At 63.5% G+C, this 55,970-nt stretch carries 52 protein-coding genes (2 of these 52 only partly in view); 15 read left to right on the forward strand and 37 right to left on the reverse strand.

The window, feature by feature from the left end; translation table 11 throughout:
* Positions 1-189: the 3' portion of an NAD(P)-binding protein gene (locus AB5Y93_RS03170; protein WP_368228788.1), read on the forward strand. The gene continues 1,458 nt to the left of window position 1, outside the view; 189 of the gene's 1,647 nt are visible here — the last part of the coding sequence; its start codon lies off the left edge, out of view; it ends in the stop codon at positions 187-189.
* Positions 186-3,761: a pyruvate:ferredoxin (flavodoxin) oxidoreductase gene (gene nifJ, locus AB5Y93_RS03175; RefSeq protein WP_368228789.1), complete on the forward strand. Its 3,576-nt coding sequence runs from the start codon at positions 186-188 to the stop codon at positions 3,759-3,761. Before AB5Y93_RS03170 ends, nifJ begins: the two co-directional genes overlap by 4 nt.
* 161 nt (positions 3,762-3,922) lie before the next feature.
* Here nifJ and AB5Y93_RS03180 read toward each other — a convergent pair whose 3' ends face one another.
* The 6 genes from AB5Y93_RS03180 to AB5Y93_RS03205 form a co-directional block, all read right to left on the reverse strand.
* A complete protein-coding gene (locus AB5Y93_RS03180; protein ID WP_005313020.1) occupies positions 3,923-4,138 on the reverse strand; it encodes a YdcH family protein in 216 nt (71 codons plus the stop codon).
* A gap of 276 nt (positions 4,139-4,414) precedes the next feature.
* On the reverse strand, positions 4,415-5,005 hold the full coding sequence (locus AB5Y93_RS03185) for a hypothetical protein (RefSeq protein ID WP_039039859.1): 591 nt from the start codon (positions 5,003-5,005) through the stop codon (positions 4,415-4,417).
* An 11-nt stretch (positions 5,006-5,016) separates the two neighbouring features.
* Entirely contained in the window at positions 5,017-6,363 is a 1,347-nt protein-coding gene (locus AB5Y93_RS03190) for an MATE family efflux transporter (RefSeq protein ID WP_010674075.1), read from the reverse strand.
* Positions 6,364-6,484: 121 nt separating this feature from the next.
* A complete protein-coding gene (locus AB5Y93_RS03195; RefSeq protein ID WP_368228790.1) occupies positions 6,485-8,308 on the reverse strand; it encodes a SulP family inorganic anion transporter in 1,824 nt (607 codons plus the stop codon).
* Positions 8,309-8,378: 70 nt separating this feature from the next.
* A complete protein-coding gene (locus AB5Y93_RS03200) occupies positions 8,379-8,963 on the reverse strand; it encodes a nucleotidyltransferase family protein (protein ID WP_368228791.1) in 585 nt (194 codons plus the stop codon).
* A complete protein-coding gene (locus tag AB5Y93_RS03205; RefSeq protein ID WP_041215550.1) occupies positions 8,953-9,210 on the reverse strand; it encodes a GNAT family N-acetyltransferase in 258 nt (85 codons plus the stop codon). Before AB5Y93_RS03205 ends, AB5Y93_RS03200 begins: the two co-directional genes overlap by 11 nt.
* 154 nt (positions 9,211-9,364) lie before the next feature.
* Here AB5Y93_RS03205 and cysM point away from each other — a divergent pair, with 154 nt between their 5' ends.
* Positions 9,365-10,255, forward strand: a complete 891-nt coding sequence (gene cysM, locus AB5Y93_RS03210; RefSeq protein ID WP_368228792.1) for a cysteine synthase CysM — start codon at positions 9,365-9,367, stop codon at positions 10,253-10,255.
* Positions 10,256-10,270: 15 nt separating this feature from the next.
* Here the strand turns inward: cysM and AB5Y93_RS03215 are convergent, their stop codons facing one another.
* From AB5Y93_RS03215 to AB5Y93_RS03230, 4 genes are read right to left on the reverse strand one after another with little or no spacing between them, the layout of a single operon-like run.
* Complete coding sequence (locus AB5Y93_RS03215) at positions 10,271-11,455, reverse strand: iron-containing alcohol dehydrogenase (RefSeq protein WP_368228793.1); 1,185 nt, start codon at positions 11,453-11,455, stop codon at positions 10,271-10,273.
* A 16-nt stretch (positions 11,456-11,471) separates the two neighbouring features.
* Positions 11,472-11,999 carry a hypothetical protein gene (locus tag AB5Y93_RS03220; protein WP_323888807.1) on the reverse strand — a complete coding sequence of 176 codons (528 nt, stop codon included), beginning with the start codon at positions 11,997-11,999 and terminating at the stop codon, positions 11,472-11,474.
* The gene (locus AB5Y93_RS03225) at positions 11,989-12,579 is read right to left on the reverse strand and encodes a TetR/AcrR family transcriptional regulator (RefSeq protein ID WP_368228794.1); all 591 of its coding nucleotides are present in this window, start codon (positions 12,577-12,579) and stop codon (positions 11,989-11,991) included. The genes AB5Y93_RS03220 and AB5Y93_RS03225 overlap by 11 nt, the downstream gene beginning before the upstream one ends.
* A gap of 8 nt (positions 12,580-12,587) precedes the next feature.
* Entirely contained in the window at positions 12,588-14,018 is a 1,431-nt protein-coding gene (locus AB5Y93_RS03230; protein ID WP_368228795.1) for a coniferyl aldehyde dehydrogenase, read from the reverse strand.
* Between the two features lie 211 nt (positions 14,019-14,229).
* Between AB5Y93_RS03230 and AB5Y93_RS03235 the strand changes: the two genes are divergently transcribed.
* The gene (locus AB5Y93_RS03235) at positions 14,230-14,523 is read left to right on the forward strand and encodes a hypothetical protein (RefSeq protein ID WP_010674084.1); all 294 of its coding nucleotides are present in this window, start codon (positions 14,230-14,232) and stop codon (positions 14,521-14,523) included.
* A gap of 54 nt (positions 14,524-14,577) precedes the next feature.
* On the opposite strand, the gene AB5Y93_RS03240 is transcribed toward AB5Y93_RS03235, so the two are convergent.
* The 8 genes from AB5Y93_RS03240 to AB5Y93_RS03275 all read right to left on the reverse strand — a co-directional run bounded on the left by AB5Y93_RS03240 (position 14,578) and on the right by AB5Y93_RS03275 (position 22,598).
* Positions 14,578-15,027, reverse strand: coding sequence for a C40 family peptidase (locus AB5Y93_RS03240; RefSeq protein ID WP_029314241.1), 450 nt, complete (start codon positions 15,025-15,027; stop codon positions 14,578-14,580).
* Between the two features lie 106 nt (positions 15,028-15,133).
* Complete coding sequence (locus AB5Y93_RS03245) at positions 15,134-16,048, reverse strand: hydrogen peroxide-inducible genes activator (protein WP_010674086.1); 915 nt, start codon at positions 16,046-16,048, stop codon at positions 15,134-15,136.
* Between the two features lie 297 nt (positions 16,049-16,345).
* Positions 16,346-17,311 carry an alpha-L-glutamate ligase-like protein gene (locus AB5Y93_RS03250; RefSeq protein WP_010674087.1) on the reverse strand — a complete coding sequence of 322 codons (966 nt, stop codon included), beginning with the start codon at positions 17,309-17,311 and terminating at the stop codon, positions 16,346-16,348.
* A gap of 3 nt (positions 17,312-17,314) precedes the next feature.
* Positions 17,315-18,853 carry an inactive transglutaminase family protein gene (locus AB5Y93_RS03255; protein ID WP_010674088.1) on the reverse strand — a complete coding sequence of 513 codons (1,539 nt, stop codon included), beginning with the start codon at positions 18,851-18,853 and terminating at the stop codon, positions 17,315-17,317.
* A 3-nt stretch (positions 18,854-18,856) separates the two neighbouring features.
* A complete protein-coding gene (locus AB5Y93_RS03260; RefSeq protein WP_010674089.1) occupies positions 18,857-19,615 on the reverse strand; it encodes an ATP-dependent zinc protease in 759 nt (252 codons plus the stop codon).
* 82 nt (positions 19,616-19,697) lie between these two features.
* A complete protein-coding gene (gene cmoB / locus AB5Y93_RS03265) occupies positions 19,698-20,675 on the reverse strand; it encodes a tRNA 5-methoxyuridine(34)/uridine 5-oxyacetic acid(34) synthase CmoB (RefSeq protein WP_368228796.1) in 978 nt (325 codons plus the stop codon).
* A 3-nt stretch (positions 20,676-20,678) separates the two neighbouring features.
* A complete protein-coding gene (gene cmoA / locus AB5Y93_RS03270) occupies positions 20,679-21,416 on the reverse strand; it encodes a carboxy-S-adenosyl-L-methionine synthase CmoA (RefSeq protein WP_042017352.1) in 738 nt (245 codons plus the stop codon).
* A 333-nt stretch (positions 21,417-21,749) separates the two neighbouring features.
* On the reverse strand, positions 21,750-22,598 hold the full coding sequence (locus AB5Y93_RS03275; protein ID WP_010674092.1) for a DUF72 domain-containing protein: 849 nt from the start codon (positions 22,596-22,598) through the stop codon (positions 21,750-21,752).
* Positions 22,599-23,026: 428 nt separating this feature from the next.
* Here AB5Y93_RS03275 and aspS point away from each other — a divergent pair, with 428 nt between their 5' ends.
* The 3 genes from aspS (at position 23,027) to AB5Y93_RS03290 (ending at position 27,695) form a co-directional block, all read left to right on the forward strand.
* Positions 23,027-24,793 carry an aspartate--tRNA ligase gene (gene aspS, locus AB5Y93_RS03280; protein WP_010674093.1) on the forward strand — a complete coding sequence of 589 codons (1,767 nt, stop codon included), beginning with the start codon at positions 23,027-23,029 and terminating at the stop codon, positions 24,791-24,793.
* Between the two features lie 100 nt (positions 24,794-24,893).
* Positions 24,894-25,634, forward strand: a complete 741-nt coding sequence (locus AB5Y93_RS03285) for a YebC/PmpR family DNA-binding transcriptional regulator (RefSeq protein ID WP_010674094.1) — start codon at positions 24,894-24,896, stop codon at positions 25,632-25,634.
* Between the two features lie 435 nt (positions 25,635-26,069).
* Positions 26,070-27,695 (forward strand): phosphoethanolamine transferase, encoded by a 1,626-nt coding sequence (locus tag AB5Y93_RS03290; RefSeq protein WP_104452675.1) that lies wholly within the window; start codon positions 26,070-26,072, stop codon positions 27,693-27,695.
* A gap of 193 nt (positions 27,696-27,888) precedes the next feature.
* Here the strand turns inward: AB5Y93_RS03290 and AB5Y93_RS03295 are convergent, their stop codons facing one another.
* The 3 genes from AB5Y93_RS03295 to nagB are packed head-to-tail and all read right to left on the reverse strand — an operon-like array spanning position 27,889 to position 31,063.
* Positions 27,889-29,103, reverse strand: a complete 1,215-nt coding sequence (locus AB5Y93_RS03295) for an ROK family protein (RefSeq protein WP_010674096.1) — start codon at positions 29,101-29,103, stop codon at positions 27,889-27,891.
* A 4-nt stretch (positions 29,104-29,107) separates the two neighbouring features.
* On the reverse strand, positions 29,108-30,253 hold the full coding sequence (gene nagA / locus AB5Y93_RS03300; RefSeq protein WP_368228797.1) for an N-acetylglucosamine-6-phosphate deacetylase: 1,146 nt from the start codon (positions 30,251-30,253) through the stop codon (positions 29,108-29,110).
* A gap of 9 nt (positions 30,254-30,262) precedes the next feature.
* Positions 30,263-31,063: a glucosamine-6-phosphate deaminase gene (nagB, locus tag AB5Y93_RS03305; protein WP_010674098.1), complete on the reverse strand. Its 801-nt coding sequence runs from the start codon at positions 31,061-31,063 to the stop codon at positions 30,263-30,265.
* A gap of 272 nt (positions 31,064-31,335) precedes the next feature.
* On the opposite strand from nagB, the gene nagE reads away from it, so the two are divergent.
* The 3 genes from nagE to glnS all read left to right on the forward strand — a co-directional run bounded on the left by nagE (position 31,336) and on the right by glnS (position 37,580).
* Positions 31,336-32,790 carry an N-acetylglucosamine-specific PTS transporter subunit IIBC gene (nagE, locus tag AB5Y93_RS03310; RefSeq protein ID WP_039039841.1) on the forward strand — a complete coding sequence of 485 codons (1,455 nt, stop codon included), beginning with the start codon at positions 31,336-31,338 and terminating at the stop codon, positions 32,788-32,790.
* Positions 32,791-32,912: 122 nt separating this feature from the next.
* Positions 32,913-35,576 (forward strand): beta-N-acetylhexosaminidase, encoded by a 2,664-nt coding sequence (locus AB5Y93_RS03315; RefSeq protein ID WP_368228798.1) that lies wholly within the window; start codon positions 32,913-32,915, stop codon positions 35,574-35,576.
* 342 nt (positions 35,577-35,918) lie between these two features.
* The gene (gene glnS, locus AB5Y93_RS03320; RefSeq protein WP_368228799.1) at positions 35,919-37,580 is read left to right on the forward strand and encodes a glutamine--tRNA ligase; all 1,662 of its coding nucleotides are present in this window, start codon (positions 35,919-35,921) and stop codon (positions 37,578-37,580) included.
* 99 nt (positions 37,581-37,679) lie between these two features.
* On the opposite strand, the gene fur is transcribed toward glnS, so the two are convergent.
* Complete coding sequence (fur, locus tag AB5Y93_RS03325; RefSeq protein ID WP_214004551.1) at positions 37,680-38,108, reverse strand: ferric iron uptake transcriptional regulator; 429 nt, start codon at positions 38,106-38,108, stop codon at positions 37,680-37,682.
* 231 nt (positions 38,109-38,339) lie between these two features.
* On the opposite strand from fur, the gene AB5Y93_RS03330 reads away from it, so the two are divergent.
* Positions 38,340-38,813 carry a DUF4442 domain-containing protein gene (locus AB5Y93_RS03330; protein WP_010674103.1) on the forward strand — a complete coding sequence of 158 codons (474 nt, stop codon included), beginning with the start codon at positions 38,340-38,342 and terminating at the stop codon, positions 38,811-38,813.
* Positions 38,814-38,881: 68 nt separating this feature from the next.
* Here AB5Y93_RS03330 and fldA read toward each other — a convergent pair whose 3' ends face one another.
* From fldA to AB5Y93_RS03350, 4 genes are read right to left on the reverse strand one after another with little or no spacing between them, the layout of a single operon-like run.
* On the reverse strand, positions 38,882-39,406 hold the full coding sequence (gene fldA, locus AB5Y93_RS03335) for a flavodoxin FldA (RefSeq protein WP_010674104.1): 525 nt from the start codon (positions 39,404-39,406) through the stop codon (positions 38,882-38,884).
* A gap of 40 nt (positions 39,407-39,446) precedes the next feature.
* On the reverse strand, positions 39,447-39,743 hold the full coding sequence (ybfE, locus tag AB5Y93_RS03340; RefSeq protein ID WP_005325670.1) for a LexA regulated protein: 297 nt from the start codon (positions 39,741-39,743) through the stop codon (positions 39,447-39,449).
* 20 nt (positions 39,744-39,763) lie between these two features.
* Positions 39,764-39,985: a DUF2788 domain-containing protein gene (locus tag AB5Y93_RS03345; protein ID WP_010674106.1), complete on the reverse strand. Its 222-nt coding sequence runs from the start codon at positions 39,983-39,985 to the stop codon at positions 39,764-39,766.
* A 55-nt stretch (positions 39,986-40,040) separates the two neighbouring features.
* Positions 40,041-40,805, reverse strand: a complete 765-nt coding sequence (locus AB5Y93_RS03350) for an alpha/beta fold hydrolase (RefSeq protein WP_052815823.1) — start codon at positions 40,803-40,805, stop codon at positions 40,041-40,043.
* 290 nt (positions 40,806-41,095) lie between these two features.
* Here AB5Y93_RS03350 and seqA point away from each other — a divergent pair, with 290 nt between their 5' ends.
* Positions 41,096-41,605, forward strand: coding sequence for a replication initiation negative regulator SeqA (gene seqA / locus AB5Y93_RS03355; protein WP_010674108.1), 510 nt, complete (start codon positions 41,096-41,098; stop codon positions 41,603-41,605).
* A gap of 53 nt (positions 41,606-41,658) precedes the next feature.
* Positions 41,659-43,308 carry a phosphoglucomutase (alpha-D-glucose-1,6-bisphosphate-dependent) gene (gene pgm / locus AB5Y93_RS03360; protein ID WP_368228800.1) on the forward strand — a complete coding sequence of 550 codons (1,650 nt, stop codon included), beginning with the start codon at positions 41,659-41,661 and terminating at the stop codon, positions 43,306-43,308.
* A gap of 74 nt (positions 43,309-43,382) precedes the next feature.
* Here the strand turns inward: pgm and AB5Y93_RS03365 are convergent, their stop codons facing one another.
* A complete protein-coding gene (locus tag AB5Y93_RS03365) occupies positions 43,383-44,264 on the reverse strand; it encodes a DMT family transporter (protein WP_368228801.1) in 882 nt (293 codons plus the stop codon).
* Positions 44,265-44,358: 94 nt separating this feature from the next.
* On the opposite strand from AB5Y93_RS03365, the gene AB5Y93_RS03370 reads away from it, so the two are divergent.
* Positions 44,359-44,841: a MarR family winged helix-turn-helix transcriptional regulator gene (locus tag AB5Y93_RS03370; RefSeq protein WP_010674111.1), complete on the forward strand. Its 483-nt coding sequence runs from the start codon at positions 44,359-44,361 to the stop codon at positions 44,839-44,841.
* Between the two features lie 44 nt (positions 44,842-44,885).
* Here AB5Y93_RS03370 and mltB read toward each other — a convergent pair whose 3' ends face one another.
* The 10 genes from mltB to AB5Y93_RS03420 form a co-directional block, all read right to left on the reverse strand.
* Positions 44,886-45,983, reverse strand: coding sequence for a lytic murein transglycosylase B (gene mltB, locus AB5Y93_RS03375; RefSeq protein WP_368228802.1), 1,098 nt, complete (start codon positions 45,981-45,983; stop codon positions 44,886-44,888).
* A gap of 93 nt (positions 45,984-46,076) precedes the next feature.
* Positions 46,077-46,679 carry a CDP-alcohol phosphatidyltransferase family protein gene (locus tag AB5Y93_RS03380; protein ID WP_128296684.1) on the reverse strand — a complete coding sequence of 201 codons (603 nt, stop codon included), beginning with the start codon at positions 46,677-46,679 and terminating at the stop codon, positions 46,077-46,079.
* Positions 46,672-47,334, reverse strand: coding sequence for an ATP-binding cassette domain-containing protein (locus AB5Y93_RS03385; RefSeq protein WP_182976453.1), 663 nt, complete (start codon positions 47,332-47,334; stop codon positions 46,672-46,674). Before AB5Y93_RS03385 ends, AB5Y93_RS03380 begins: the two co-directional genes overlap by 8 nt.
* A 4-nt stretch (positions 47,335-47,338) precedes the next feature.
* Positions 47,339-48,949, reverse strand: a complete 1,611-nt coding sequence (locus tag AB5Y93_RS03390) for an ABC transporter permease (protein ID WP_368228803.1) — start codon at positions 48,947-48,949, stop codon at positions 47,339-47,341.
* A 48-nt stretch (positions 48,950-48,997) separates the two neighbouring features.
* Positions 48,998-50,167 carry an ABC transporter substrate-binding protein gene (locus AB5Y93_RS03395; protein WP_368228804.1) on the reverse strand — a complete coding sequence of 390 codons (1,170 nt, stop codon included), beginning with the start codon at positions 50,165-50,167 and terminating at the stop codon, positions 48,998-49,000.
* Between the two features lie 19 nt (positions 50,168-50,186).
* Positions 50,187-52,343 carry an FAD-dependent oxidoreductase gene (locus AB5Y93_RS03400; RefSeq protein ID WP_368228805.1) on the reverse strand — a complete coding sequence of 719 codons (2,157 nt, stop codon included), beginning with the start codon at positions 52,341-52,343 and terminating at the stop codon, positions 50,187-50,189.
* Positions 52,340-52,915: a carboxymuconolactone decarboxylase family protein gene (locus AB5Y93_RS03405; protein ID WP_039039829.1), complete on the reverse strand. Its 576-nt coding sequence runs from the start codon at positions 52,913-52,915 to the stop codon at positions 52,340-52,342. Before AB5Y93_RS03405 ends, AB5Y93_RS03400 begins: the two co-directional genes overlap by 4 nt.
* Entirely contained in the window at positions 52,905-53,615 is a 711-nt protein-coding gene (locus AB5Y93_RS03410; RefSeq protein ID WP_368228806.1) for a DUF1499 domain-containing protein, read from the reverse strand. Before AB5Y93_RS03410 ends, AB5Y93_RS03405 begins: the two co-directional genes overlap by 11 nt.
* A 127-nt stretch (positions 53,616-53,742) precedes the next feature.
* Positions 53,743-54,021, reverse strand: coding sequence for a peptidylprolyl isomerase (locus AB5Y93_RS03415; RefSeq protein ID WP_010674120.1), 279 nt, complete (start codon positions 54,019-54,021; stop codon positions 53,743-53,745).
* A 59-nt stretch (positions 54,022-54,080) separates the two neighbouring features.
* A complete protein-coding gene (locus AB5Y93_RS03420; protein ID WP_043154193.1) occupies positions 54,081-54,476 on the reverse strand; it encodes a hypothetical protein in 396 nt (131 codons plus the stop codon).
* Between the two features lie 536 nt (positions 54,477-55,012).
* Between AB5Y93_RS03420 and AB5Y93_RS03425 the strand changes: the two genes are divergently transcribed.
* Positions 55,013-55,970, forward strand: the 5' portion of a protein-coding gene (locus AB5Y93_RS03425; RefSeq protein WP_368228807.1) for an autotransporter assembly complex family protein. It continues 818 nt past the right edge of the window; the window shows 958 of its 1,776 coding nt (coding positions 1-958); its start codon is at positions 55,013-55,015; its stop codon lies off the right edge, out of view.

Raw genomic sequence — 55,970 nt, forward strand, 5'->3', positions numbered from 1 at the left:
TGCTACTCCTGCGGCAACTGCTTCGAGTGTGACGGTTGCTATGGCAGCTGCCCCGAGCAGGCCATCGCCAAGCTGGGGCCGGGTCTGGGGTATCAGGTGGATGCCGAGCGCTGCACCGGCTGCGGTGCCTGCCACGACCAGTGCCCCTGCCACGCCATCGAGCTTCGCCAACCGGAGGAGTCCCAATGAAACATGAACTGATCATGGTTGACGGCAACGAAGCCGCGGCCCGGGTGGCGTACCAGCTGAGCGAAGTGTGTGCCATCTACCCCATCACCCCGAGCTCGACCATGGCCGAACTGGCCGACGCCTGGGCGGCACAGGGGCAGACCAACCTGTGGGGCAACATCCCCACAGTCGTGGAGATGCAGAGCGAAGGGGGGGCGGCCGGCACGGTGCACGGCGCCCTGCAGGCGGGGGCACTGGCCACCACCTTCACCGCCAGCCAGGGGCTGATGCTGATGCTGCCCAACATGTACAAGATCGCCGGTGAACTGACCGCCGCCGTGTTCCATGTGGCGGCCCGATCCTTGGCGGCGCAGGGGTTGTCGATTTTTGGCGACCATCAGGACGTGATGGCGGCGCGCAGCACCGGTTTTGCCATGCTCGCCTCCGGCTCGGTGCAGGAGGCGCAGGACCTGGCCTTGATTGCCCATAGCGTCACCCTGCAATGCCGGGTGCCCTTTATCCACTTCTTCGACGGTTTTCGCACCTCCCACGAGGTGAACAAGATCACCGCGCTGCATAAAGATGAGATCCGGGCCCTTATCGACAACGACTGGGTGCGCGCCCACCGTGCGCGGGCCCTCAACCCGGATCATCCGGTGATGCGCGGCACCGCCCAGAACCCGGATACCTATTTCCAGTCCCGCGAGAGCGTCAACCCCTTCTACGAGGCGGTGCCGGCGCGGGTGCAGCAGTGCATGGAGAGCCTCGGCGAGCTGACCGGCCGCCACTACCGGCTGGTGGAGTATCACGGCGCGCCCGATGCCACCGACGTCATCGTGCTGATGGGCTCGGGGGCAGCCACCGCCCGCACGACTGTGGATTGGCTCAACCTGCAGGATCGCAAGACCGGGGTGCTGGTCATTCGCCTCTATCGTCCCTTCCCGGTACAGGCGCTGCTCGATGCCCTGCCCGAGAGCGTGCGGCGCATGGCGGTGCTGGATCGCACCAAGGAGCCGGGCGCGGGTGGCGAGCCGCTGCTGCTGGATGTGCAGAGCGCCCTGATCGATGGGCTGCAGCGCGGCCTTATCAAGCGGCTGCCCTGGCTGAGTGGCGGTCGCTATGGCCTCTCTTCCAAAGAGTTCACCCCCGCCATGTGCGCGGCGGTGTTCGAGGAGCTGGCATCCGATGCGCCGCGCCCCCGCTTTACCGTGGGGATCGTCGATGATGTGTCGGGCCTCAGTCTGGCATGGCACCCCATCGGTGATCTGGAGCCGGCCAGTCGGGTACGGGCGCTCTTCTTCGGCCTCGGTGCCGACGGCACGGTGGGCGCCAACAAGAACAGCATCAAGATCATCGGCGAGCTGGAGGGGTTCCACGCTCAGGGCTACTTCGTCTACGACTCCAAGAAGTCTGGCTCGCGCACCGTCTCCCACCTGCGCTTTGGCCCCGAGCCCATCGATGCCCCCTGGCTTATCGAGCAGGCGAGCTTTATCGGCTGCCACCAGTGGGGCTTCGCCCTGTCGGTGGATCTGCTGGAGCACGCCGCCGAAGGGGCGACCCTGCTGCTCAATGCTCCCTATGAGCCCGACCGGGTCTGGGCCGAACTGCCCGAGCGGCTGCGTGCCCGCATCCGCGCCCTCGATATCCGCCTCTATTGCATCGACGGCGAGCGGGTGGCCGAGCGCAACGGCATGGGCAATCGCATCAACACCATCATGCAGACCTGCTTCTTCGCGTTGGCTGGCATCTTGCCGCGGGATGAGGCGATTGCGCTGATCAAGGAGAGCATCGAGAAGAGCTATGCCCGCAAGGGGCCCGAGGTGGTCGAGCGCAACTTCGCGGCGGTGGACGACACTCTGGCTCATCTCCATCAGGTGGCCATCCCGGCCGGTGAGGAGCAGATCAGCGACTATCCGCTGCCATTGGCTCCCGGCGGCAGCGAGTTTGTCCAGCGGGTGACCGGCGAGATGCTGGCGGGGCGCGGCGATCGTATCCCTGTCTCCATGCTGCCGGTGGACGGCACTTACCCCACCGCTACCAGCCGCTTCGAGAAGCGGGATATCGCCCGCGAGATCCCGATTTGGCATTCGGATATCTGCATCCAGTGTGGCAACTGTGTCTTTGTCTGCCCCCATGGGGCGCTGCGGGCCAAGTTCTACCATCAGGACTGGCTGGCGACCGCCCCCGAGGCCGCTCAGTCGGTGCCCGTCACCGCCAAGGGTTTCCCCGACAGCCGCTACACCCTGCAACTCTATCCGGAGGATTGCACCGGCTGCGGTCAGTGCGTGCAGGCCTGTCCGGTGCGGGCTGGGGCCGATGAGGAACACGAGGGCGAGCGCGCCATCACCATGATGGACAAGGCCCCCCATCTGGCTGGCCAGAAACAGGCGCTGCGCTGGTTCGAGAGTCTGCCCTGGCCTGCCCGCGAGCGGGTGGATTTCTCCACGGTGCGCGGTGCCCAGTTCCTCGAACCCCTGTTCGAGTTCTCCGGTGCCTGCGCCGGCTGTGGCGAGACTCCGTATCTCAAGCTGCTGACCCAGCTGTTTGGCGATCGCATGCTGGTGGCCAACGCCACTGGTTGCTCCTCCATCTACGGCGGCAACTTGCCGACTACGCCGTGGGCCAAGAATGGCGAAGGGAAGGGGCCAGCCTGGTCCAACTCTCTGTTTGAGGATAACGCCGAGTTTGGCTTTGGTTTCCGCCTCACCGCCGATCAGCATCACGGGCAGGCGGTAGCGGCTCTCGAAGCGATGAAGGGCGAGCTGGGTGAGGCATTGGTCGAGTCGCTTATCAACGCCCCGCAGCGGCTGGAGTCGGAGATCCGTGCCCAGCGCACCCGGGTCGCGCAAGTGCGGGAGCGGCTGGAAGAGGTGAAATCCGGCAAGGCTCGCGAGCTGCTCTCCTTGATTGATCAGCTGGTGCGCCGTTCGGTCTGGATCATCGGCGGCGATGGCTGGGCCTATGACATCGGCTCATCAGGGCTCGACCATGTGCTCGCCTCCGGACGCGATGTGAACGTGCTGGTGATGGATACCGAGGTCTACTCCAACACCGGCGGCCAGATGTCGAAATCGACCCCGCTCGGCGCCGTCGCCAAGTTCGCGGCGGGGGGCAAGACGCTGGCCAAGAAGGATGTGGCGTTGCAAGCCATCTCCTACGGCAACGTCTATGTTGCCCGCATCGCCTTTGGTGCCAACCCGCAGCAGGCGCTGCAAGCGTTGCGTGAGGCAGAGGCCTATCCGGGGCCGTCGCTTATCATCGCCTACAGCCACTGTATCGCCCACGGCATCGATATGGAGTTTGGCCTGACCCAGCAAAAACGCGCCGTGGCCTCCGGTCACTGGCCGCTGATGCGCTACAACCCGGTACTGCGTAGTGCGGGGCAGAACCCCTTCAGCCTCGACAGCCTGCGCCCCTCCATCCCCCTTGCGGAATATAGGCAGGAGGAGACCCGTTATCGGGTGCTGGCACAGAGCCATCCACAGGAGGCCGAGCGGCTGATGCAGGTGGCGCAACAAGTGGCGTGGCAGAAGTGGGCCACCTACGAGGAGATGGCCACCCGCGAAGCCAGCCAGTTCCATCCGCCGGTGTGATCATGGGGTGAAATAGGTATGAGAAAGCGGGCCATTGGCCCGCTTCGTTTTCCGGTGCCAAGGGAAGTGGCCGTTGCCGCGCCTTGGGGCGGCCAACAAAAAGCCCGGCGTCGGGCCGGGCTGGCAGGATAAGTTGCTTATCCAGGTATTCGTCGAGGCGTCTAGTGTGGATGTTGTTTGAGGATGTCGTATATCTCCTCTTTCAGTTTAAGTTTCTGTTTTTTCAGATCCTTCACCTCGGAGCTGTAGTCGCTGGCGTGGTGTTTCTCCAGCTTTCTGATCTCCGCATCCAGGTCGTTGTGCAAGTCAAACTTCTTCTGGAAATGGACATCACTGCTCTTCAGTTTCGAGATGAGATCTCTGTACTCCGGAAACATGTAATGAAGCCTCCTTGTTGTCGTTTGATTGTGCCTGCAAGACCAAAGTACCCCTTACTGCCGGGGAGAAACGTGATCCCGATCCAATTCGGGGCCACGGATTTGCTGCATGGGAAGGGCGATTTTTAACTGTTTGAATTACAAGATGATTGCCTGCTGACCCTGGGGCAGCAGAGGAAAGAAGCGGGATCCGCTTCACATTCGGGAGAGGGGGTCTGCAACGGGGCGGGCAACAGAAAGGGGCGCGAGGCCCCTGACTGGAAACGGGTGAGCCGTTTACTCTTTTTTCTTTTTCTTCTCGGGCAGGGGCTTGCCGTCTCTGGCAATCACCTTGCCTGCCTCGAAACCGATCTGCGCCGCCAGCTCTTCCAGATCCGGCGCCTTGGCTTCGTTGCCGATGGCGTACTGGTAGTTGGCGATGGAGATCTTCTCCGCCACCGGTGTGCCCGGCACGATGGGTTCGCGCCAGCCCTGACCGATGTGGGCCACCAGGGTGCCGTTCATGATGAGCTCGCCGACGATCTCCTGGGTGGGGATGCCCTTGCCGTAGGTGAGGCCCTGCGGGTGCTTCTTGCCGACCAGGGGCTCTTGGCTTGCGGGCATCAGCTTGGTGCGGATCAGCCACTTGGGCGATTTGGTCTTGCCCACCGCCTTGCCGGTCTGGTACTCGTTGATCTTGATGGTCTTGATCATCTGGGCCGTGAACTCCTTGGTCAGGGCCTTCTGGGCTTCGCTGGTCTCGTCGATGACGATGGGGGCCACATACCAGGTCTGGGGAGCCTGCGCCTTGGGGGTCGCCGGGGCGGTTTGCGCCATGGCGAGCGGGCTGAGCAGGATGGCCGTCAACAAGAGTCCGATTTTCTTCATGGTGATTCCGCTTATGTTTCGACAAGAATTTTGTTTTGCCAGCGACGACTGCGCCAGCGCCAGAACATGGCCAGACCGCGCACCCACTCGTCGCAGGCGAGGGCCAGCCAGATGCCTACCAGGCCATAGCCCTGCATGATACCAAGGAAATAGGCCAGGGGAACGGCAATGCCCCACATGGAGACGAGCGCCATGTAGAGCGGGAAACGGGCATCCCCGGTGGCGCGCAGGGCGTTGATCACCACCAGATTGAAGGTGCGACCGGGTTCGAGGATGAGGCTGATGAGGAAGAGCTGCGCCACCTGGGTGATGATGTCGGCGTCGTCGGTGAACAGGCTGATGATGGCGCGGCCGTTGAGGGCGGCGGCGATGGCGATGGCGGCGGTGACGATGAGGCCGAGTTTCAGGCTCTTCATCAGTTGGCGATAGGCTTGATCGAAGCGTCGGGCTCCCGCCAGGTGGCCGATGATGATCTCGTTGCCAAGGCCGATGGAGAGGCCGAACAGCAGGATGAACAGGCAGATCTGGAAGAAGTAGGACTGGGTCGCCAGCGCCTTGTCGCCGAGCAGGCCGACGAAGGCGGTCACCACCATGAACTGCAGCATCCAGGAGAGGTTCTCCCCCGCCGCCGGCAGACCGATGTGCAGTACCTTGTCCAGCATGGCGCGGCTTGGGCGGACGATCTCGGGCAGACGCAGCCGGATGCCGGTCTTGCGCGCCACCAGCCACACCAGCAGCACCACCCCGACGATGCGCCCCGCCACCGTGCTGATGGCGACCCCGGCGACCCCGAGCTGGGGCAGGCCGAACCAGCCGTAGAGCAGCAGCAGGTTGCCGACGAAGGTGATGAGGTTGACGATGAGGGTCACGTACATGGCCTGGCGGGTGTGGCCGTGGGCACGCAGGGTGGCGGCCAGGCAGAGGGCCGCCGCCTCCGGCAGCAGGCAAAGCCCGATGATCTGCAGGTAGAGGCTGCCGTCGCTCATCAGGTGGGCAGGCAGGTTCATCAGCGCCAGCATGGTGCCGGCCCCCGCCATGACGCCGACCGCGGCCACCAGTCCCACCAGCAGGTTGAAGCCGATGGCGGTGTGGATGACGACGCGGGCTTTTTCCTTGTCTCCCGCCCCCAGATACTGGGTGATCACCACGCTGGTGCCGATGCTGACGAAGCTGAACAGGGTAATGGCGAGATCGAAGACCTGGTTGCCCACCGCGAGGGCCGCCACCCCCTGATAGGAGACGTGGCCCACCATGAAGGTGTTGAGGGCCCCGGTCAGAAAGTGAAGGGCCAGATCGATGAACAGTGGCCAGGTCAGGGCGAAGAGGGAGCCCGGGCCCGCGTGGGATTGAGTCTGCATGGGATATCCAGGTGCTGGCGATGGCCCTCGTCAGGGCCAACTGGAGGGGCATTTAACACCAAGCGGGGGCGGGGTGCAATCCTGGTCGCAGGAGGAGGGGCCTGCGACCGGGGGATGTGTCTCAGACCGGCGTGGCGCCAGCCTCCTGCTCGCTGGGGCGGGTGAGGCGCGCCGAGTCGGGCAGGTCGTCATCGTGCGGCCAGCGGGTGAGCAGGGCATCCGTGGTGCTCTCCCCCCCCTCGTCGTCCCGGAACACTGGTTCCCGGTAGCAGCGGGTCATGCGCAAGGCCTGGTACATGTCGGGGCAGAGGATGATGCCATCCTCGCCGACCCGGATCCCCGCCTGTTTGAACCACTGGCTCATCTGGCCGTGCCGACCGGCCATCACCATGTGGATGCCGCGCCGCTTGAGCTCCTTGTGCAGCTCTCCCACCATGCTCATCACGCTGATGTCCTGATGGGTGAAGCAGGCCACCGCATCCACCACCAGGCACCTGGGATTGTGGGGATCCTGCACCAGCAGTGCCAGCACCCGCCGCTTGAAGTAGGGGGCGTTGAAGTAGGTGAGCGGGGAGTTGAAGCGGTAGACCAGGATGCCGGGAATCGCCTTGGCCTGCTCGTTGTCTCCCAGGGTGCGCACCACGCCCTCGTCGTCCATGCCGAGCAGCTGGTCGGTGGGGCGCATCACGTTGCGCAGGAACTGGAACAGCCCCAGCAGGACTGCGAGGGTGATGCCCGGAATGACCCCCATGGTCAGCACGCTGACAAAGGTCACCAGGGCGAGCCAGAAGGCGGCGCGATCCGAGTCACGCAGGGCCCAGAGGCCGCGAAAATCCGTGAGCGACAGGGAGGCCATCACCAGCACCACGCCGAGGGCGGCGGTGGGGATGTATTGCAGCGGCGCCGTCAGGTAGAAGGTGACCAGGGCGATGACGGCGGCGGCGATGATGGAGACCAGTTGGCTCTTGCCGCCGTTGGCGTCGTTGACCGCGGTGCGCGAATCCGCCCCGCTGATGGCAAACCCCTGGGAGGCGGCGGCGGCCAGGTTCGCCATGCCCAGCGCCCTAAACTCCTTGTCCGCATCAATCTCGTAGCCGTTCTTGGCGGCAAAGCTGCGGGCGGTGAGCATCATGGAGACGAAGCTCACCATGGCGAGGTTGAGGGCGGGCAGCACCAGCTCACGGATAAGCCCGGGGGGAAAGTCCGGCATCTGGAAGGCGGGCAGCCCCGAGCCGATGGTCCCCAGTGTGGCGATGTCGACGCGGCCGAGATTGAACAGCCACACCAGGGCCGCCGTCACCACCATGGCCACCATGGAGGAGGGCCAGGCCGGTCTGTAGCGCTTGGCCAGCAGCAGGGTGAGCAGAGCGGTCAGGCTCATGGCCAGGGTGGGCAGATGGGTCTGGGTAATGTAGTTGGTGCCGTTCAGGATCCGCTCTATCAGGTAGCGCTCGCTGAAGGTGAAGCCGAAGATCTTGGAGAGCTGGCCCACCATGATGGTGATGGCCACCCCGTTGAGCAGCCCCATCAGGATGGGGCGGGAGAGAAAGTCTGCCAGCACCCCCAGCTTGAAGCGGCTGGCGATGAGGCACCAGAAGCCGGTCATGGCGGTCATGGTCATCACCAGTTGCCAGTGACGGGTGGGATCCCCGGCGGCGAGCGGCGTTACCACGGCGGCGATCACCGCGCAGGTGGCGGCATCCGGACCGACGATGAGCTGACGGGAGGTGCCAAAGAGGGCGTACACCACCATGGGCAGAATGCAGGAGTAGAGGCCGACGATGGCGCCCACCCCGGCGAGCTCCGAATAGGCGATGGCCACGGGCAGGGCCACGGCCGCGACCGAGAGGCCAGCGCGAAGATCCGGCATCAGCCAGGCCCGCTGGTATTGCAGCAAGGCGGCGAGCCCCGGCAGCCAGCGCTCGAGAGAGAAGAAGTCGCGCATTATTTAACCCATTGAGTTACAAACATCTTTTTCTTAGTGTGCCCAAGGTTGTCGATCCTTTGCAATCCGCTCATGGCCAGTTCACCACAAGGTCAGGCCAGATGCGTTGCCACTCCTTGGCCCTGACCCGTTCGCTAAAGATACGGCTCTCCTGGCGACAGTGCGGATTGGGGCTCACCACCAGGGACCAGTTGGGGGCAAAGCCGTAGGGGGCCAGCCACTCGAACGCATCATCTGCCAACAGGCGGACCCCGATGCAGGTGGGTATCTCCACCCAGTGGCTGAGGGCCGAGAGCGAGCTGGCAAAAGGAGGCACCTGCTGGCGCAGATGCATGCGGGCCTGGTTGCGCACCTCCCACAACTGGCCCGGCAGCCTGGCGGCGAGCCAGGCTTCGTGATCGGCCTCCTTCAATCCAGTCGGATCAGCGCTGTCCAGATAGATAAGGTCGATGTCGTTGAGCGGGGTGGGCTCGGCCTTGTCATGGAGGTGATCCCAGATGAGGTTGCGCACAAACCCCGCCCCCAGGGCCCAGTCGGGCAGGGCCAGCTCCCGCGCAGCCCGGAGGCAATCCATGCGCGGGTGATCAGCCCGCAGCAGTGCCTCGGTGCAGGCTCGCAGGTGCGCCTCCCGCAGCGCCCCGGCGTCAACCTGCATTGCGGCGCAACCAGACGTCGATGTAGCTGCAGCTCGGCACTATGGTGAGCCCCTCAGAGAGGGTCCAGTCGTAGAAGCGGCGGGCCAGCTTGTCGGCAATCCCCTGTCCGCGCAGCTCGGGGGGAACCTGGGTGCTGTAGGCGTCCACCGTGGTGGCGTCCAGTCGGCGATAGGCAAGGCGGGAGATCTTGCCGTCCACGGTGCAGACAAACTGCTGCTGATCGGCCTGGTGAAGGATGTCGCTCATCGGGGGTCCTCTCTGGGTGAATGGGAAGATCAGAACATGGCGGACAGGGTTTGCCAACGCCATTCTTTGCGCCCATGTCGGGCTCGCTTACACTGGCCGGCCTGCGAATGGTCGCAAGGCAAGGTATAGAACATTGAGAGAGGATGGATCCGTCATGGCCTTCGCCACCCTGGACGAGCTGATAGGCAACACCCCGCTGCTGGCGCTGCGCCGCATCAATCCGCATCCCGGCGTCACCTTGCTGGTGAAGTTGGAGGGCAACAACCCCGCCGGCTCCGTCAAGGACAGGGCGGCGCTGAACCTCATCAGGCAGGCAGAGGCGAGTGGTCACTTAGCGCCAGGAGCCCGGCTCATCGAGGCCACCTCCGGCAATACCGGCATCGCGCTGGCCATGGTGGCGGCGTCCCGGGGTTACCGGATGCGACTCATCATGCCGAGCAACATGAGCCAGGAGCGGCGCGACGCCATGCAGGCCTACGGCGCCGAGCTGGTGCTGGTGGAAGAGGGCATGGAAGCGGCGCGAGACCTCGCCCTGGCCATGCAGGCGCGGGGGGAGGGGCTGGTGCTCGATCAGTTCAACAACCCCGCCAACCCGGATGCCCACTACCGCTCCACCGGCCCCGAGATCTGGCGCCAGAGCGGCGGGGCGGTCACTCACTTCGTCTCGGCCATGGGCACCACGGGCACCATCATGGGGGTCTCCCGCTACCTCAAGGAGCAGAACCCGGCGGTGGCGGTGATCGGCCTGCAACCGGCCGAGGGGAGCCAGATCCCCGGCATTCGCCGCTGGCCCGATGCCTACCGGCCCGCCATCTTCGAGCCTGCGCGGGTCGATGGGGTGCTGGATGTGACACTGGAAGAGTCCCTCGTCATGATGCGCCGCCTGGCGCGGGAGGAGGGGATCTGCTGCGGTGTCAGCTCGGGTGGCGCGGTGGCTGGGGCCTTGCGGGTGGCGGCGGAGATCGGGCAGGGGGTGGTGGTGGCGATCATCTGCGATCGGGGGGATCGCTATCTCTCCACCGGGGTCTTCACCCCCGATGTCTGACGGGCAAGGGGCCCGTTACTCCCAGGCCCGCTCCAGCAGGGCCAGCAACTGTTCCCTGTCCGCATCCTTGCGGTTGTAGAGCAGGGCGCCGTCGTTGATGGCGAGATCCCGGATCCCGGGCAGCAGCGCCTTGTCGGTGAGGCCCGCCTCCCGCAGGGTGCGGGGCAGCTTGACCGTCTGCCACAGGGTATCGCGCAGTGCCTGCAACGCCTCGATGGTGGCCTGGGGTCTCCCCTCGGCCGGGGTAGCGGCAAAGTGCTCCGGCCCCACCAGGGGCAGTAGCAGGCGGGCGAGCTCTGGGTCGATGCCGGGCCGGTTGTAGTCGAGCACGGTGGGCAGGAAGAGGTTCATGCAGAGGCCATGGGGCAGGTGGCAGTGCGCCCCCAGACTGTGGCCGAGGGCGTGCACCAGCCCCACCATGGAGTTGGAGAACGCCATGCCCGCCAGGGTGGAGCCCTCTGCCAGTTGCAGCCGCAGGCCCTTGTCCGTCGGGTGGGTCAGCACCCTGGGCAGGGCGGTGGCAATCTTCTCCACCGCCATCAGGGCCAGGGCGTCACTGACCGGGTTCTTGCCGTTGCCGATGAAGGCCTCGATGGCGTGGGTCATGGCATCCATGGCGGTGGCAGCGGTGATGGGCAGCGGCAGCCCCAGGGTGAGGCGGGGATCCAGCACCGCCAGCCGGGGCAGCAGGAAGGGGGAGGTGAAGGGCACCTTGCGCCCGCTCCCTTCGTCCTTGATCACCGCCACCAGGGTCACTTCGGAGCCGGTCCCCGCCGTGGTGGGGACCACCGCCAGGGGGTTGAGGGGACGGGTCAGGCAATCCGCTCCGGCATAGTCGAGCAGCCGCTCGCCCTCCAGAGTCGCCAGTATGTTCACCGCCTTGGCGGTGTCGATGACGGAGCCGCCGCCAAGGGCGAGCAGGCTGTCACAGCCCAGCTCCCGGTAGTGGCGGGCGATCCGCTCCACCACGGCGGTGGAGGAGTCTGCCGGGATCTCGTCCCAGATGGCGGCGACCGGCAAGGCCCCTTCGGCCATCACATCGGCCAGCAGGGTGGCGAGCCCGCTGCCGCTGACCCCCTTGTCGGTGAGCAGCAGCGGGCGGCCAGCTCCCAATCCCCTCAAGGCATCCGGCAACTGTTCCAGTGCCTGCTCCCCCGCCATCAGCTTGACCGGGCAGAAAAAATCGTAATAACGGCTCATCCCGTTCTCCTCGTGTTCAACCGGTCAGCAGACCCAGATAGATGTGGCAGGCCCGCGCGAGCTTGCGATGCGGGTCCGGGTAGTGGCGAAGCAGGGGCCGCGCGATGAAGGCGGGCAGGATCAGGCTCTGCAACTGCTCAAGCGCTCGCACCAGGTGCATGGCCGCGTCGAGATCCCCCTCCACCAGCAGCCGGTTTTCGCAAAAGGCCTGGTTGATGCCGAGGCGAAAGCTGAGGGCGCGAAAGGCGACGGCGGGGTGCTTGAAGCGCACCCGCAGGAGGTGGTGGCTGTCATGGGCACAGGTCGAGTGCGCCCTGCCAGCCTCCTCACCGCAGTGCCAGCGCCCCGCGAACTTGTAGAGACTCAGCCCCCGGGTCATGCCGTTTACCTCCAGCCTGATGGTGAGGCCGTCCGGCAGGGGGGCAAGCTCGCGGCGCACCGCCTCGTCGACCCGGGCGGCGCGGCACAGAGTGCGGCCGATGATCCAGAGCAGGCTGCCAATCCAGAGGCGTCTGCCGGTGGCAAGCAGGGCGTCAGGGCGCATGGGAACCTCCGCTGATGGCGGACCAGAAGAGGGTGAAGGCGCTCTCCTGCCAGTGGGGGTCTTCTCCCAGTTCAGGCTGATCGACAAAGAGGGAGGCGCAGGCCAGAAACTGGCCCTGGCACACCTCCAGCATCAAGGCAGGCGGGGCCGACATCAGCTCGCCGCTGGCCTGGCCCCGGGCGAGCAGGCTCGGCAGAAAATGCAGGGTCTCCGCCAGGATCTGGCTGCGCAGGGGGCGGGCCAGCAGGGGGGAGTGGAAAAAGCCCAGCACGAACCTGAGCTCACGGGGGTGGGCCTGCATCCAGCCCATGGTCTGGTGCCAGTAGTGGCGGGCCTGCGCCTGGAGCGGCAGGGCGGCATCGGCCTCGGTGATGGCGGCGCCAAGGCGTGTCTTGATCTCCTGGTAGAGGCTCTGGATCAGCACCTCCTTGCTGGGAAAGTGATGAAACAGGGTGCCATTGGCCACCCCGGCCGCCTTGGCGATGCGGGCGGTGGCGGCGCCCTGCAGGCCATCCTCCGCGCACAGGGCCAGGGCGGCATCCAGGATCTGGCGGCGTTTGTCGGTCATGGTTTCTCGCATCTCGCCTCCTAGCGCAGGAACAGGGCCATCATCAGCCGCTGGTACCAGCGCCGATAGGGGGGGTGAATGAGGGAGCCTGTGCTGAAGCGTCCGCGGCGCAGCACGGTCTTGGCCTTGGAGAAGGTGAGAAACCCCTCGCGGCCGTGATAGTGGCCCATGCCGGAGGGACCGATGCCGCCGAAGGGGGCATCGTCCGCCGCCACCTGGAACAGACTCTCGTTGATGGCCATGCCCCCGGCGTGGGTCTCCCGGATTAGGCGGCGCTGCAGCGTCTCGTCCAGGCTCATCAGATAGAGCGCCAGGGGGCGGGGCCGGACCGCCACATAGGCCAGGGCTTCCTCGATGTCGTCATAGGGCACCAGGGGCAGCAGGGGGCCGAAGATCTCCTGCTGCATCACCTGGCAGTGGCCGGGCACCTCGGTCAGCAGGTGGGGCACCAGTTTACGGGTGGCGTCATCCCGGGCGGGCGTGACGCAGGGGTGGAGCTGGGCGCCGGCCTGCCTCGCCTCCTCCAGCCAAGCGGTGAGCCGCTCGTACTGGGGGGTGTTGATGATGGCGCCATAATCCGGGCTCTCGAGCCCTTTGGGGTAGAGGCGGCGAAAATGGGCCTGATAGGCCTCGATGAAGGCCTGCTCCTGCCCCCTCGGCAGCAGCACGTAGTCGGGGGCCACGCAGATCTGGCCGGCGTTGAGGCTCTTGCCGAAGATCATTCGCTCCACCGCCAGGGCCAGGGGCATGTCGGGGGCGATGAGACAGGGGCTCTTGCCGCCGAGCTCCAGGGTGAGGGGGGTGAGCTGGGGGGCGGCCGCGGCCATCACCAGCCGACCCACCGCCGTGGAGCCAGTGAAGATGAGATGGTCGAAGGGGAGGGCGCTGAAGGCGGCCGCGATCCCCGCATCCCCCTCGATGACCACCACCTCGTCACTGCCGAGGGCCTCATCGAGCAGGGTGCGCAGCACGGCGTTGGTGTGAGGGGTGAACTCGGAGAGCTTGATCATGGCGCGGTTGCCGGCGGCGAGGGCGCCGATGAGGGGCCCGAGGCTCAGCATCACCGGGAAATTCCAGGGCACCATGATGCCGACCACGCCGAGGGGCTGATAGTGCACCTCGACCCTGGCGGGGGCCAGCAGCAGGCCGGAATGACGGCGCTCCGGTTTCATCCACCCCTTGAGCCGTTTCTGGGTGTAGTTGATCTGCATGACGCAAGGGAGCACATCGGCGATCAGGCTGTCGTAGTCGCTGCGCTGGCCGTAGTCCCGGGCCAGGGCCTGACACAGTGCCTGCTTGTGGCGCAACAGCCCCTGCTTGAGGGCATCAAGTCTGGCACGGCGGGACGCCAGATCCGGCATGGGGGTGGCCTGGCTGGCCTGCCTGAGCCGATGCAGTTGTTCGGGGAGGGAGAACTTGTCCGGTGAGGCGGGGGTGACGGTGGTGTCCATGGCATGCTCCGCACGAAAAGTGACCGACTGATTAGTCGGTCAAATCTAGCGATTCGTTGCCGACTTGTAAACCGGGCGAGGGCAGAGGGTGGCTGCCAGTGGGCAGCGTTGCCCGGAACTGTGTCCGGGCTCCCATTTTTGAGGCATCCGGATTGGTCTTCTATCTAATAAGGGGTAATTGTGGGTCACCAACTCGGAGGGAGAACCGCACATGACCAGGGAATTGCATAGCCTGCTGGCCCGGCTGGATGACGTGATCGCGCGCATGCCGGACAGTTTCAATACCTATGAGTTTGCCCAGAAGCTGGCGCTGCAACATCAGCAGGAGTATTTCGCCGCGGGCCACTCCCTGGCGGGCCAGGAGAAGAACCTGCTGCGCCTGCTCCACGAGAAGATTGCCCTGGCGCTGGCGAGCCATGAGGGCGTCATCGAGGGGGCCCTGCTGCCCTGCATGACCCCCTGGGGAGAGCGCGCCACCTCGCCCCGCTGGCACCGCAAGCACTGACCCGGCAACAACATGAAAAGGCCCCTCGGGGCCTTTTCATGTTGGGGATCGCACCTACTGGACCAGCCTGCGGGCCTGCCAGTAGCGGCTGTTCCAGTAGACGTTGTCGAGGCGCGAGCGGATCACGCCCTTGCTGGTGGAGGCGTGGATGAACTCACCTGCCCCGGTGTAGACCCCGACGTGGTACTGCTGCCAGCCGGTCTTGAAGAAGACCAGGTCCCCGTGCTGGAGACGGTATCTGTCCACCGGGCGGCCGAGGCTCGCCTGGGATTCCGTGGTGCGGGGCAGGGTGAAGCCCAGCACCTGGCTGTAGGCGAGCTGGGTGAAGGCGGAGCAGTCGAGACCGGCGCGGCTGGTACCGCCCATGCGATAGGGCACGCCGCGCCACTGCTGATAGAAGTTGTCGAATGCGCCGCTCTGGCGCACGGGAGGGGGAGGCTCCGGCGTGCTGGAGCAGGCGGCGAGAAGCAGGGCCAGCAGGGGCAGCAGCAAGGTGCGAAACATCTCAACTCCTTGATAGGGCACGGGGTTCATCATAGACGATGATCCTGCCTGGAACCTGAATGACAACGGCATTGACGAGTGGCCGCCTGTGGGGGCAGCCACTGGATCACCCCGCCGGTTTGGGGGTAATGAGCGGCGTCAGCAGCTCGGCAATCTTGTAGAAGGTCTGCACCCGCGTGGTGCTGGGGCGCCACACCAGGCCTATCTCCCGATAGGGTTTCTCCCCGGGCAGGGGGATGGCCACCAGGTCCGTGTTGTCGAGGATGCCCGCATCTATGGCCATCTGGGGCAGGAAGGTGGTGCCAAGACCGGCCCCCACCATCTGCACCAGGGTGTGCAGGCTGGTGGCGGCGAACGGGTTGATCTTGCTCTTGTCCCGCAGCCGACAGGCGCTCACCGCGTGCTCCGTCAGGCAGTGCTCCCGCTCCAGCAGGAAGATGCTCTGGTTGGGCAGCTCCTTGTAGTCGAACGGCATGTGCAGGCCCGCAGCCATGTGGGAGGGCATCACCATGTGGAAGGGATCCTGGCCGACGGTCTTGCTGTGGAAGCCGCCGATCTCCACCGGCAGCGCCAGGATCAGCAGATCGAGCTGCCCCTGCTCCAGCTGCTTGAGCAGATTGGTGGTGGTGTCTTCCCGCAGCAGCAGCTCCAGATCCGGATAGGCCTTGCCGCACACCTGCAGCAGCTTGCTCAGCAGGAAGGGGGCGATGGTGGGGATGCAGCCCAGGCGCACCGTGCCGTGCATGACGCCCCCCTGCTGCTGCCCCAGCTCCATCAGATCCCGGGCGTCGGAGAGCAGGTTGCGCGCCCGCGCCACGATTTCCATGCCGACCGGCGTCATGATGAAGCTCTTGTGATCCCGCTCTACCAGTTGCAGGTTCATCATGTCCTCCAGGGTCTGGATCCCGGTACTCAGGGTCGACTGGCTGACATGGCAGGCCTTGGCGGCGCGGTTGAAATTCTTGTGCTCGTCCAGAGCGACCAGATACTGGAGCTGCTTCAGGCTGGGCCAACGTTGCATAGGAGAAACCCGATCGATGCTATCTATTTGATTTGATTAATCTACCATCGAGAAGCCCCGTTGTCGCCGACAAATCGGTGCCCCCTGGCAGGCGCACTGCCTCACGCACATGGGGTGGCCTGCTCCGATGGGCTGGCCACCCCTCATTGGTCAGGAGCTTATCCCCTTGTGCCGCGCCATTGAAGGGGCGCCGCCATGGGATGTGACGGGGATCGGCCTTCGGGCGGGGCGCCCTGCGCGCAGGAGCGGCCATAAAAAAACGCGCCGGTGGGCGCGTTTTTGCAGAAGGGGGGCGGACTATTCGTCGAAGATACCGAAGTGATCCTTGGCGAAGTTGACCCGCTGCTCCACGTTCATCTTGACCTGACCCAGCTTCTCGATGGTCTTGAGGTTGGGCACCAGGCCGCGACCGTTGGCGATCTGGATGGCAAGGCCCGGACGGGCGTTGAGCTCCAGCAGCATGGGGCCGCGGAACTTGTCCAGCACCATGTCGGTCCCGATATAGCCCAGACCCGACATCTCGTAGCAGGAGGCCGCCAGGTTGAGCAGGGTGTCCCAGTGGGGCACCTTCAGATCGTAGAGATCCAGGCCGGTGTCCGGGTGGTGGCGCAGCGGGTTGCCAAACTGCACCGCCCGCAGGGCGCGGCCGGTGCGCAGGCACAGGCCCACCCCCACGGCGCCCTGGTGCAGGTTCGCCTTGCCATCGGAAGCCGAGGTGGAGAGGCGCATCATGGCCATCACCGGGAACCCCTTGAAGATGATCACCCGGGCATCGGGGACCCCTTCGAAGGAGTAGCCGTCGAACACGTCGTCGAAGTTGATGAGCCCTTCTACCAGCGCCACGTCGGGCTTGCCGCCGAGGGAATAGAGCCCTGCCAGGATGTTGGAGACATGGCGCTCCAGATCCTGGCCGTTGGCGGCGCTGCCGTTGGGCTTGTAGAAGAGGCCGTCCTCCTGGCGCAGGATCACCAGGATCCCCTTGCCGCCGGAGCCGCGGGCCGGCTTGATGCAGAAGCCCGGCCAGTCCTTCACCAGCGCGGTGATGCGAGTCACGTCGTGCTGCTCGCGGATGGTGCCGATGAGTTCAGGCACCGTCACCCCCGCATCCAGCGCGATGCGCTTGGTCTTGAGCTTGTCATCCACCAGCGGATAGAGGCGGCGCGGGTTGTAGCGGCTGATGTAGGAGTGGTTGCGCTTGTTCATGCCGAGGATGCCTGCCTGGGACAGGCTCCACGGACTGGTGTATTTCTGCCAGAACCACATCTGTTACTTGTCCTTACCCGGGGTGGCACCAGACTTCATCTCGTCCACCAGCGGCTTGAAGCGCTTGAGCTCGCTCAGCTTGTAGCCGGTGTAGTTACCCATCAACAGCACGGTCGCCATCAGCACCAGCTGCAGGCCGAGGAAGTTGAAGGTGAGGTGACGAATGAGCTCGTTGTCCATGGCCAGGTAGGCGATGACCGCCACCAGCAGGGAGCCGCCGCCCTGGCGGAACACCTCTTTGGGACCCTCTTCTTCCCACAGGATGGACATGCGCTCGATGGTCCAGGAGAGGATGATCATCGGGAAGAAGGTGATCTTCATGCCGTCGGTCAGCCCCAGCTTGAAGGCGAACGCCGAGAAGATGCCGATCATCGAGATCACCATGATGATGATCGCCGATATTCGGGCGACCAGCAGCAGGTTGAGCCTTGAGAGGTAGGAGCGGATCACCAGGCCGGTGCCGACGATCAGCAGGAAGCCGATGAGGCCGGTGACCAGCGAGGTCTGGATGAAGGCGACCGCGATCAGCACCGGCATGAAGGTGCCGGAGGTCTTGATCCCCACGATGACCCGCAGGAACACCACCATCAGCACGCCGATGGGGATGAGCAGCAGACCCTTGAACAGGGCTTGCTCTTCCAGGGGCAGGCTGTGGATGGAGAAGTTCATCATCTCGGATTTTTCGAACTTCTGGGCCAGGGCCACGTTGACCGGTTGCTCCTGCTCGATCATCGAGAAGGTGACGCGGGAGTTGTGACCGCCGGTGACGTCCAGGAGGGCGCCGGAGTTGTACTCCCACAGCAGCAGGTTGGCCGGTTGACCCTGTTCACCGCTTTGCGGGTTGAACAGCTTGTAGTCGGTCGGGCTGTTGAAGACCTGCAGGTAATCCACCAGCTCCTGACGGCGGCGGCCATCTTCCAGACTGAGGGCGTGAACCACCCGGGCCGGGACGTCCGCGTTGTTGAGCAGCTCGGCAATCAGATTGGCGCGGCTCTTGTGGGACTTGAGCAGCTCGGCGTTCTGTTCCTGCTTCTCGATCTCCTTGATGATCTCGCGGGTCAGGGTGTAGCCGTCGGCGGAGCGCTCCTGGGCGCGCTCCAGGATCTGCTTCATGGCCGTGGCGTAGGGCTCGCTCTCGATCTGCTTCTCGATGGCGGGCGGCTGCGGGTTGGCGGCGGGCTTGGCATGGGCATCGGCCATCATGTCGACCCGGTAGTAGAGCTCCTGACGGCCGGAGGCGGTGCGGATGGACCACTCGGCGCGGGCATCCCCGTCTTTTTCCACGAACGACAGGCCATAGCCCGGGCTCGCGGCGTTCTCGTTCATCAGGGTGAAGCCGGGCTGGGTGCCCGGAATGGCCAGGGAGGCGATGACCGGCTCGCCGGTGGCCTCGAATTCGAGCTTGGCTTCGATGGACCAGATCTGGCGCTTTTCACCCGGCGTGAGCGGGACGTCCAGCGCGATGTGATGATAGAAGGTCATCCCCAGGCCGACGATGTAGAGCAGGGCGACCAGCAGATAGAACGGCTTACGGGAAACCATGGATTATTTCACATCCTTGAGCTTGGGTTTGGGTTGGATATATTCGCGGGCCACGTCGACCACGGCGATGTCTTTGAGGAATTCACGGCCCAGCAGCACGGGGAAGGTCATGTCGCTGCGGTCCTTCAGGGTAAATTCGGCCTTCTCGGTCATGTCGCCGATGCGCACGGCAAGGCGGACCACGGGGCGACGGTCGAGATCGTCGGCGGAAGCCTGACGGACCCGCACGTGACGCACCAGGGGCGCTTCAATCTGGATCTTGTCGTCCATCTCCTGGTGGCTCAGGAAGAAGCGCACCCAGTTCTTGCCGTTGCGCTCGAAGATGGTGATCTCCTGGGCGCTGATGGAGGAGGTGGTGGCGCCGGTGTCGACCCGGGCCTGGAAGGCGTCGTTGGCGGCGTCAACCCAGATCCACTCCGCTTCACCCACCAGCAGCTTGCCATCGACGGTGTGGCCCTGGCTCGGTGCCGGGCACTTCTCGGTGGGAATGGGCATGGCCTTGGGCGGCTCGGGAGGCAGGGTAGCCAGCTTGCTGTCGACTTTCTTCACGGACTCTTTCATGTTGGTGACATCGGTGTTGAGCTGAACCAGCAGGTGCTGTTGCTGCACATACTGCTTCTGTTGCTGTTCCATGGATGTTTGCAGACGTTGCTCGCTCAACGAGATCTCGTTGCGCAGCTCGGCCAGCGTCAGGGTCGGGGCCGGGGGGGCTTTTTCCATACTGACACACCCGCCGAGACTGAGCAGGGAGAGCAGGGTCATTCCTTTTAATTTGCTTTTCATGTCATTCATTTAACTGTGCTTCCTGGAATTGGGTCAGTGTAACTTCCACAGCCGCCATCGGCTAGTCTTTGGCCTTTCTGGCGATCAGTACGGCACGTTTGGGTGCCGGGTATCCTTCGACCGTGAGTGCAGGATTGTGTGGATCCAGATAGTCACTCAGGGACTCGTTAATCATCCAGTCGGTACGACGCTGTTCGTCGGTGCTGGTCATATTCTCGTCGACGATGCGCACATCGGTGAACCCGCAGCGCTCGACCCAGCGTGTGAGGGCCGCGCTCGAGGGGAGGAACCAGACGTTGCGCATCTTGCCGTAGCGATCGGAGGGCATCAGCACCTGGTTTTCGTCGCCGTCCACCACCAGGGTCTCGAGCACCAGCTCCCCATCGTCTTTGAGCTGGTTGCGCAATTGCTCGATGTGCTCGATGGGGGACTTGCGATGATAGAGCACCCCCATGGAGAAGACGGTGTCAAAGGCCCGCAGCGCCGGCAGCTCCTGGATACCGAGGGGCAGCAGGTGGGCGCGCTGGTCGTTGTCCATGAAGTGGCGAATGGCTTCGAACTGGCAGAGGAACAGCGGGCTCGGGTCGATGCCGACCGCCAGTTTCGCCCCTTCCCCCACCATGCGCCAGAGGTGGTAGCCGCTGCCGCAGCCCACGTCCAGCACGTAGCGGCCCAGGAGCGGGCTGATGTGGGGCAACACCCGATCCCACTTCCAGTCGGAGCGCCACTCGGTGTCGATGTGGATGCCGTGCACATGGAAGGGGCCCTTGCGCCAGGGCATGAGCTGGCGCAGCAGGCTCTCGGTCTTCTTGCGCTCACCCTCTCCCAGGCTATCGGGGCCGCCGATGGCGACCCGCTCTTTGAGCTCGATCCGGCCGGGGGCCACGACGGGCAGCTTGGCGAGGGCGCGGTTCCAGCGCGGCAGATCCCCGTGCAGGTTGTCGTGCTGCCAGGCGTGCAGCTGGGCGGGCAGGGTGTGCAGCCAGTGGCTCAACCTGTTCTTGGCGATCAGTTGATAAAAATGGGCGAAATCGATCATGGCTTAGTTGGTGTCGCTGGCTTTGATGGCAATCATGGAGCCGAAGTTGAAGCACTGGAACCAGAGGTCCAGGTGGGTGAAGCCGGCGTCCCGCAGGCGCGCCTGATGGACCGCCAGGGTGTCGGTGCGCATCACGTTCTCAAGGGCGGTGCGCTTCTGGCTGATTTCCAGCTCGCTGTAGCCGTTGGCCCGCTTGAAGTCGAGGTGCAAGTCGATGAGCAGCTCGTTGACCTGCTCGTCATCGAAGCGGAACTTCTCGCTCAGGATGAGGATGCCGCCGGGCCGCAGGCCGTCAAAGATGCGCGCGATGAGGGCGGCCCGCTTCTCGGGGGCGACGAACTGCAGGGTGAAGTTGAGCACCACCACGGAGGCGTTCTCGATGGGGATGTCGCAGATGTCCGCCTCGATGAGTTCCACCGGCACCTCGGACTTGAAGCCCGAGAGGTGGGCGCGGGCCCGCTCGATCATGGGGTGGGAGAGATCCACCGCCGTGATCTGGCAGCCGGGCTGGGTGACGTGGCGGCGCATGGCCTGGGTCGCGGCGCCGAGGGAGCAGCCGAGATCGTAGAGGCGGCTCTGGGGCTGGGCGTAGCGGGCGGCCATCATGCCGATGGCGGAGATGATGTTGCTGTAACCGGGCACCGAGCGCTGGATCATGTCGGGGAAGACGTCGACGACCTGCTCGTCAAAGCAGAAGTCTCCCAGACGGGCGATGGGGGCGGCAAAAATCTGATCGTGCATGCTGACGCAACCTGACAGCCGGTGTGGTGGGCGGCTGTTTTATTCAATTGAATCTTGGGTGGACGGGCATCGAAATGGCGTCGTCACCGGTTGACGAACGGGGTGGCTTGCTCCGGGATCCTTCGGGCTGCCCCTGTTCGCAACGGGCCATGGTCCGGGCCCTCAGGGTGCCGGGCTGGGGTGGGCAACGCATTGCCATGCACCCAGGCCCGGGACCTTACTTGGGGCGCTAGTGTAGAGGAAAGGCGGGCGTTTGTCTTGACGCCAACCCCGGTGGGACCACAAAAAAAGCGGCTTTTTTTGGGGACGGAGAAGGGGCGGGGAGGGGGCCGCTCAAAAGGGCAGCACCCCCTGGCGGGCGCGATCGTTTTCTCCCGGCCAGGGGGCCATCTCCTGGCCGAGCAGGCGGCTGATCTGCCGTGCGAGTTCGGGGGCCCGGGCATTGTCGGCGGTGTGAACAAAGAGGTAGAGATCCTTGCCCTCCTGAAGCCATTGTTTCCAATGTGGCAACCATGGTGGCAAAAATGGGTGATTGTCCTCGATTTGAGGCAAACCAATCAGGCGCACCACCGGGGCACCCCCCGTGGCCAGCAGATGGACCGGCAACCTGGGTTTCTTGCCCTGGGCATCGATCATGGCGGCCGTGGTGGCGGGCACCGAGAAGAGCGGGCGGCTGTCGAGCATGATGCGATTGATGCCCCGCGCCATCAGCATCCGGTTGAGGGCCCGTTCCGCCTCCCCCTTGGCGAAGAAATCGGGGTGGCGCACCTCGAGGGCATAGGTGAAATCCTGGGGCAGCCGCGCGAAGAAGGCATCCAGACGGGCCAGCCCCTCTGGCCCGAAGCGGGCGGGCAGTTGCAGCTTGAGCAGCCCCAGCTTGTCATGCAGGGGGGCCAGCAGGCGGATGAAGGCCGTCACCTGTTTGTCCGCGCTCACCAGATCGCTCTGGTGGCTGATCTCCTTGGGAAACTTGAAGCTGAAGCGAAAGTGGTCGGGGACCGCATCGGCCCAGCGCTGCACCGTCTCCGGGGTCGGCGAGGCGTAGAAGGTGGTGTTGCCCTCCACGGAGTTGAACACCCTGGCATAGTCGGCGAGGTGCTCGGCGGGCCTGGCATTCATCCCCAGCAACTGGCCGGGCCAGGCCGGGTGTGACCACTGGGGCAGGCCCAAATAGAGGCTCATGATGGTTCCTGTCGGCAGGTTGGCGCACTTTTGCCCTCCTTTTTGCGCCAGAACAACAAAAAACAGGGTAAAGGGGGCTGCGGGCCATTTTACCCAAATGGAGGTTTTCCTCTATAATGCCAACCCTTTTGTTTGCCACATTGTCGTAATGCGCGCGACCGAGCCCCCGGGTGACGATGATCGCGGCCCGGCAGTGGCCAGACAACGACGCCAGCCGATACCCCGGCGCCCACTCGTCATCCCGGTCGGGATCGGGGGCATGCCTGGGGCGGCGGCAAGAATCCGGCTCGGGGAGCCGGATGACCCGAGACAGATTTCAAACCGGGCAAGAAGCAGGATCTGGCCAGCTGTGAGACAGACGGTGCTTGCCAGTCGTGCCCGGCGACCCAGGATGAACCGTCTCTCTACCATTTCGAAGGAAGAAGTCCATGCGCTCTATCTATTGCGGACAGGTCAATGAGGCCCATGCCGGGCAGACCATTACATTGTGCGGTTGGGTCCATCGTCGTCGTGATCTCGGCGGCCTCATCTTTATCGACATGCGCGACCGCGAGGGCATCGTGCAGGTGTTCTTCGATCCGGACAAGCCGGACGCCTTTGCCCTGGCCTCCGAGCTGCGCGGCGAGTTCTGCATCCAGGTGACCGGCGTGGTGCGTACCCGCCCCGACTCCCAGCGCAACAGCGACATGGCCACCGGTGCCATCGAGGTGTTCGCCCACGAGCTGACCATCATCAACCGTGCCGAGCCGCTGCCCCTTGACTTCAACCAGGTCAACAGCGAAGAGGTGAGCCTCAAGTACCGCTACCTGGACCTGCGTCGTCCCGAGATGGCCAAGTACCTGAAGACCCGTGCCAAGGCCAGTGCCTTCGTGCGCCGCTTCATGGACGAGCACGGCTTCCTCGACATCGAGACCCCGATGCTGACCAAGGCGACCCCGGAAGGGGCCCGTGATTACCTGGTGCCGAGCCGCGTGCACAAGGGCAAGTTCTACGCCCTGCCGCAGTCCCCCCAGCTGTTCAAGCAGTTGCTGATGATGTCCGGCTTCGACCGCTACTACCAGATCGTCAAGTGCTTCCGCGACGAAGACCTGCGTGCCGACCGCCAGCCGGAATTCACCCAGATCGACGTGGAGACCTCCTTCATGACCGCGCCCCAGGTGCGTGAAATCATGGAAGAGATGATCCGCAAGCTCTGGCTGCACATCCTGAACGTGGACCTGGGTGACTTCCCCATCATGACCTTCGACGAAGCCATGCGCCGCTTCGGCTCCGACAAGCCGGACCTGCGTCTGCCCATGGAGCTGGTCGATGTGGCAGATCTCTTGACCGAGGTGGAGTTCGCCGTGTTCGCCGGCCCCGCCAAGGATCCGAAAGGCCGTGTGGCGGCCCTGAAGGTACCGGGCGGTGCCGAGCTCTCTCGCAAGCAGATCGACGAGTACACCAAGTTCGTCGGCATCTACGGTGCCAAGGGCCTGGCCTGGATGAAGGTCAACGACGCCGGGAGCGGCCTCGAAGGGGTGCAGTCCCCGGTGGCCAAGTTCCTCTCTGACGCCATCGTGCGCGAGATCCTGGCCCGCACCGGCGCGATGGATGGCGACATCATCTTCTTCGGCGCCGACTCCAAGAAAGTGGTGTGCGATGCCATGGGCGCCCTGCGCCTGAAGGTGGGCCGCGATCTGGGCCTGGTGGAGAACGTCTGGAAGCCCCTGTGGGTCATCGACTTCCCCATGTTCGAAGAAGATGGCGAAGGCGGCCTGGCGGCCATGCACCACCCCTTCACCGCCCCGAGCAACCTGGGCCCGGCCGAGCTGAAAGCGAACCCGGTGGGCGCTTACGCCAACGCCTACGACATGGTGATCAACGGCTACGAAGTGGGTGGCGGCTCTGTGCGTATCCACAATAGCGAGATGCAGTCCACCGTGTTCGACATCCTGGGGATCACCCCGGACGAGCAGCGCCTGAAGTTCGGCTTCCTGCTGGATGCCCTGAAATACGGCACCCCGCCCCACGCCGGCCTGGCCTTCGGTCTGGACCGCCTCAGCATGCTGCTGACCGGCACCGACAACATCCGGGATGTCATCGCCTTCCCGAAAACCACGGCGGCCGCCTGTCTGATGACAGACGCCCCGAGCTTTGCCAACCCGGCCCAACTGGGCGAGCTGGCGATTGCGACCACCGTCAAGGGTGACGAATAAGCCGTTATCGGCAACAAAGGCCGCAGCGATGCGGCCTTTCCCGTTTCCCCCTGGGCGCAACCAGTGTTACTGAAATTTCCAACTATAACGGAGAGTCCCTATGGCAGGTCACAGTAAATGGGCCAACATCAAACACCGCAAGGCGGCGCAAGACGCCAAGCGCGGCAAGATCTTCACCAAGCTGATCCGCGAAATCACCACCTCCGCGCGTCTGGGTGATGCCGATCCTGCCAACAACCCCCGCCTGCGTGCGGCGGTGGCGGCAGCCCTGACCAGCAACATGACCCGCGACACCATCAACCGCGCCATCGCCCGTGGGGCCGGCGGCGGTGACGGCGAGCAGCTCGAGACCATCGTGTACGAAGGGTACGGCCCGGCCGGTTCCGCCGTCATGGTGGAGTGCCTGACCGACAACCGCAACCGTACCGTGGCCGAAGTGCGTCACGCCTTCAGCAAGTGCGGCGGCAACCTGGGGACCGACGGCTCCGTGGCCTATCTGTTCACCAAGAAGGGGGTGCTGACCTTCGTGGGCGCCGATGAAGACGCTCTGATGGACGCCGCGCTGGAAGCCGGTGCCGACGACGTGGTGACCGAAGAAGATGGCACCATCGAGGTCTACACCACCCCGAACGACTTCGGCACCGTGCTGGACGGTCTGGAAGCTGCCGGCTTCAAGCCCGAGAGCGCCGAAGTGACCATGATCCCCTCCACCGAGGCGGAACTGGATGCCGAGACCGCGCCCAAGCTGATGCGCCTCATCGACATGCTGGAAGATCTGGACGACGTGCAGGAGGTGTACCACAACGGCTCCATCTCCGACGAGATCGCCGCGACCCTGTGATCCCCCAGGGCAAAGGGGAGGGCGACCACAACCGTCCTCTCCTCCATCTCCGACGAGATCGCCGCGACCCTGTGATCCCCCAGGGCAAGGGGAGGGCGACCACAACGGTCCTCTTCCCCGGCTCCGACGAGATTGCCGCGACCCTGTAATTGCCTCTCGCGACCCTGTTCAGGTTCGCGAACACACAGGTGCGACACCTTGTTCACCTTCGCAAAAACGGCAGCCCGGGCTGCCGTTTTTTTATGTGCCAGACCGCGCACCTCCCCTTGTGGTTCGATTTCCTCTCTTAATGTTCGCTTAAGTTTGCCGTCCTAGGATGACCCCGTATCTGGACCTCCCTGGCTCTTGTCCTGTTTTTCAGGGCCGAGCGCCGGGATGGTCACCACGAAGCCTGCTGGCAGGTTGTTAGTTCCACTGGTTTGTCGGAGTCTCTCTATGCGTCTCACTCTGGGAGTGATGAAGGTCAATCTGTTGCTGGTGCTGCTGTTTGCACTGGTCTTCAACTGGCCCATTTTCCTGCACTTTTATCGCATTCTCAGCGCCCTTGAACACGTCAAGGCGGGGTTTGTCCTCTCCATTCCCCTGGTACTGGTGGCGGCCCTCAACGCGGTGTTCCTGCCCTTTACCTTCCGTTATCTGCTCAAGCCCTTTTTCGCCTTGCTCATCCTGACCGGCTCCCTGGTCAGCTACGCCATGCTCAAGTACGGGGTGATCTTCGACATGGGCATGATGCAGAACATCATCGAGACTAACAGCGGGGAGGCGGGCTCCTACCTCAACGGCTCCGTGGTGCTCTGGTTCCTGCTGACCGGCCTGCTGCCGGTGCTGGTGCTGCTGTGGGTGAAGATTGAGTATCCCCGTCCCTGGTACAAGGGACTGGGTCTGCGCCTCGGCTCCATCGCCCTCTCCTTGCTGTTTCTGATGGGGGCTGCCGCCCTTTATTACCAGGATTACGCCTCGGTCGGGCGCAACAACAAGTCCCTCGGCAAGGAGATAGTGCCCGCCAACTATGTGCACGGGCTCTACAAGTACGCCCGGGATGTGGTCTTCGCCACTCCCATTCCCTACCAGCAGATCGGCACCGATGCCAGGGTGATCGGCCAGCACGAGAAGCCGACCCTGATGTTCCTGGTGGTGGGGGAGACGGCTCGCAGCCAGAACTACTCCCTCAACGGCTACAAGAAGGAGACCAACGGCTTCACCGAGAAGGAGGCCAATGTGGTCTCGTTCAGAGACGTGCGCTCCTGCGGCACCGCCACGGCGCTCTCCGTGCCCTGCATGTTCTCGAACATGACCCGGCGCGGCTATGACGAGGCCAGGGCCCAGTCCCAGGATGGCTTGCTGGACGTGCTGCAACATGCCGGGATCTCGGTGCTCTGGAAGGAAAACGACGGCGGCTGCAAGGGGGTGTGCAAAAACGTCCCCACCATCGAGATTGAGCCCAAGGCATTCCCCGCATACTGCTCCGGCAATGCCTGTCATGACGAGGTGCTGTTGCAGGGGCTGGATCAGCAGATCGCCGACATGCAGGGCAAGCAGGGCAGCAAGCTGGTGGCCTTCCACCTGATGGGCAGCCACGGTCCGACCTACTATCGCCGCTACCCGGCCGCCGATCGCGTCTTCCTGCCGGACTGCCCGCGCAGCGACATCGAGAACTGCAGTAACGAAGAGCTGGTGAACACCTATGACAACACCATCCGCTACACCGACAAGGTGCTGGCCCAGCTCATCGACAAGCTCAAGAGCCTGGAGAGCCAGTACAACGTGGGGCTGGTCTATCTGTCGGATCACGGCGAATCCCTCGGCGCCATGGGGCTCTATCTGCACGGCACCCCCTACAAGTTCGCACCGGACGATCAGACCCGGGTGCCGCTCCTGACCTGGTTCTCTCCCCAGTTGCAGGCAGACCGTCAGCTCAATCTGGATTGCCTGCAACAGGAGGCAGCCAGCAAGCGCTTCTCCCACGACAACCTGTTTCACTCCATGCTCGGTATCATGGACGTGCAGACCCAGGTCTATGACGGCAAGCTGGATCTGTTCAAACCGTGCCGGGCGGGGTGAATGGGCCAGAACGGTTGAGCGGCACGACAACCTGTTGCCCCGCACCATGCTCGGCATCATGGACGTGCAGACCCAGGTCTATGACGGCAAGCTGGATCTGTTCAAACCGTGCCGGGCGGGGTGAACCGGCGAAAACAGACCATAAAAAAACGGCAGCCACTGGCTGCCGTTTTCGTATCCGAAGGGGTGGACCTTACTTCTGCTCCATGATGATCTGCAACAGATCCCCTTCCAGCAGGGAGCGCTTGACCAGGGCGAAGCCGCCGATGGTGGGCTGGTTCTGGAAGCGCGCCTTCACGATGGGCAGGCCGCGATGGAAACTTGGCAGAGACTGGTGCTCGACACAGCGGCGGATGGCCGGGATCAGGATCTCTTCGGCGGCGGTGATTTCACCGGCGATGAGCACCTTCTGGGGGTTGAACAGGTTGACCGTGATGGCGATGGCGCGCCCCAGGTGCTCCCCCACGTTCTCGATCACGCTGCGGGCCAGCTCGTCACCGGCCACCGCCGCCTTGCACACCTCCTGGATGGTGATGTGCTTCTCTTGCAGCGAACTCAGGTGACCGCGGCTGATGAGCTCCTTCACCTTGTCGACGATGGCCTCGTTGGAGGCAATGGTCTCGAGGCAGCCGAAGTTGCCGCAGTGGCAGCGCTTGCCAAGGGGTTCGACCTGGATGTGGCCTATTTCGCCGACGTTGCGGTTCTGGCCGAGAAACACCTTGCCCTTGGTGATGATGCCCGAGCCCGTCCCCTGGTGGACACTCACCAGGATGGAGTCCATGCAGTCGCGGGACTCGCCGAAGAAGTGTTCGGCCAGCGCCAGCGAACGGGTGTCGTTGCCCACGTAGCAGGGGAGGTTGAAGTGGTGCTCCAGGAGCTTGGCGAGCCCCAGGTTGCGGATCTGGTAGGTGGGGGTGTAGATGACCATGCCGGATTCCGGGTTGACCAGACCCGGCATGGTCAGCGCGATGCTGATGAGGTTGCGGCTGCGATCCTGATTGGCGTCGATGAAGGCGCCAATCTCCCGCAGCAGCATGTCCACCACCGGTTGCTGCTCGATCTCGGTCACCTGGGTGATGTGCTGATCGAGCTCCTTGCCGTCGAGGTCATACAGGGAGAGCTGCAGGTAGCCGCGACCCAGCTTGGCGGACACAAACTGGAAGCGATGCTTGATGGTGGTCAGGGAGATGGCGCGGCGCCCGCCAGTGGAGGCTTGCGGCGAGGTTTCCCTGATGAGACCGTGCTCGATCAGTTGCCGGGTTATCTTGGTCACGCTGGCCGGGGCCAGCTGACTCAACTCGGCAATTTTGACCCGCGAGATGGGCCCCTGCAGGTCAATGAGGCGATAGACGACCGCACTGTTTACCTGCTTGATAAGATCTACGTTTGCTATTTGTCCGCCAGTCATAGTGTCACTGTGTTGTGTAGTGTCCGTTAACCACGGTCCCGCAGACCGTGAAGGCCTGATCAAAGACGGTGAGGTTGGCAATTTTTCCGACCTGGATACTACCGAGACGCGAGTCCCATCCAATGGCGCGAGCGGGGTAAAGGGTGGCCATTCTCAGTGCTTCGTCGAGCGGCAATCCGACCTGTTTGACCAGATTTTCCACCCCTTCGATCATGGTGAGGGCGGAGCCGCCGAGTGTACCATTCTCATCGACGCACTGACCATCGCGGAAATAGACGGTTGCGCCGCAAAAATCAAATTTCTCAAAGCCTTCCGGTGCACCTGCCGCCGCGGTGGCATCGGTGACCAGCACCAGCCGCTCCCCCAGCATCCTGTGCGCCAGACGCACGTTGGCCCAGTGTACGTGGTGGCCATCGACGATGATGCCCGCATAGACATCCTTGCGATCGTAGATGGCACCGACCACGCCGGGCTCGCGACCGTTCAGGGTCGGGGTCATGGCGTTGTAGAGGTGGGTGGCAAAGCGCATGCCGTTGTTAAAGCCCGCCATGGCCTGGTCGTAGTTGGCGGCGGTGTGGCCGGCGGAGACCAGGATGCCGGCCTCCACCAGACGGCGGATATGCTCGGGCTTGTTGCGCTCCGGCGCCAGGGTGATCTTGGCGATGGCGTCCGCGTTGTCGCAGAAGAAGTCGATCATCTCGTCGGCGGGCTGGCGGATCTGTTCGGCCGGGTGGATCCCCTTGCGCTTGAGGTTGGTGTAGGGCCCTTCCAGATGGACGCCAAGCACCTCGTTGGGGTGGGCGGCCATGTAGTCGCGGGTGACGGCGACGGCCTGCTTCATGTCCGCATCCGGGCTGGTGATCAGGGTCGGCAGGAAGCTGGTGGTCCCGGATTTCAAGTTGGCCGCCTGCATGGTGGCCAGGGTGTCCGTGGTGATGTGACCGTTGAACATGACGCCACCGCAGCCGTTGAGCTGGACGTCGATGAAGCCGGCGCTGAGGTTGGCGCCCTGGAGGTCAATCTGCTCGATGCCGGCGGGCAGTTCTGCCTGGCGGGAGATGGCGACAATCTTGTCGCCATCGATGACCACGCCATAACCGGTCAGCACGCAGCTGCCGGTGTAGAGAGTGCAATTAGTCAGAGCGTACATGGGAGCTCCTCAGAGGTGCTTGATATTGTCGGCTTCCAGTTGCTGGAAGTAGCGCACCGTCTTGACCTTCAACTCCATGGTGGAAGGTTCGTCGCACACCACTATCCCTTTCGGATGCAGTTGCAGGGTGGAGATGGTCCACATGTGGTTGACGCTGCCCTCCACGGTGGCCTGCAGGGCCTGGGCCTTGGCGTGACCGACCACCAGGATCAGGATCTCTTCGGCGTCCATCAGGGTGCCGACACCCACGGTCAGGGCCAGCTTGGGCACCTGCTCCATGTCGCCGCCAAAGAAGCGGGAGTTGGCGATGCGGGTGTCTTCGGTCAGGGTCTTGACCCGGGTACGGGAAGCCAGGGAAGAGGCCGGTTCGTTGAAGGCGATGTGGCCGTCATTGCCGACGCCGCCCATGAACAGGTGGATCTTGCCGTAGGACTTGATCTTGTCTTCGTAACGCTGGCACTCGGCCACCAGATCCTCGGCGTTGCCATTGAGGATGTTGATGTTTTCCGGGCGAATGTCCACGTGATTGAAGAAGTTGTTGTGCATGAAGCTGTGGTAGCTCTCCGGATGTTCCTTGGGCAGCCCCACGTACTCGTCCATGTTGAAGGTGACCACGTTCTGGAAGCTCACCTCGCCGGCTTTATGCAGCTCAATCAGGCGCTTGTAGGTGTTGAGCGGGGTGCCGCCAGTGGGCAGACCCAGCACGAAGGGGCGCTCGGCAGTGGGTTTGAACGCATTGATGCGGTCAACGATGTAACGGGCAGACCAGAGACCCACCTGGCTGGCAGACTTCAACGGGATCAGGCGCATTCTATATACCTCAGTACGGTTGCCGCACAGGGAGTGACGGCAAGGGACCAGACACGGATTCAAGTTGTTTTATAGCGTAAATAAAGATTGCGAACTAAGCCACATCTATCGGCTACCTTTATCTCTGTTGAGTGATAATGATCACGAAAGCTGGTTTATTAATTTGCGCAGCGAAATAAAACACATAGACTGCCAATCAAGCCTTGATGGCTTATGCGTCGAACGTGATAAGCACTTAATTTCTAGAAAAACACCAACTAAGGAGAGGAACCGTGAACATTCTCGGTTATTTGCAAAAGATCGGCCGTGCCCTGATGGTGCCGGTAGCGGTATTGCCTGCCGCCGCGATCCTGATGGGGATTGGCTACTGGATTGACCCGAACGGTTGGGGTGGCGGAAGCCCTCTGGCTGCGTTTCTGATCAAGGCGGGCGCCGCCATCATCGACAGTATGCCCATTCTGTTCGCCGTCGGCGTCGCTTACGGCATGTCCAAGGATAAAGACGGTTCCGCCGCGCTGGCCGGTCTGGTCGGCTTCCTGGTGGTCACCACCCTGCTGAGCCCGGGCGCCGTGGCCCAGATCAAGGGCATCCCGGCCGACCAGGTGCCGGCTGCCTTTGCCAAGATCAGCAACCAGTTCGTCGGCATCCTGTGTGGTGTCATCGCCGCTGAGCTCTACAACCGCTTCAGCAGCGTGGAGCTGCACAAGGCGCTGGCTTTCTTCTCCGGTCGTCGTCTGGTGCCGATCGTGACCTCCGTGGTGATGATCGTCGTCTCCTTCATCCTGATGGCCGTCTGGCCGGTCATCTACGGTGGCCTGGTGAGCTTCGGTGAATCCATCGTCAGCATGGGCTCCACCGGTGCCGGCATCTATGCCTTCTTCAACCGTCTGCTGATCCCGGTCGGTCTGCACCACGCCCTGAACTCCGTGTTCTGGTTCGACGTGGCCGGCATCAACGACATCCCGAACTTCCTGGGTGGCCAGTCCTCCATCGACGCCGGCAAGGCTGTCGTGGGCGTGACCGGCATGTACCAGGCCGGCTTCTTCCCCATCATGATGTTCGGTCTGCCGGGTGCCGCACTGGCCATCTACCACAGCGCGAAGAAAGAGAACAAAGAGAAGGTTGCGTCCATCATGATCGCTGCCGCCTTTGCCGCCTTCTTCACCGGGGTGACCGAGCCGCTCGAGTTCTCCTTCATGTTCGTGGCGCCGGTACTTTACGTCATCCACGCCCTGCTGACCGGTATCTCCGTGTTCATCGCAGCCTCCATGCACTGGATCGCCGGTTTCGGCTTCAGCGCCGGTCTGGTGGATATGGTGCTCTCCAGCCGCAACCCGCTGGCGACCCAGTGGTACATGCTGCTGGTACAGGGTCTGGTCTTCTTCGGCCTCTACTACGTGGTCTTCCGCGCCGTGATCGCCAAGTTCAACCTGAAAACCCCGGGTCGTGAAGATGACGAAGCCGTGCCGGTACAGGCTCAAACCACCGACCGCACCGAGCTGGCCAAGCAGTATCTGGAAGTGCTGGGTGGTCAGGAGAACCTGGTGACCATCGACGCCTGCATCACCCGTCTGCGTCTGACCCTGAAAGACCGCAGCATCGTTGACGAGCGCAAGCTCAAAGCTCTGGGCGCGGCCGGTGTGGTCAAGCTCGGTGAGCAGAACCTGCAGGTGATTCTGGGCCCATTGGCCGAGATCATCGCCGGTGAGATGAAAGCCCTGCGTTAATCGAGCGACTCGCTCACCTCAAGTCTAAGTCCATTGTTGACATAACTAAGGGCCCCGCCTCGGGGCCCCATATAAAAAAAGCCAAGAAAATCCAACCTTTACTTCAAATGAGAGCAGCAGTTATGAACTTGAAACATTCTCTGTTAGCCATTGCCATGTCTACCGTTTTCGCCGGTCCCGCACTTGCAGCCGATGCTGCCAGGCAAGCGGTGGTCGACGCCCTCGCCAGCAACCTCGTCGTCAAGTACGAAGTCGTCACCAATGACGGTGCCGGCGCCGGTCTTGACTGTCAGGCGCTGGGCTCCGAGTGGGCGAGCTGCGGCGTTGCCAAGCTGCACCTGACCAATACCGGTGCCGACGTCACCTCCAAGGACTGGAGCATCTATGTCTCCTCCATCCGCCGCATCCAGCGGGTGGACAACGACCAGTTCACCATCACCCACCTGACCGGCGACCTCTATCGTTTGACGCCGACCGAGAAGTTCCAGGGCTTTGCCAAGGACGCCACGGTCGAGGTGCCCCTGGTGGTGGAATACTGGGTATTGTTCGAATCTGACATCATGCCGAACTGGTATGTTGCCAGTGAAGGGGCCGAGCCGAAAGTGCTGGCCAGCATGAGCAACATCGACGATGCCAGCACCTACGAGAAGCCGATGCCGGCCGATGGCTGGAAGCGCACCAAGGATGACAACAACATCCTGATGAACAGCGAGACCCGTTTCGCCGCCAACCAGACCAGCACCCTGCTGCCTGCCGGCAAGATTGACGACCGCATCCTGCCAAGCCCGATGAAGCAGGTGGTCAAGGCCGGCACGCAAGTCGACTTCTCCACCATCAAGCTCAATGCCCTTGACCTGCCAAGCGATCGCGCCGAGGCCCTGAAGGCGCAACTGACCAAGCTGGGTGTTACCCTCTCCGACACCGGCTACCCGGTCACCATCAAGCTCGGCAGCAAGCTCAAACAGGCCGAAGGCTACGACATGACCATCGGCAAGAAGGGCACCGTCATTCAGGGGCACGACGTTGACGGCGCCTTCTGGGGCGCCCAGTCTCTGATCTCCCTGCTGGGCGTTGACGACAAGCTGGTGAGCCAGATGAGCGTCGAGGATGCGCCGCGCTTTGAATACCGGGGCATGCAGACCGACGTGGCCCGTCACTTCCGAAGCCCGGAGACCATGAAGAAGCTGGTGGATCAGATGTCCGCCATGAAGCTCAACGTGCTGCACCTGGGGCTGACCAACGATGAAGGCTGGCGTCTGGAGATCCCGGGCCTGCCGGAGCTGACCGACGTCGGCAGCCAGCGTTGCCATGACGAGTCCGAAACCAAGTGCCTGATGCCGCAGCTTGGCTCCGGCCCCACCAGCGACAACCAGGGCTCCGGTTTCTACAGCAAGGCGGACTACATCGACCTGGTGCGTTACGCCAAGGCCCGCGGTGTGACCGTGATCCCCGAGATCAACATGCCGGCCCACGCCCGTGCCGCCGTGGTCTCCATGGAGGCACGCTACAAGCGTCTGATGAGCGAGGGCAAAGAGGCCGAGGCCAACCAGTTCCGTCTGACTGACCCGGCCGATACCTCCAACGTCACCTCGGTGCAGTTCTACGACAAGATGTCCTTCATCAACCCCTGCCAGCCGGGGGCCGCCACCTTCGTGGCCAAGGTGATGGATGAAGTGGCCCAGATGCACCAGGCCGCCGGCCAGCCGCTGACCGCCTGGCACTACGGTGGTGACGAGGCGAAGAACATCATGCAGGGCGGTGGTTACCAGGATCCGGCCGTCACCAAGAAAGAAGATCTGGTGGCCTGGAAGGGCAACGTCGACTCCAGCAAGCAGGACAAGCCGTTCGGCAAGTCCCCCATGTGCCAGAAGATGATCGACGATGGCAAGATCAAGGACGTGGCCGAGCTGCCGGTCTACTTTGCCAAGGAAGTGAGCGAGATGGTCAAGGGCCACGGCTTCTCCACCCTGCAGGCGTGGGAAGATGGCCTGAAGTACGCCACGGATGCCAGCGTATTCGCCACCGACAACACCCGGGTCAACTTCTGGGAAACCCTCTACTGGGGTGGTTTCAACGAGGCGATGAAGTGGGCGCACAAGGGCTATGACGTGGTGCTCTCCAACCCGGATTACCTCTACTTCGACTTCCCGAACGAGGTACACCCGGCCGAGCGCGGCTACTACTGGGCAACCCGCTTCAACGACACCCGCAAGGTGTTCGCCTTCGCCCCGGAAAACCTGCCGCAGAACGCCGAGACCTCGGTTGACCGCGATGGCAACGCCTTCGTGGCCAAGGGTGACCAGGATCCGGTCAAGTTCAAGGGGATCTCCGGTCAACAATGGAGTGAAACCGTGCGCACCGATGCCCAGTACGAGTACATGGTCTATCCGCGCATCTTCTCCGTGGCCGAGCGCGCCTGGCACAAGGGCGGCTTCGAGCTCGATTACGTGAAGGGTCGCGAGTTCTCCGGCACGACCAAGCATGTCAACAAGGCCACCCTGAACAAGGAGTGGAACCAGTTTGCCAACATGCTGGGTCAGCGCGTGCTGCCCAAGCTGGACCAGGCCGGGGTGGAATATCGCCTCTCCGTACCGGGTGCCAAGGTGGTGAACGGTGTGCTGGAAGCGAATGTGGATCTGCCGGGTCTGCCCATCCAGTACAGCCTGGATGGCAAGAGCTGGAGCGCCTACGACGCAGCCGCCAAGCCGAGCGTCAACGGCAAGGTCTACCTGCGTACCACCAGCTTCGATGGCAAGCGCACCAGCCGCGTCACCGAGCTGAACTGATAGCTAGCCTTCAATCCATAGCGCAAGGTGGGTCGCAAGACCCGCCTTTCCCAAGGTCGATGGCCATCGGGTTTGGGAAAGGTTGACTCTGCGTGTGAACCTTTGTTGTGTGTGTTTTGTCTGTTTTTCATCACTTGAGACCCCGCCCCGTGCGGGGCTTTTTTTGACCAGGATCTCTGCAATTTCTCCCGTTTCGCCGTTTTTGGTGCGCCAATGACCCGAATTGGCCAAATTCAGGTTGAGGCAGGGCGCGTAATGAGGGATCATACCCGGCTTGACGGCGGGGGTATGAGGGTGCCAGCCGGCACAACGTCCGCCAGTGACGCATTTTTGAGGTGAGCCATGAGTCAGGCGAACAGCCCAACTAACTTTATTCGTCAGATCATTGATGAAGATCTGGCCAGCGGTAAGCACAGCAGCGTGCATACCCGTTTCCCGCCGGAGCCGAACGGTTATCTCCATATCGGCCACGCCAAATCCATCTGCCTGAACTTCGGCATCGCCCGCGACTATCAGGGTCAGTGCAACCTGCGTTTCGATGACACCAACCCGGCGAAGGAAGACATCGAGTTCGTGGAGTCCATCAAGCAGGACGTCCAGTGGCTGGGCTTCCAGTGGAGCGGCGAGATCTGCTACTCCTCCGACTATTTCCACAAGCTGCACGGCTACGCCATCGAGCTCATCGAGAAGGGACTGGCCTATGTGGACGAGCTTTCCCCGGAGCAGATGCGTGAATACCGCGGCACCCTGACCGCCCCTGGCAAGAACAGCCCGTTCCGCGATCGCAGCGTGGAAGAGAACTTGGCCCTGTTCGCCAAGATGAAAAACGGTGAGATGGCCGAAGGCTCCGCCTGCCTGCGCGCCAAGATCGACATGGCATCCCCCTTCATGGTGATGCGCGATCCCGTCATCTATCGCATCAAGTTTGCCCACCACCACCAGACCGGTGACGAGTGGTGCATCTACCCGATGTATGACTTCACCCACTGCATCTCGGACGCCCTGGAGGGGATCACCCACTCCCTGTGTACCCTGGAGTTCCAGGACAACCGTCGCCTGTATGACTGGGTGCTGGACAACATCAGCATCGACTGTCACCCCCGTCAGTACGAGTTCTCCCGTCTGAACCTCGAATACACCGTCATGTCCAAGCGCAAGCTGAACCTGCTGGTGACCGAGGGGCACGTGAACGGCTGGGATGATCCGCGCATGCTGACCGTCTCCGGTCTGCGCCGCCGTGGTTATACCCCGGCCTCCATCCGCGAGTTCTGCAAGCGCATCGGTGTGACCAAGCAGGACAACATCGTCGAGATGAGCATGCTGGAAGCCTGCATCCGCGACGATCTCAACGAGAACGCCCCGCGCGCCATGGCCGTGCTGCACCCGGTGAAGGTGATGATCGAGAACCTGGCGGCGGACGAGGTGCTGACGGCGCCTGCGCACCCGAACAAGCCAGAGATGGGGACCCGTGAGCTGCATTTCTCCCGCGAAATCTTCATCGACGAAGCGGACTTCAAAGAGGAAGCCAACAAGCAGTTCAAGCGGCTGGTGCTGGGCAAGGAAGTGCGCCTGCGCAACGCCTACGTCATCAAGGCTGAACGGGTCGAGAAGGATGCGAACGGCAAGGTTACCTGCATCTACTGCTCTTACGACCCCGAGACTCTGGGCAAGGATCCGGCGGACGGTCGCAAGGTGAAAGGGGTGATCCACTGGGTCAGCGCCACTCACTCCCTGCCGGCCGAAGTGCGTCTCTATGACCGTCTGTTCAAGGTGCCGAACCCGGGCGCCGAGGATGACTTCGAAGCGGCTCTGAATCCGGAATCCCTGGTGATCATCGAAGGGGCCCGGGTGGAAGCTTCCCTGAAGGATGCCAAGCCGGAGTTTGCCTACCAGTTCGAGCGTGAAGGTTACTTCTGCGCCGACAACAAGCTCTCCAGCGCCGAGCGCCTGGTGTTCAACCGCACCGTGGCCCTGCGTGACGTCTGGGGCAAGGCCGAGGCCTGATAGAAGAGGGCAGGGGAGACCCTGCCGCTTCTGATACGGATTGCGGACACAAAAAAGCCAGCATCATGCTGGCTTTTTTACTGCGCCGACCCGGCCGAATCAATCGTCGTGCTTGCAGTCACCGTTGGCGCAGTGGCCATACAGGTAGAGGCTGTGGTTGGTCAGGCGGATGTTGTGCTCCTTGGCGATGTCGCGCTGGCGCTGTTCTATCACCTCGTCGGAGAACTCGATCACCTTGCCGCAGTCGAGGCAGACCAGGTGGTCGTGGTGCTCCTGGGTGGCGAGCTCGAACACCGACTTGCCCCCTTCGAAATGGTGACGGGTGACGATACCGGCATCATCAAACTGGTTGAGAACGCGATAAACGGTAGCGAGACCAATCTCCTCGCCCTGATCGATCAGCCGTTTGTACAGATCTTCCGCACTGGTGTGCTGGCAGTCCGGCTGTTGCAGGATTTCCAGGATCTTGACACGGGGCAAGGTGATCTTGAGCCCGGCCTTTTTTAACGCTTGGTTGTTGTCTGCCATTTCTATTTATTCGCATTCTCGAAGGTGTGGTTATTCTGATTGACTGCCGCTGTAATGGCAACCACGAACTCGCTTGGCCTGTCATTATAGGTCGTAGCCAAGTTAAAAATAAACCCAGCAATTCAAGGGCTTTAGATCATCAAGCCCGTCATGGGAATATTCAGGCCCGCTTGCTCGACCAGAGAATGTTGATACTATGTGACTTCATTATAGTCTGGTCGGATGAGATCCATGGATTGGCTTTTCGGCAATGCCGCCTGGGTGCGCTGCGCCCTCAACGCCTGGCCCCCCTTCTGGGGCGCAGGCATCAAGATAGAAACCCTGAGCCCCGATTTCCGCTTCTGCCGGGTGACGCTCAAGTCCCGCTGGTGGAACAAGAATGCCAACCGGACCCAGTTCGGCGGCAGCATGTTCGCCATGACGGATCCCATCTACCCGTTGATGCTGATGGGCTATTTCAAGAACCGCTACTACGTGTGGGACAAGGCGGGCAGCATCAATTTCATCAAGCCGGGCAAGGGCAAACTGGTGGCGGAGTTCACCCTGAGCGACGCCAAGCTGGCATCGATCGTGGCGGCGACCGAGGGGGGAGAGAAGCACTTTCCCGAGTTCGAGGTGCAGGTGCAGGATGGCCAGGGCGAGCTGGTGGCCCAGGTGAAGCGCACCCTCTATGTTAGATCCAAGCCCCAGCACAGGGGGGGCTGAATGCCTGCTGCAGATGCAACAAGGGCCCCGTCGGGGCCCTTGTTGCATGAAGAGGGAGGGAGATCAGATCACTCCAGCTCGCCCAGGCACATCTCTTCGTGCAGCTGTTTGCACCAGCCCTTGACGCGCTCGGCGGTCAGCTCCGGCTGGCGATCTTCGTCGATGCCCAGGCCCACGAAGTGCTTGTCATCCACGAGCGCCTTGGAGGCTTCGAACTCGTAGCTCGCGGTCGGCCAGTGGCCGATGATGATGGCGCCCTTGGCTTCGACGATGTCACGCAGGGTGCCCATGGCGTCGAGGAAGTACTCGGCATAGTCTTCCTGATCGCCGCATCCGAAGATGGCCACCAGCTTGTTGTTGAAGTCGATCTCTTCGAGTTCGGGGAAGAAGTCGTCCCAATCGGCCTGGGCTTCGCCGTAGTACCAAGTCGGGATGCCGAACATCAGCAGATCGAAGCTGTCGATGTCGGCCTTACTGCTCTTGGCAATGTCACGGACTTCAATCAGTTGTTTGCCCAGTTCTTTCTGGATCATCTTGGCGACAGCTTCGGTATTACCGGTATCGCTGCCGAAAAACAGACCTACACTAGCCATAGTGTTTCGTTACCCGTATCTGGTGTTGATGCTTGACGGTTCAGATTGCGATGCCTGCTGCATGAGCAGACTCGATCTGTTGCTTCAGGATAGATTGGATCAGCTCGGCTCGGCTGACGTTCTGTTGCAGCGCAAGTTGGTTCAGGCGCTCCAGCAACTCGGCTTCCACCTTTAACTCGACCCGTTTCAGCCCGTTCTCACGATCGCGCTTGAGCTGGTTGCGCTTGTTGATCTTGAGCTGGGTCTCGCGGGGGAGTGGATTGGTCTTTGGCCTGCCGGGGCGCTTCTCAGTTGCGAACAGATCCAGTGTTGTTCGATCAGTTTGCTGTTTGGCCATACATCACAGATGAAAAGTAGTTAGCCGATCCCTGAGCCTTCCCAGCCCATTTCGATCAGCCCCTTGGCGACAAAACCCGCGCAACCCAGAAACAGCACCAGCCAGACGATGAAGCGGCCGAAGCGGGGCACATTGCCCCGTTTGAGCACGTCCTGAATGGCCAGACCAATCAGCAGGAAGATGGCCACGAAGAACAGTTTCAGGCCCAGACTCTCGATGAGATCGATGTGTTCACTCAGCATGGATTGCGCGCACTCCTTAAGACGGGCGCACTATATCACAAAGGATTTGAAACTGTTAACCGCCTGTCGACAGGAAATCCACAACCAGTTTGTTGAACAAAACCGGCTTTTCCGCGTGCAGCCAGTGACCCGTGCCGGCGATGACGCGGGCCTTGGCGGCCGGGAATTGGGCCATCGCGGCTCCGGTGTATTCGGGCAGCATATAGTCGGAGTCGCCCCCCTTGATGAAGAGTGTCGCGCCTTCGAAGCGGCGTTCATCGTCGGGCCAGCCCATGATGTTGGCGTAGTTGCGCTCAAGGGCCGGCACGTTGAAACGCCACCCCCATCCAGACTCCCCTTTGGCGAAGGATTTGAGCAGGAACTGGCGCACCCCGGCGATCTCGATGTGCTCGGCCAGCATGGCTTCCGCCTCGCTGCGGCTCTGGGGGGGCGTGGCCAGCGTGGCATTGAGCCCAGCAAACACGTTCTTGTGGCGGGCGTGGGGATAGGCCACCGGGGCGATGTCCGCCACTACCAGCTTGCTGACCATTTGAGGGGCCTGCTTGGCGACCTGCATGGCGACCTTGCCCCCCATGGAGTGACCCACCAGGGCCACCTGTTCAAGTCCAAGATGGTCCAGCAGGGCCAGGATGTCCGCCGCCTGGGCCGGGTAGCTCATCTCGTCCGAGTGAAAGGAGGCGCCGTGATTGCGCAGATCGACGCTGATGACCCGGTATTGTTCACTGAGGGGGCGCGCCAGCAGGCCGAGGTTGTCCAGGCTGCCAAAGAGGCCATGGATCAGCACGACAGTCGGGCCTTCGCCCTGATCCTTGAAGTTCAATCGTGGGTATTGTTGCAAAATGACACCTTATCGGTCGTGGGCTCTATCGCCATAATTTTTAACACACTGAAAGAAAAGGATTTAATTCCTGATGGGGGATTTTTTTGTGGTTTTTTTTCAAAAATATCTCCCCGGGATCGGCTATCAGTGCGGGGGATCACACACTTGGCCCGTCATTATGCCGTATTCTCAAGGAGATTCATGCACATCTGTCCGCCCCTTGCTTGGGCTGCCGGGTCTGCCTATGTATAATCGCCGCATCCGAATTTCGACGAGTCCAGCGCATCCCTATGAAAACCATCGAGCTTGATGACGATCTCTACTTCTTTATCGCGAGCCAGACCCGGCACATCGGCGAGAGTGCGTCCGATATCCTGCGTCGCCTGCTGGAGCAACCCGCCCAGGCTGGCACGGCAACCGTGGCGGCCGCGCCTGCGATGCAACCGCAACCCGTGGCCGATGCCATGGGGCTGGAGGCACTGCTGGATTCCGGCGAGCTTCAGAAAGAAGAGAAGTCCATCAACCGCTTCATGCTGGTATTGAGCACCCTCTATCGGGACAACCCGGAAGGCTTCACCCAGGCGACCGAGATAAAAGGGCGCAAGCGCGTCTATTTCTCCCGTGACCCGGAAGCGCTGCGTGCCAGTGGCAGCACCACCAAGCCCAAGCCGGTACCGGAGACCCCGTTCTGGGTGATCACCAATACCAATACCAGCCGCAAGCAGAACATGGTGGCCCAGCTCATGAACAGCATGGGTTATGACGAGGATCTGACGGCTCGGGTGTGCGGCGCCGTTTAACCCATCAATGACTTCAGGCCTTGCCGGGCAAGGCTCAGCTCAAGGAAAACGCCATGGCACAGCATTCCCACGCCGGTCAGCCGGCTCGTCTTTGCGATCTGACCAACATTCCCCGTCTGGTCAGCGCCTACTACCTCAACAAGCCGGACATGAGCCGCCCTGAGCAGCGGGTCGCCTTCGGCACCTCCGGTCACCGCGGCAGCGCCCTGCACAGCGCCTTCACCGAATCCCACATTCTGGCGGTGACCCAGGCGCTGGTGGAGTACCGCCAGCAGGCCGGTATCACGGGGCCGCTGTTCGTTGGCATGGATACCCATGCCCTGTCTGAATCCGCCTTTGCCAGCGCGGTGGAAGTGCTGGCGGCCAACGGTGTCGAGACCCGCATTCAGGTCGGCCTCGGCTTCACGCCGACCCCGGTCATCTCCCATGCCATCCTGCGCCACAACGCAGGCAAACCCGTGGCCCAGGCGGACGGCGTGGTGATCACCCCGTCCCACAACCCGCCGGAAGACGGTGGCTTCAAATACAACCCGCCCCACGGCGGTCCTGCCGAAGGCGAGATCACCAAGTGGGTGGAAGACCGCGCCAACGCGATTCTGGAAGCGGGTCTGGCCGGCGTGAAGCGGATGCCGTTTGCCGAGGCCCTCAAGAGCCCGTTCGTGGTGGAACACGACTATGTCACCCCTTATGTGGATGATCTCGAAAACGTGCTGGATCTGGCCGCCATCAAGCAGGCTGGCATCAAGATCGGCGTGGATCCGCTGGGTGGCTCCGGCGTCGCCTACTGGGACGTCATCGCCAGGCGCTACGGTCTGGACATCGAGGTGGTGAACTACAAGGTCGACCCGACCTTCTCCTTCATGACCCTGGACAAAGACGGCAAGATCCGGATGGACTGTTCCAGCCCGTTCGCCATGGCGAGCTTGATTGCCCTGAAAGACAAGTTCGACATCGCCCTTGGCAATGACCCTGACTACGACCGTCACGGCATCGTCACCAAGGCGGGCCTGATGAATCCGAACCACTATCTGGCGGTAGCCATCCAGTATCTGTTCACCCACAGAACCGGCTGGCCCAAGGGGGCGGCCGTCGGCAAGACGCTGGTCTCCTCTTCCATGATCGACCGGGTGGCCGGCGAGATCGGTCGCACCCTCAAAGAGGTGCCGGTCGGCTTCAAGTGGTTCGTGGACGGTCTCTACAGCGGCGAGTTCGGCTTTGGCGGCGAGGAGAGCGCGGGTGCCTCCTTCCTGCGCAAGGACGGTACCGTCTGGACCACCGACAAGGATGGCTTCATCCTGGCGCTGCTGGCGGCCGAGATCCTGGCGGTGACCGGCAAGGATCCCCAGGCCCACTACAATGCGCTCGAAGCCAGATTCGGCCGCTCCAGCTACCGCCGCATCGATGCTCCGGCCAACAGCGCCCAGAAGGCGGTGCTCTCCAAGCTGGATCCGGCCCTGGTGGAAGCCTCCACCCTGGCTGGTGAGCCCATCCTCGCCAAGCTGACCAAGGCGCCTGGCAACGATGCCGCCATCGGCGGCCTGAAAGTGGTGACCGAGAACGGCTGGTTCGCGGCGCGCCCCTCCGGTACCGAGTCCATCTACAAGATCTACATGGAGAGCTTCAAGGGGGAGGCGCACCTGGACCTCATCCAGCAGGAAGCCCAGCAGATTGTCTCCGCCGCCCTGGCCAAGGCCGGCGTCTGACCCTTACGGCAACAACCCATGTGAAAGAGGAGCCCTGGTGGCTCCTCTTCTTTTTGTGTCGGGTTGACTGCGGATCAGCCGTTGTCGACGCTGCCGGTGGCGGCCTTGCGGTTCTGCCAGCGCTTGAGGAAGGAGCGGGCCGGCAGCTTCATCAGGAAGAGAGAGAGCAGGATGATGCTGATGCCGAGCCACTGACGGCCATCCAGGGTTTCTCCCACCATCAGCACACCGCAGGAGACCGCCACCATGGGGTTGGTGAGGGCCAGCATCCCCATCACCTCCGGGCCATGGCGTTTGAGTCCCCAGAGCCAGGCCCAGTAGGCCAGAGCCGTATTGAGGATCACCAGCCAGATAAGCCCGGGAGTGGCGTCAGCCCGGGGCAGGGGCATGGGGCCGGCCAGCCACCAGGCCAGCGGGATCAGCATCAGGCCGCCCAGCAGCAGCTGCCAGGCGGTCAGGGCCAGCAGATCGTCCACCGGCCAGCGTTGCATCCAGCGGCTCGACTGGCCGATGAGCAGGGTGGCGAGCAGGGCGCACGCCACGCCGACGGGATCCAGATTGGCAGAGGGATTGAGCAGCAAGAGCACCCCGACGAGCCCCATCACCCCCAGCAACAACCACTTGAGCGTCGGTCTGACACCGTCTTGCAGCCAGGCCAGCCCCATCAGAATGAGGGGCAGCGTCGCTCCCAACGTACCCGCCACGGCGCCGGGCAGGCGAAACGCCGCCACGAACAGCAGGGCGAAGAAGGCGGTGATGTTGCAAAACGCCAGCAGGAACTGCCTGCTCCAGACGAGAGGCGGCCTGCGGGGATGGAGCAACAGCAGCAGCACCCCGGCGGGGAGGGCGCGCCACACGGCCACCCAGTAGGGGGAGTAGTCGGTCAGGTAGAGACTGACGACGGCATAGGTGCTGCCCCAGAGCAGGGGGGCGAGCAGGGCGATCAGCAGTGGCATGGTTATCTCGCAACAAAGTATCTTTAAGTAAAGATACATTAGCCGCGAGTTGGTTTATTATCAAGTATCTTCATGTGAAGATAATGGAGCGTGAATGGAGAGTGATCATGTAGATCAGCTGCTGGCCCAGTGGGCCCGGCAGCGCCCGGACCTCGACTGCTCCCCCATGGGAGTGCTGGGGCGGGTGGCGCGCATGGCGGCGATCGCCGGGCGCGAAGTGAGCGAGACCCTCAAGGAGTGCGGTCTGCTGGGGTCCGATTTCGATATCCTGGCGACCCTGCGTCGGGCCGGCGAGCCGCTGACCCCGACCGCGCTCTACCAGTCCGCCATGCTGAGTTCAGGAGCCATGACGGCCCGGCTCGACAAGCTGGAGCAGCGTGGCCTGATAAGACGTGAAGCCTCCCCGGATGACAGGCGCAGCCTGCTGGTCTGCCTGACGGAGCCGGGGCGGGAGCTGGTTGACCATGCGGTGGAACAGCACGTGGCGAACGAGCGCCGCCTCCTGGCCCCATTGAGCCTGGTCGAACAGGAGCAGCTGGCCGCCCTGCTCAAACGCTGGCTGCTGGAAAACGAATAAAAAAACGGGCCAGCGGGCCCGTTTTCGTTGGCATTGAGGCTGACTCAGTAGCCGCCTCTGGCATCCCTGACGGCAAGGCCAAGCTGCCATACCGCCATGGCGTAGTGGGTGCTGTGGTTGTAGCGGGTGATGGCGTAGAAGTTCGGCAAGCCGTACCAGTACTGGTAACCGGTGCCGACATCCAGACGCAGCAGGCTCGCCTCCTTGTGATTGCCAAGGGAGCCGGTGGGAGCCAGCCCGGCACCGCGCAGGGTGGCCACCGGGTAGCGGGTCTGGAAGCCGTGCTCATAGCCCGGCAGCTGTCCCTGGCCGCGTACTGCCACCGGCTGCCCTTTCTCCCAGCCGTGGGCCTTGAAGTAGTTGGCCACGCTGCCGATGGCATCCACCGGATCCCACAGGTTGGTGTGGCCGTTGCCGTTGAAGTCCACCGCGTAGTTGCGAAAACTCGACGGCATGAACTGGCCGTAGCCCATGGCCCCGGCATAGGAGCCCTTGGGTTCGGTGGGATCCATCCCTTCATCCCGGGTCATCACCAGGAAGGCTTCCAGCTCGCCGGTGAAGAAGTCGGCGCGGCGCGGGTAGTCAAATGCCAGGGTCGCCAGGGCGTCGAGAATGCGGGTCTTGCCCATCACCCGACCCCAGCGGGTCTCCACCCCGATGATGCCGACGATGATCTCGGGTGGCACCCCGTAGATCTGCTGCGCCCGGTTGAGTTCACTCTCGTATTCGCGCCAGAAGTTGACGCCGTTCTGTACGTTGTCCGGGGTGATGAACTTGGCGCGGTAGCGGTTCCAGGCGCCGGTCGGGCCGGTGGGCGGTCTGGTGGTGGGGGCCTGGGCGTCCATCAGCTTGATGATCCAGTCATAACGCTCGGCCTGGGCCAGTACCCGGTGCAGCTCGGCGCCGTCGAAACCGTGCTTTTGCACCATCCGCTGCACGAAGTTGTCCACGTTGGAACGATGGGCGAAGTCCCCCTTGCTGACCCCGGGCTGGCTCACCTGTCCGTAGAAGGGTTTGCTCGGCGGCGTCTGGTTGATGAAGGCGCTGTTGGGTTGGGGTTTGACCACGGGCTTGGGCGCCGGCGTGCTGCTGCAGCCGTAGATCAGGGGAAACAGGGAGAGGACACAGACAAGGCGACGCATAGGGTTCTCGTGAGCCTGAAAAAGAGTGCCGTCATGGTAAAACATTGGCGTGCAGGCGCAAGTGCTCCGTGCCGGCGCGCCCCCGGGATCCCGTCAGCGCAGGGTGTGGTAGCCGCTCCAGATCCGGGTCAGGGTCGTGATGGCGCAGAGCAGGGCGAAACCGTAGGCCAGTGGCACGAAGGTGGCGGGCCAGAGGCACATGAGCACGAAGAGGGCGATGGTTTCGCTCCCCTCGGTGAGCCCGCCCAGATAGTAGAGGGATTTGTGGTGGTAGACGGGGCTCTCGATGCCCCGTTTGCCCGCCATGATGGCAAAGGCCAGAAAGCTCGATCCCGTGCCCATGAAGGCGAACAGCAGGGTGGCGGCGGCCAGGGCGTTGGCCGGGTCGGCGAGGGCAAAGCCCAGCACCACGGCGGCGTAGAAGATGAAATCCAGCGTGATGTCGAGAAACCCGCCGCAGTCGGTGATGCCCGTTTCCCGCGCCACGGCGCCATCCAGCCCGTCCAGCAGCCGGTTGAGCAGAATCGCCGCCAACGCCCACTGATAGCAGCCAAAGGCCAGCAGCGGCAGCGCCAGCATGCCGATGAGAAAGCCGGCGAGGCTCACCTGGTTGGCGCTCACCCCGGCCCGGTACAGGGGGCGGGCGAGCGCGGCGAGGGGGCGGCGGATAACCGGGATCAGGTGGCGATCAAACAAGGTGGTGCTCCTCTTCGGGGATGGCTGGGGGGATCAGCTGCAAGATGGTGCCCGGTGCATCCTCTTCGTCGTGGGTCACCAGCAGCGCGGGGATGGCCTGCGTGCGCAGGCGCTCGAACACCAGGGTTCTGAATGCCGCCCGCAGCGGCTTGTCGAGGCGGGAGAAGGGCTCGTCCAGCAGCAATGCCCTGGGCTCGGCCAGCAGGGCACGCAGCAGGCTGACGCGGGCTTTCTGGCCACCGGAGAGCGCCCCGGGCAGCTTATCCGCCTGAGCCTCCAGCCCGACCTCAGCCAGCGCCTCGCGGGCCCGGGTCTGCCTTGCCGCCATCCCCTTGAGATGCGCCGGCATGCCGAACATCAGATTTTCGGCCACCGTCAGGTGGGCAAACAGCAGGTCATCCTGAAACAGGATGCCGACTCCCCTCTCCTGGGGGGGCAGCGGGGTGAGGCGATGTGCGCCGAGCAGGATGTCCCCGGTCAGCCGGATGGGCCCCCCGGGTGGCAGCACTCCCGCCAGGGCCGCCAGCAGTGAGCTCTTGCCACAGCCGCTCGGTCCCATCAGGGTGAGCACCTCGCCCGGGGCCACCCTGAGGGGGGGGAGCGTCAGCAGGGGGGCACCGTCGAGGAAGAGGGTGAGTGCGGAGGTGTGCAGCATCGGGTCAGGGCCTCAGGGCGGGGTTGATGCGCCGCGGCAGCCAGAGCGCCAGGGCATAGATGAAAAGGGGCAGCAGCAGTTGCAGCAGGCCGTAGAGCCCCGCCAGCCGCCTGTTGAGGCCGCTGCCGATGGCCACCGCCTCCGTGGTGATGGTGACGACCCGCCCGCCGCCGAACAGCAGGGTCGGCAGGTATTGGGCCAGGCTCACCGCCGCCCCGACACCGAAGGCGAACAGCAGGGGACGGGCGAGCAGGGGACCCTTGACTCGCCACCAGGCCCCCCAGGGGCTGGCCCCGAGCGTGAGGGCCACCCGGGTGAGGCGCTCGTCGAACTGGCGATAGGGGCCGTGCAGGCAGAGATAGACGTATGGAAAGACGAAGATCAACTGGCTCCAGAGTACCCAGCCAGGGCCTATGCCAGTGAATCCCAGCCCGTCGGTCTGAAGGCGCAATCCAAACAGCAGGCTGGCCTGGGGCAGCAGCAGAGGCAGGCAGACAAGCCAGAGGGTGCGTGTGGCGCGGCGCGCAGGCAACGCCTCGAGGCAGAGCACCGCCAGCAGCAGGGAGAGCGCGGCGCAGAGCAGGGCCAGCCACAGACTCTGCCACAGCAGCGGGCCCAGGCTCGGCAGCAGAGCCAGCCAGTGGTGGCTGCTCCATTCACTCGGCCAGAGGGCGGGAAAGGACCAGCGCCGGGTCAGGGACCAGAGTAGCAGGGCGGCGAGCACCAGCAGATTGGTCAGGAGCAGCCCCCACACGCCGATGCGGGCAATGAGTGCGGGCCAGGGCGAGGCGGGGGCGCGTCGCCCATCCAGCCAGCGTGCCTTGCCGAGGGTGAGGTGGGTCCGCTCCAGCAGCCTGAGGGCGCCAAGCAGCAGCAGGTTGATGGCGAGCAGCAAGAGGGCGCCGCTGGCACTGGCGCCGCGCCAGGCGGGGTCGGCATCCTGATACCAGAGCCAGAGTCGCACCGCCAGGGGCGGCGGGGCATCCGGCCCCAGCAGCAGGGCGAGATCCACCACCGCCAGGCCATAGGCGGCCACCGCGTAGAGGGGTAGGCGCAGGGCGGGCCAGAGGGCGGGCAGCAGCAGGCGCCACCAGATCCGGGGGGCGCTGAAGCCGAGGCTGGCCCCCAGCCACTGCTGGCGCGCCACCTTGGCGGGATCCAGTGCCGCCAGCGCCATCAGCAGCAGGAAGGGGGTCTCCTTGAGGATGAGCACCACGATGAGGCCAAGCCCCCAGGGATCCTTGAGGGTTTGCCAGTCCGGGGGCAGATGGGTGAGGTCAAGCAGGGGGGCGACGAGGCGCAGCAGCCAGCCGGAGGGAGCGATCAGAAAGGCGATGCCGATGGCAAAGGCGACGTGGGGAAGCGCCAGCAGGGGGGAGAGCAGGCGGCGCAGCCAGCGCATCCAGGGACGCCCGTCCCCCTGGGCGAGCAGCAGGGCGGTGGCGCCGAGAGCCCCCAGGGTGGAGGCGCCCGCCACCCAGAGGCTCAACCCTGCGGAGTGCCAGAGTCCGGGCTGGGGGAGCAAGAGGGATAGATTGGCGGGGGTGAGTCCCTCGATGACCAGCAACAGCAGGCCCCCGGCGAGCGGGATCCCCAGCAGCAGGGCTCCCAGCATCAAAAAGGGCAGCAGGAGGAGAAGAGGGGCGCGCGCCTGCATGATGGATCAGTGGCCGTAGCGCTCGGCCCAGGCCGCTTCCAGCCGGGTCTGCCAGCTGGGGTGGGGCTCTGCCACCCCCTTGAAGCGCAATGCCGGACGGGTCTGGCCTGGCAGCGCCTCCTGGCGCAGCACGCTGGGATCCCCCCAGAAGGCGGGGTCGCTCTTGCGCGCCTGGGCGGCGGGGCTCAGCAGGAAGTTGACCACCACCTTGGCCCCGGCCCGGGCGGAGGCATTGAAGGGGATGGCGAGGAAATGGCTGTTGGTGAGCGCCCCTTTTTCCATGGCGATGGCCTGGACGGTGGGGGGCAGGGTGCCGTTTTGCACCGAACTCTGGGCTTCCCCCGGGTTGAAGCTGATGGCCATGGCCAGCTCGCCGTCATCGAGCAACTGCCTGGTCTCGGCTGCGCCGGTGGGGAAGAGCCTGCCCTTTCGCCAGAGCGCGGGGTGAAGCTGGTCGAGCCAGGCCCAGAGAGGGGCGGTGATGCGGAGGAAGTCGGCATCGGTCGCCTCCCGATAGAGGGGCGCCGGATCCGGTGTCAGCTCCAGCAGGATCTGCTTGAGAAAGCTCGAGCCGTGAAACTGGGGAGGCTTGGGGTAGGTGAAGCGGCCGGGGTGAGCCTTGGCCCAGGCCAGCAGGGCGGCCGCCGAGATGGGAGGTGCGTCTACCTGGTCGTCATCCACCATCAGATTGAGCTGGCCTATGCCCCAGGGGGCCTCCAGCCCCTCGACCGGCACGGTGAAGTCCTCACTCACCGGCAGGGCGGTGTCCACCAGGACCATGTTGGGCAGCTCGTCGGTAAAGGGGGCCCCCAGCAGCCCCTGCTCCTTGAGCGCCTTGAAGTTCTCGCCGTTGACCCAGAGCAGGTCGATGGGGCCGTTCGACGTCTTGCCAGCCTGTTTGCCGGCCAGCAACTGGCTCACGCTCTGGGCGATGTCATCCACCTTCACCTGCACCAGCTCGACCTGGTACTGGCGAGCGATCTCCTGCCTGGCCCACACCAGGTAGGCGTTGATCTCGGGGCTGCCCCCCCAGGCGTTGAAGTAGACGGTCTGCCCCCTGGCGGCCAGCAAGGTCTGCTGCCACGATGCGTCATTGGCGTGGAGCGGGGAGGCCAGCAGCAGGGGGACAGCGGCCATCAGGGGACGGAGCAGGGCGCGAAGTCGAGTCTTGAACATGATGGTTGCCTCGTCAGAGTCAGGCGCCGCGGCGCCAGCGGTGATAACGGGCCAGCAGCGCCAGCAGGCGCCCGGGCTGACGGGCACGGCGCCAGGCGCCAGCCACGTACTTGTTCCCCTCCATCAGGGTGGGGTAGGGGTGAACGGTGGCGAGGATCTTGCCAAGTCCCAGACGGTGGCGCATGGCGAGAGCAAACTCGGCGATCCGCTCGCCGGCGTGAGCACCCACTATGGTGGCCCCGAGTATCCTGTCACGGCCCGGCACCGTCAGCACCTCGACAAAGCCCCCTGACTCGCCGTCGGTGATGGCTCTATCCAGCTCGGCCATCTCGAAGCGGGTCGACTCGAAGGGGATGCCTCGGGCATGAGCCTCTTTCTGGTTGAGGCCGACCCTGGCTATCTCCGGACTGGTATAGGTGGCCGCCGGCATGACCCTGTAGTCTGCCCGAAAGCGCCTGAACTGGCCAAAGAGGGCGTTGATGGCGGCATACCAGGCCTGATGGGCGGCAAAATGGGTGAACTGGTAGGGGCCGGCAACGTCCCCCACCGCCAGGATGCTGGGGTAGTTGGTGGCGAGGAAGCCGTCGATGGCCAGGGTGCCGCCGGGGGCCAGTTCAACCCCCAGCGCCTCCAGCCCGAAACCGCTCACGTTGGCCTCCCGGCCAAGGGCCAGCAGCAGCTGGTCCCCCTCAACCACCAGCGTCTCGTCCCCCCGGCGCAGGTGCAGCCGGATGGGCAGGTTGGTGACTTTACCGTCCATATACCCGGCCGAGGTAGCCTGCCAGCCGAGGTGCAGGGTGACGCCGTCGTGCTCCAGCTGCGCGGCCAGGGCCCCGGCGACGTCCCTATCTTCCCGGGGCAGCAGCTGAGGGCCTTGCTCCACCAGGGTGACGGGGATACCGAGCAGGGCCAGGCTCTGGGCCAGCTCGCAGCCGATGGGGCCTCCTCCCAGCACCAGCAGATGGCGGGGGGGCTCACGCAGTCGCTGCCAGATAGTGTCGGAGGTGAGGTAGGGAACCCTGTCCAGCCCCGGTAGTGCGGGCACCCGGGGGCGGGCGCCGGTGGCGATCACGATATGACGGCTGGTCAGGCGCTTGCCGTTGACCTCCACCTCCCAGGGGGAGGTGACTCGCGCCCGCCCCTGGATGCACTCCACCCCGAGTCCTTCATAGCGCGCCACCGAGTCGTGGGGTTCGACCTCCTCGATGACCCGGGCGACCCGCGCCATCACGGCGGCGAAGTCAGCGCGGCTCTGGCTCGGGGTAAAACCAAGCTCCCCGGCCTTGCGCTGTTCAATGGCGAAGCGGGCGCTTCGGATCAGCGCCTTGGAGGGGACGCAGCCGGTATGGAGGCAATCCCCCCCCATCCTGTGCTGCTCGATGAGGGCCACTCTGGCTTTCACCGCGGCGGCGATGTAGCTGGTGACCAGACCTCCGGCGCCGGCACCTATCACCAGCAGGTTGTAGTCAAAGCGCGCCGGCTTGCGGTAGGGGGCGTGCAACCGGTAGAGGGCGAGACGGCGCTGAAAGGCACGCATCAGCCAGGGCATCAGGCCGAGCAGGGTCAGGGCGGCCAGCAGGCCGGGGGAGAAGAGGTTGCGTGTGCTGGTGAGGGTAGCCAGCTCGCTTCCCGCCAGCACGTAGACGAGGGTGCCCGGCAGCATGCCGAGCTGGCTGACCCAGTAGTAGGTGCTGACTCTGATGGGGGTGAGCCCCATCACCAGGTTGACCAGAAAGAAGGGGAAGAGGGGGATGAGGCGCAGGCTCAGCAGATAGAAGGCCCCCTCCTTTTGCATGCCGGCCTGAACGCTCGCCAGCTTGTCGCCAAAGCGCGTCTCGACCCAGTCCCGCAGCAGGAAGCGGGCGCTGAGAAAGGCCAGGGTGGCGCCGAGGGAGCTGGCAAAGGAGACCAGCAAGAGCCCCCACAGGATGCCGAAGACGGCGCTGCCCGCCAGGGTGAGCAGGGCCGCCCCCGGCAGGGAGAGGGCGGTGGTGAGCACATAGATCACCAGAAACAGCAGGCTGGCTGCGACAACATGGCGGTCGACCCAAAGGGCCAGGCGCTCCTGATGAGCCTGCAACTGGGTGAGGCTCAGATAGTGGTCAAGGTCGAGGGCAAAGAAGGTGCCGACCAGGGCCCCCATCGCCAGCAACAGCAGCAGGCGTGCCTGGTTCATCCCTGCCCCTTGTCGAGGGGGCGCTCGGGTTGCACCGGCAACTGGCAGAACCCCTGGGGAGCGATGTCGAGAGCGGCATTGAACTTGGCGGACATGTTCTGGAAGGCGATGAGGCCGGTGAGCTCCACCAGGGCGTCGTCATCGAACCAGGGCTTGAGGCGGGCGGCCTGCTCGTCGCTCACGCCATCCAGCCCGGTCATGGCCTCGGCATAGTCCAGCACGGCCCGCTCCCGCTCGTCGAACAAGGGGCTGTCGCGCCACCGGGCCAGCGCCTCCACCTTGTCGCTGGAGCCTGCCCGCTTGACGAGGGTCATGGCGTTGATGTCGACACAGAAACGACACCAGTTGAGCTGGGAGACCCGCACCGTCACCAGGGAGCGCAGCACGGGGTCGATGGGGGAGCGCTTGCGGTTGATGACGCCGTAGAGGGTGGCGACCGCGGCGAACAGCCTGGGGGAGCGCCCCCAGCACTTGCCCGGGATCAGCACCTGACCGTAGTTGCGTTTCTGCAGCCAGAAGAAGGGGCGGATGAACCAGGCGTAGGCCCGGTCCGGTTTGACCTCAATGCGCATCTTGTTCCTCTTTGAGCTTCTCCATCTTGGGCTTGTAGGCCCCGCCCAGGCGCTCGTTCAACCGATTCAGGAAATCGATGATCCGTGCCCGGTTGACCCCCAGATCGCTGCGCCCCTGGCGCGAGGCGGAGCGCATGTCGATACGGGTCTCTTTGGGCCCGGCAAAGACCCGCAGTGCCACGTCATCCTGAAACCCGAACCAGCCGGTGGTGACGACGGCATCGATACCCTCGCTGCCCGGATGAACCTGCCAGCCCAGCTCCGTCATCAGTTCCTCGGCTTCCGCGAGCACTTCGACCGGGGATGCCCGGGTATAGAGAGGACCGGGGTTGCCTGGAAATAGTTGCAGGGGCGGAGGGGAGACCGGGAGATCCTCCGGGCTTCTGAGCTGCTCGGCCCACTGGAGCCGTGGCGGATGGTAGGGATCCGTGCTGACGTCGTTGGCGAGGGGAGAGCGCAGCGCCTGGACGAGAAACAGCAGGGGCAGCAGCAGGGGAGCAATGCCCCAGATATCCGGCCAGAGGTTGGTGGTGCGGCGATAGCGCCAGGGCAGGCGCAGCAGCAGCACGAGGCTGAGGAGGGCGCTGGCGAGACAGAGGATGAAGCCGAGCCACCAGGGCCAGAGATGGGCGCGGCTGCCAAGGGCCCCGCAAAGGGGCAATAGCCAGGTCAGCAGCGGCCACCACAAAGAGCTGTGCATATGAGGGATCCACGGGTCAGGATGGAACTATGCCCAGAAGGATAAACTTAATTGCCTGATAACGTTAGTAAATGATCATCAATCCCGGGCGTGCGGCTCAGAGAACCGATGGCCTCGTCGCCCTGGATCAGCTGCGATAGAGCACCTTGATGAGGTGGAAGCCGAACTTGGTGCGCACCGGCCCCAGCACGGTCAGCAACTCCCCCTTGAACACGGCATCGTCGAAGGACTTGACCATGTCCCCCTTGGAGAACTCTCCCAGATCGCCGCCACGCTTGCCGGAAGGGCAGGTGGAGAAACGCTTGGCCATCTGGCTGAAATCGGCGCCCTTGGCGAGCTTCTCCTTGATTTCCAGACACTGTTTCTCGGTCTTGACCAGGATGTGCTGGGCACAGGCTTTTTTCATCGGAATGCTCCTCGGCGAGGGGAAAGGGGGCGCAAGATTACTGCAATTGCGCCTCCGCGTCAGCCCCTCGGGCGCGAGACCCGGCTCCGGGGGCCGGCGGCCAGGGGGACCCTGGCCCGGGATTGCCAGAGGATCTCCAGCCCCAGCAGGGCATAGAGGCTCCAGATGGCCAGGGGGTTGAGCCAGTTGCCTCCCATCTGCAGGGTGGCCAGGGCTGCGCTCACCAGCAGCAGGACTATGCCGGGCAGGCGCCAGTGGGCAGACAGGGGGGCGAGCAGGGCCATGCCCAGCAGCAGGGCCAGGCCAAAGGGCAGATTGAGCGCGGTGAAGGCGAGGGCCTGCTGGCCGTTCATGCCGGTCAGCAATGCCAGCAGGGCGCTGCAGCAGGCCAGGAAGGTGATGAACTCGAGTCGGTCGGCGATGTAGTCAGCCAGTTGTTCGCTACGTAGGTGCATGGGGTCTCTCCTGCGATGATTGGGATCAGTGTGGGACAGGCAGGAGCGCAGGGGCAGCGGGATAAATCGATTGAATTGAACGAAGCTTTAGTGCCATCTATTCAAGTGATTGATTTAAAATTATTTTCCTGTTCAATAGCAGGCAGGGTGGGGAAGAGGGCACGGAGCAAGTCGAGGGGGACGGGTTGACGAAACCCGCCGGATGCGGGGTGTCCGACAAGGGTTGTCGCGACGAGCCGGACCCTGCTGCCAGCCCAAGGCCGCCAGGGGAGATCCGGCGTGGCGGGGTCGGTGGTGGCGTTTTGTTCGCCCCTTGCCCGGATTGTGCGCAGTTTGGCTCCTCACACCCGGCTGGCTCCTTGCTGGGCCGAAGCGATCCCCGCACCGGGGGCGGCAGAGCGGCACGCAAAGGGGCCCCGAGCGTGGGATTTCGCCGTCGCGATTATGCTAGGATGAGCGGCACTCGCCCGGGATGAGTCTCGGTATCGTACTAAATAACACAATCTTTAAATCATGTTATTCGGGGAAAATGACGTTTGACAGGATGCTATCCTACTTTTCTCACCGGGAGCACTTCATCCGGGCGATCCCGTCGCCCCGGGCCCGGTCTCTTGCTGCTCGCCCTCGCTCTCTGGCTGATGGCGATGCCCGCCATGGCGGCCAAGTTGACCTACCAGATCAAGGGGGTCAGGGGAGAGCAGAAAGACAACGTCGAGGCCTACCTCAACGCCCTGCCCGTCTATCAGGAACGCCAGTACCGCCCCGCCCGCACCAAGATCACCGAGAGCGTACAGAAGGCGCTGCAGGTCTATGGCTACTACCAGCCCAAGATCACCCTGAACCGCGACAAGAAGACGCCCGCCAAGGTGGTGATCGAGATTGAGCGGGGGGAACCCGTGATCATCTCGCGCCTCGACATCCTGCTGGAAGGGGATGCGGGGAGCGACGAGGTGTACAGCGAGCTGCTGGACAAGCTGCCCCTGAAGGAGGGAGATCCCCTCAACCACGGCAAATATGAATCCATCAAGGCGGATCTCGGCAGTCTGGGGCTGGCCCGCGGCTATTTTGACGCCAAGATCAGCAAGAGCCAGGTCAAGGTTTTCCCGGAACAGGGCAAGGCGGAGATCTACATCCTGTTTCGCTCTGGCCCGCGTTACCATTTCGGCGAGATCCGCTATGACGCGACGCCGGAGGCACTGCACCTGATCCGCCCGCTCATCAACATCAAGAGCGGCGACCCCTATCTGGCGATCCGTCTGGCGGAGATGTCCCAGGATGTCTCCTCCACCAAGCTGTTCAAGCAGGTGGACATCAAACCCCTGATCAGCCAGGCCGAGGGCAACCGGGTGCCGGTGCAGGTGACCCTCTCCAACCGGGTCGATCACGAAATTGAGACCGGTATCGGTTATGCCACGGACGTGGGGCCGCGCCTGAGTGCCACCTGGGAGAAACCCTGGGTGAACCGCTATGGTCACCGCCTCTCCAGCACCGCCA

The organism is Aeromonas sp. R10-1, assembly GCF_040908465.1.
GTDB lineage: Bacteria > Pseudomonadota > Gammaproteobacteria > Enterobacterales > Aeromonadaceae > Aeromonas > Aeromonas caviae.

Coding starts and splice junctions, on each gene's coding strand:
- nifJ (WP_368228789.1), top strand. CDS start 186: ATGAAACATGAACTGATCATGGTTGACGGCAACGAAGCCGCGGCCCGG.
- AB5Y93_RS03180 (WP_005313020.1), bottom strand. CDS start 4,138: ATGTTTCCGGAGTACAGAGATCTCATCTCGAAACTGAAGAGCAGTGAT.
- AB5Y93_RS03185 (WP_039039859.1), bottom strand. CDS start 5,005: ATGAAGAAAATCGGACTCTTGTTGACGGCCATCCTGCTCAGCCCGCTC.
- AB5Y93_RS03190 (WP_010674075.1), bottom strand. CDS start 6,363: ATGCAGACTCAATCCCACGCGGGCCCGGGCTCCCTCTTCGCCCTGACC.
- AB5Y93_RS03195 (WP_368228790.1), bottom strand. CDS start 8,308: ATGCGCGACTTCTTCTCTCTCGAGCGCTGGCTGCCGGGGCTCGCCGCC.
- AB5Y93_RS03200 (WP_368228791.1), bottom strand. CDS start 8,963: ATGCAGGTTGACGCCGGGGCGCTGCGGGAGGCGCACCTGCGAGCCTGC.
- AB5Y93_RS03205 (WP_041215550.1), bottom strand. CDS start 9,210: ATGAGCGACATCCTTCACCAGGCCGATCAGCAGCAGTTTGTCTGCACC.
- cysM (WP_368228792.1), top strand. CDS start 9,365: ATGGCCTTCGCCACCCTGGACGAGCTGATAGGCAACACCCCGCTGCTG.
- AB5Y93_RS03215 (WP_368228793.1), bottom strand. CDS start 11,455: ATGAGCCGTTATTACGATTTTTTCTGCCCGGTCAAGCTGATGGCGGGG.
- AB5Y93_RS03220 (WP_323888807.1), bottom strand. CDS start 11,999: ATGCGCCCTGACGCCCTGCTTGCCACCGGCAGACGCCTCTGGATTGGC.
- AB5Y93_RS03225 (WP_368228794.1), bottom strand. CDS start 12,579: ATGCGAGAAACCATGACCGACAAACGCCGCCAGATCCTGGATGCCGCC.
- AB5Y93_RS03230 (WP_368228795.1), bottom strand. CDS start 14,018: ATGGACACCACCGTCACCCCCGCCTCACCGGACAAGTTCTCCCTCCCC.
- AB5Y93_RS03235 (WP_010674084.1), top strand. CDS start 14,230: ATGACCAGGGAATTGCATAGCCTGCTGGCCCGGCTGGATGACGTGATC.
- AB5Y93_RS03240 (WP_029314241.1), bottom strand. CDS start 15,027: ATGTTTCGCACCTTGCTGCTGCCCCTGCTGGCCCTGCTTCTCGCCGCC.
- AB5Y93_RS03245 (WP_010674086.1), bottom strand. CDS start 16,048: ATGCAACGTTGGCCCAGCCTGAAGCAGCTCCAGTATCTGGTCGCTCTG.
- AB5Y93_RS03250 (WP_010674087.1), bottom strand. CDS start 17,311: ATGTGGTTCTGGCAGAAATACACCAGTCCGTGGAGCCTGTCCCAGGCA.
- AB5Y93_RS03255 (WP_010674088.1), bottom strand. CDS start 18,853: ATGGTTTCCCGTAAGCCGTTCTATCTGCTGGTCGCCCTGCTCTACATC.
- AB5Y93_RS03260 (WP_010674089.1), bottom strand. CDS start 19,615: ATGACCCTGCTCTCCCTGCTCAGTCTCGGCGGGTGTGTCAGTATGGAA.
- cmoB (WP_368228796.1), bottom strand. CDS start 20,675: ATGATCGATTTCGCCCATTTTTATCAACTGATCGCCAAGAACAGGTTG.
- cmoA (WP_042017352.1), bottom strand. CDS start 21,416: ATGCACGATCAGATTTTTGCCGCCCCCATCGCCCGTCTGGGAGACTTC.
- AB5Y93_RS03275 (WP_010674092.1), bottom strand. CDS start 22,598: ATGAGCCTCTATTTGGGCCTGCCCCAGTGGTCACACCCGGCCTGGCCC.
- aspS (WP_010674093.1), top strand. CDS start 23,027: ATGCGCTCTATCTATTGCGGACAGGTCAATGAGGCCCATGCCGGGCAG.
- AB5Y93_RS03285 (WP_010674094.1), top strand. CDS start 24,894: ATGGCAGGTCACAGTAAATGGGCCAACATCAAACACCGCAAGGCGGCG.
- AB5Y93_RS03290 (WP_104452675.1), top strand. CDS start 26,070: ATGCGTCTCACTCTGGGAGTGATGAAGGTCAATCTGTTGCTGGTGCTG.
- AB5Y93_RS03295 (WP_010674096.1), bottom strand. CDS start 29,103: ATGACTGGCGGACAAATAGCAAACGTAGATCTTATCAAGCAGGTAAAC.
- nagA (WP_368228797.1), bottom strand. CDS start 30,253: ATGTACGCTCTGACTAATTGCACTCTCTACACCGGCAGCTGCGTGCTG.
- nagB (WP_010674098.1), bottom strand. CDS start 31,063: ATGCGCCTGATCCCGTTGAAGTCTGCCAGCCAGGTGGGTCTCTGGTCT.
- AB5Y93_RS03315 (WP_368228798.1), top strand. CDS start 32,913: ATGAACTTGAAACATTCTCTGTTAGCCATTGCCATGTCTACCGTTTTC.
- glnS (WP_368228799.1), top strand. CDS start 35,919: ATGAGTCAGGCGAACAGCCCAACTAACTTTATTCGTCAGATCATTGAT.
- fur (WP_214004551.1), bottom strand. CDS start 38,108: ATGGCAGACAACAACCAAGCGTTAAAAAAGGCCGGGCTCAAGATCACC.
- AB5Y93_RS03330 (WP_010674103.1), top strand. CDS start 38,340: ATGGATTGGCTTTTCGGCAATGCCGCCTGGGTGCGCTGCGCCCTCAAC.
- fldA (WP_010674104.1), bottom strand. CDS start 39,406: ATGGCTAGTGTAGGTCTGTTTTTCGGCAGCGATACCGGTAATACCGAA.
- ybfE (WP_005325670.1), bottom strand. CDS start 39,743: ATGGCCAAACAGCAAACTGATCGAACAACACTGGATCTGTTCGCAACT.
- AB5Y93_RS03345 (WP_010674106.1), bottom strand. CDS start 39,985: ATGCTGAGTGAACACATCGATCTCATCGAGAGTCTGGGCCTGAAACTG.
- seqA (WP_010674108.1), top strand. CDS start 41,096: ATGAAAACCATCGAGCTTGATGACGATCTCTACTTCTTTATCGCGAGC.
- pgm (WP_368228800.1), top strand. CDS start 41,659: ATGGCACAGCATTCCCACGCCGGTCAGCCGGCTCGTCTTTGCGATCTG.
- AB5Y93_RS03365 (WP_368228801.1), bottom strand. CDS start 44,264: ATGCCACTGCTGATCGCCCTGCTCGCCCCCCTGCTCTGGGGCAGCACC.
- AB5Y93_RS03370 (WP_010674111.1), top strand. CDS start 44,359: ATGGAGAGTGATCATGTAGATCAGCTGCTGGCCCAGTGGGCCCGGCAG.
- mltB (WP_368228802.1), bottom strand. CDS start 45,983: ATGCGTCGCCTTGTCTGTGTCCTCTCCCTGTTTCCCCTGATCTACGGC.
- AB5Y93_RS03385 (WP_182976453.1), bottom strand. CDS start 47,334: ATGCTGCACACCTCCGCACTCACCCTCTTCCTCGACGGTGCCCCCCTG.
- AB5Y93_RS03390 (WP_368228803.1), bottom strand. CDS start 48,949: ATGCTGGGAGCCCTGCTGCTGGGGATCCCGCTCGCCGGGGGCCTGCTG.
- AB5Y93_RS03395 (WP_368228804.1), bottom strand. CDS start 50,167: ATGTTCAAGACTCGACTTCGCGCCCTGCTCCGTCCCCTGATGGCCGCT.
- AB5Y93_RS03400 (WP_368228805.1), bottom strand. CDS start 52,343: ATGAACCAGGCACGCCTGCTGCTGTTGCTGGCGATGGGGGCCCTGGTC.
- AB5Y93_RS03405 (WP_039039829.1), bottom strand. CDS start 52,915: ATGCGCATTGAGGTCAAACCGGACCGGGCCTACGCCTGGTTCATCCGC.
- AB5Y93_RS03410 (WP_368228806.1), bottom strand. CDS start 53,615: ATGCACAGCTCTTTGTGGTGGCCGCTGCTGACCTGGCTATTGCCCCTT.
- AB5Y93_RS03415 (WP_010674120.1), bottom strand. CDS start 54,021: ATGAAAAAAGCCTGTGCCCAGCACATCCTGGTCAAGACCGAGAAACAG.
- AB5Y93_RS03420 (WP_043154193.1), bottom strand. CDS start 54,476: ATGCACCTACGTAGCGAACAACTGGCTGACTACATCGCCGACCGACTC.